This is a genomic window from Pseudomonas sp. GW821-FHT10C09, from assembly GCF_059415465.1.
The window spans coordinates 1-56,265 of record NZ_JBWKNG010000010.1; the positions used below are offsets into that span (position 1 = coordinate 1).

56 protein-coding genes and 1 pseudogene (1 of these 57 only partly in view) are annotated in these 56,265 nt (G+C 59.3%); 28 read left to right on the forward strand and 29 right to left on the reverse strand.

Going from position 1 to position 56,265, the window contains the following annotated elements; genetic code table 11:
* Positions 1-180: 180 nt before the first annotated feature.
* Positions 181-420: pseudogene (locus AC07N8_RS11875) on the forward strand (YebG family protein); the annotation flags it as partial.
* A 181-nt stretch (positions 421-601) separates the two neighbouring features.
* Here AC07N8_RS11875 and AC07N8_RS11880 read toward each other — a convergent pair.
* Positions 602-1,621 carry a Glu/Leu/Phe/Val dehydrogenase family protein gene (locus tag AC07N8_RS11880; protein WP_483842593.1) on the reverse strand — a complete coding sequence of 340 codons (1,020 nt, stop codon included), beginning with the start codon at positions 1,619-1,621 and terminating at the stop codon, positions 602-604.
* A gap of 183 nt (positions 1,622-1,804) precedes the next feature.
* On the opposite strand from AC07N8_RS11880, the gene AC07N8_RS11885 reads away from it, so the two are divergent.
* Positions 1,805-2,608: a SirB1 family protein gene (locus AC07N8_RS11885; RefSeq protein ID WP_493143700.1), complete on the forward strand. Its 804-nt coding sequence runs from the start codon at positions 1,805-1,807 to the stop codon at positions 2,606-2,608.
* Between the two features lie 164 nt (positions 2,609-2,772).
* Here AC07N8_RS11885 and maiA read toward each other — a convergent pair whose 3' ends face one another.
* The 3 genes from maiA to hmgA are packed head-to-tail and all read right to left on the reverse strand — an operon-like array spanning position 2,773 to position 6,033.
* Positions 2,773-3,408, reverse strand: coding sequence for a maleylacetoacetate isomerase (maiA, locus tag AC07N8_RS11890; RefSeq protein ID WP_483842591.1), 636 nt, complete (start codon positions 3,406-3,408; stop codon positions 2,773-2,775).
* Between the two features lie 12 nt (positions 3,409-3,420).
* Complete coding sequence (gene fahA / locus AC07N8_RS11895) at positions 3,421-4,725, reverse strand: fumarylacetoacetase (RefSeq protein ID WP_493143702.1); 1,305 nt, start codon at positions 4,723-4,725, stop codon at positions 3,421-3,423.
* Positions 4,726-4,728: 3 nt separating this feature from the next.
* On the reverse strand, positions 4,729-6,033 hold the full coding sequence (gene hmgA / locus AC07N8_RS11900; protein WP_483842589.1) for a homogentisate 1,2-dioxygenase: 1,305 nt from the start codon (positions 6,031-6,033) through the stop codon (positions 4,729-4,731).
* A gap of 164 nt (positions 6,034-6,197) precedes the next feature.
* Between hmgA and AC07N8_RS11905 the strand changes: the two genes are divergently transcribed.
* Positions 6,198-6,992: an IclR family transcriptional regulator gene (locus AC07N8_RS11905; protein WP_483842588.1), complete on the forward strand. Its 795-nt coding sequence runs from the start codon at positions 6,198-6,200 to the stop codon at positions 6,990-6,992.
* A gap of 32 nt (positions 6,993-7,024) precedes the next feature.
* On the opposite strand, the gene AC07N8_RS11910 is transcribed toward AC07N8_RS11905, so the two are convergent.
* The 3 genes from AC07N8_RS11910 to AC07N8_RS11920 form a co-directional block, all read right to left on the reverse strand.
* Entirely contained in the window at positions 7,025-9,586 is a 2,562-nt protein-coding gene (locus AC07N8_RS11910; protein WP_493143704.1) for a LuxR C-terminal-related transcriptional regulator, read from the reverse strand.
* A gap of 139 nt (positions 9,587-9,725) precedes the next feature.
* Positions 9,726-11,093 carry a DUF1329 domain-containing protein gene (locus tag AC07N8_RS11915; protein ID WP_483842586.1) on the reverse strand — a complete coding sequence of 456 codons (1,368 nt, stop codon included), beginning with the start codon at positions 11,091-11,093 and terminating at the stop codon, positions 9,726-9,728.
* A 23-nt stretch (positions 11,094-11,116) separates the two neighbouring features.
* Positions 11,117-12,910, reverse strand: a complete 1,794-nt coding sequence (locus tag AC07N8_RS11920) for a DUF1302 domain-containing protein (protein WP_493143706.1) — start codon at positions 12,908-12,910, stop codon at positions 11,117-11,119.
* Between the two features lie 749 nt (positions 12,911-13,659).
* Between AC07N8_RS11920 and AC07N8_RS11925 the strand changes: the two genes are divergently transcribed.
* The 3 genes from AC07N8_RS11925 to AC07N8_RS11935 all read left to right on the forward strand — a co-directional run bounded on the left by AC07N8_RS11925 (position 13,660) and on the right by AC07N8_RS11935 (position 17,041).
* The gene (locus AC07N8_RS11925; protein ID WP_493143708.1) at positions 13,660-15,795 is read left to right on the forward strand and encodes a pyocin-S2/colicin E7-DNase domain-containing protein; all 2,136 of its coding nucleotides are present in this window, start codon (positions 13,660-13,662) and stop codon (positions 15,793-15,795) included.
* Between the two features lies 1 nt (position 15,796).
* A complete protein-coding gene (locus tag AC07N8_RS11930; protein ID WP_493143710.1) occupies positions 15,797-16,060 on the forward strand; it encodes a bacteriocin immunity protein in 264 nt (87 codons plus the stop codon).
* A gap of 213 nt (positions 16,061-16,273) precedes the next feature.
* The gene (locus AC07N8_RS11935; protein WP_493143713.1) at positions 16,274-17,041 is read left to right on the forward strand and encodes an N-acetylmuramoyl-L-alanine amidase; all 768 of its coding nucleotides are present in this window, start codon (positions 16,274-16,276) and stop codon (positions 17,039-17,041) included.
* Positions 17,042-17,106: 65 nt separating this feature from the next.
* Here AC07N8_RS11935 and AC07N8_RS11940 read toward each other — a convergent pair whose 3' ends face one another.
* From AC07N8_RS11940 to AC07N8_RS11955, 4 genes are all read right to left on the reverse strand, one after another.
* On the reverse strand, positions 17,107-18,018 hold the full coding sequence (locus AC07N8_RS11940; RefSeq protein ID WP_059181601.1) for an SDR family oxidoreductase: 912 nt from the start codon (positions 18,016-18,018) through the stop codon (positions 17,107-17,109).
* 111 nt (positions 18,019-18,129) lie between these two features.
* Positions 18,130-19,032 carry an alpha/beta fold hydrolase gene (locus AC07N8_RS11945; protein ID WP_483842581.1) on the reverse strand — a complete coding sequence of 301 codons (903 nt, stop codon included), beginning with the start codon at positions 19,030-19,032 and terminating at the stop codon, positions 18,130-18,132.
* On the reverse strand, positions 19,032-19,814 hold the full coding sequence (locus AC07N8_RS11950) for a class II aldolase/adducin family protein (protein ID WP_493143715.1): 783 nt from the start codon (positions 19,812-19,814) through the stop codon (positions 19,032-19,034). Before AC07N8_RS11950 ends, AC07N8_RS11945 begins: the two co-directional genes overlap by 1 nt.
* Positions 19,815-20,016: 202 nt before the next feature.
* Positions 20,017-20,472: a flavodoxin gene (locus AC07N8_RS11955; RefSeq protein ID WP_493143717.1), complete on the reverse strand. Its 456-nt coding sequence runs from the start codon at positions 20,470-20,472 to the stop codon at positions 20,017-20,019.
* A gap of 101 nt (positions 20,473-20,573) precedes the next feature.
* On the opposite strand from AC07N8_RS11955, the gene AC07N8_RS11960 reads away from it, so the two are divergent.
* Positions 20,574-21,050 carry a PAS domain-containing protein gene (locus AC07N8_RS11960; RefSeq protein ID WP_483842578.1) on the forward strand — a complete coding sequence of 159 codons (477 nt, stop codon included), beginning with the start codon at positions 20,574-20,576 and terminating at the stop codon, positions 21,048-21,050.
* 54 nt (positions 21,051-21,104) lie between these two features.
* A complete protein-coding gene (locus AC07N8_RS11965) occupies positions 21,105-21,710 on the forward strand; it encodes a hypothetical protein (RefSeq protein WP_483842577.1) in 606 nt (201 codons plus the stop codon).
* A 3-nt stretch (positions 21,711-21,713) separates the two neighbouring features.
* Here the strand turns inward: AC07N8_RS11965 and AC07N8_RS11970 are convergent, their stop codons facing one another.
* Entirely contained in the window at positions 21,714-22,673 is a 960-nt protein-coding gene (locus AC07N8_RS11970) for a MerR family transcriptional regulator (RefSeq protein ID WP_493143720.1), read from the reverse strand.
* A 211-nt stretch (positions 22,674-22,884) separates the two neighbouring features.
* On the opposite strand from AC07N8_RS11970, the gene AC07N8_RS11975 reads away from it, so the two are divergent.
* From AC07N8_RS11975 to AC07N8_RS12025, 11 genes are all read left to right on the forward strand, one after another.
* Positions 22,885-23,454 (forward strand): antibiotic biosynthesis monooxygenase, encoded by a 570-nt coding sequence (locus tag AC07N8_RS11975; RefSeq protein WP_027924566.1) that lies wholly within the window; start codon positions 22,885-22,887, stop codon positions 23,452-23,454.
* Between the two features lie 71 nt (positions 23,455-23,525).
* On the forward strand, positions 23,526-24,236 hold the full coding sequence (gene folM, locus AC07N8_RS11980; protein WP_493143722.1) for a dihydromonapterin reductase: 711 nt from the start codon (positions 23,526-23,528) through the stop codon (positions 24,234-24,236).
* Positions 24,237-24,257: 21 nt separating this feature from the next.
* A complete protein-coding gene (gene folE / locus AC07N8_RS11985) occupies positions 24,258-24,836 on the forward strand; it encodes a GTP cyclohydrolase I FolE (RefSeq protein WP_483842573.1) in 579 nt (192 codons plus the stop codon).
* The gene (folX, locus tag AC07N8_RS11990; protein WP_483842572.1) at positions 24,836-25,207 is read left to right on the forward strand and encodes a dihydroneopterin triphosphate 2'-epimerase; all 372 of its coding nucleotides are present in this window, start codon (positions 24,836-24,838) and stop codon (positions 25,205-25,207) included. Before folE ends, folX begins: the two co-directional genes overlap by 1 nt.
* Positions 25,208-25,274: 67 nt before the next feature.
* Entirely contained in the window at positions 25,275-25,571 is a 297-nt protein-coding gene (locus tag AC07N8_RS11995) for a DUF1244 domain-containing protein (protein ID WP_007944633.1), read from the forward strand.
* The gene (locus AC07N8_RS12000) at positions 25,564-25,902 is read left to right on the forward strand and encodes a HopJ type III effector protein (RefSeq protein ID WP_018927180.1); all 339 of its coding nucleotides are present in this window, start codon (positions 25,564-25,566) and stop codon (positions 25,900-25,902) included. The genes AC07N8_RS11995 and AC07N8_RS12000 overlap by 8 nt, the downstream gene beginning before the upstream one ends.
* Positions 25,903-26,074: 172 nt before the next feature.
* Positions 26,075-27,325, forward strand: coding sequence for a 2-aminoadipate transaminase (locus AC07N8_RS12005; RefSeq protein ID WP_493143726.1), 1,251 nt, complete (start codon positions 26,075-26,077; stop codon positions 27,323-27,325).
* A 128-nt stretch (positions 27,326-27,453) separates the two neighbouring features.
* Complete coding sequence (locus AC07N8_RS12010; protein ID WP_027924560.1) at positions 27,454-28,428, forward strand: amino acid ABC transporter permease; 975 nt, start codon at positions 27,454-27,456, stop codon at positions 28,426-28,428.
* A 6-nt stretch (positions 28,429-28,434) separates the two neighbouring features.
* Positions 28,435-29,226: an amino acid ABC transporter ATP-binding protein gene (locus tag AC07N8_RS12015; RefSeq protein WP_493143727.1), complete on the forward strand. Its 792-nt coding sequence runs from the start codon at positions 28,435-28,437 to the stop codon at positions 29,224-29,226.
* Between the two features lie 47 nt (positions 29,227-29,273).
* Entirely contained in the window at positions 29,274-30,107 is an 834-nt protein-coding gene (locus AC07N8_RS12020; RefSeq protein ID WP_027924558.1) for a transporter substrate-binding domain-containing protein, read from the forward strand.
* Between the two features lie 66 nt (positions 30,108-30,173).
* A complete protein-coding gene (locus AC07N8_RS12025) occupies positions 30,174-31,457 on the forward strand; it encodes an NAD(P)/FAD-dependent oxidoreductase (RefSeq protein ID WP_483842568.1) in 1,284 nt (427 codons plus the stop codon).
* Positions 31,458-31,631: 174 nt separating this feature from the next.
* On the opposite strand, the gene trxB is transcribed toward AC07N8_RS12025, so the two are convergent.
* Complete coding sequence (gene trxB / locus AC07N8_RS12030; protein ID WP_140666732.1) at positions 31,632-32,594, reverse strand: thioredoxin-disulfide reductase; 963 nt, start codon at positions 32,592-32,594, stop codon at positions 31,632-31,634.
* A 313-nt stretch (positions 32,595-32,907) separates the two neighbouring features.
* Here trxB and cysZ point away from each other — a divergent pair, with 313 nt between their 5' ends.
* Positions 32,908-33,660, forward strand: coding sequence for a sulfate transporter CysZ (gene cysZ / locus AC07N8_RS12035; RefSeq protein WP_123435330.1), 753 nt, complete (start codon positions 32,908-32,910; stop codon positions 33,658-33,660).
* Positions 33,661-33,700: 40 nt separating this feature from the next.
* Positions 33,701-34,900 (forward strand): glycosyltransferase family 4 protein, encoded by a 1,200-nt coding sequence (locus AC07N8_RS12040; protein WP_483842567.1) that lies wholly within the window; start codon positions 33,701-33,703, stop codon positions 34,898-34,900.
* Positions 34,901-35,017: 117 nt separating this feature from the next.
* On the opposite strand, the gene AC07N8_RS12045 is transcribed toward AC07N8_RS12040, so the two are convergent.
* The 3 genes from AC07N8_RS12045 to AC07N8_RS12055 all read right to left on the reverse strand — a co-directional run bounded on the left by AC07N8_RS12045 (position 35,018) and on the right by AC07N8_RS12055 (position 37,368).
* Positions 35,018-36,121, reverse strand: a complete 1,104-nt coding sequence (locus AC07N8_RS12045; RefSeq protein ID WP_483842566.1) for an NADH:flavin oxidoreductase — start codon at positions 36,119-36,121, stop codon at positions 35,018-35,020.
* A gap of 156 nt (positions 36,122-36,277) precedes the next feature.
* Positions 36,278-36,760 (reverse strand): glutathione peroxidase, encoded by a 483-nt coding sequence (locus AC07N8_RS12050; protein ID WP_483842565.1) that lies wholly within the window; start codon positions 36,758-36,760, stop codon positions 36,278-36,280.
* A 122-nt stretch (positions 36,761-36,882) separates the two neighbouring features.
* Positions 36,883-37,368 (reverse strand): FKBP-type peptidyl-prolyl cis-trans isomerase, encoded by a 486-nt coding sequence (locus AC07N8_RS12055; protein WP_140666744.1) that lies wholly within the window; start codon positions 37,366-37,368, stop codon positions 36,883-36,885.
* On the opposite strand from AC07N8_RS12055, the gene AC07N8_RS12060 reads away from it, so the two are divergent.
* The 3 genes from AC07N8_RS12060 to yihG are packed head-to-tail and all read left to right on the forward strand — an operon-like array spanning position 37,337 to position 40,741.
* A complete protein-coding gene (locus AC07N8_RS12060; RefSeq protein WP_493143732.1) occupies positions 37,337-37,675 on the forward strand; it encodes a DUF3565 domain-containing protein in 339 nt (112 codons plus the stop codon). The genes AC07N8_RS12055 and AC07N8_RS12060 overlap by 32 nt on opposite strands.
* 60 nt (positions 37,676-37,735) lie before the next feature.
* Positions 37,736-39,835 (forward strand): phosphate acetyltransferase, encoded by a 2,100-nt coding sequence (gene pta / locus AC07N8_RS12065; protein WP_483842563.1) that lies wholly within the window; start codon positions 37,736-37,738, stop codon positions 39,833-39,835.
* Entirely contained in the window at positions 39,836-40,741 is a 906-nt protein-coding gene (gene yihG, locus AC07N8_RS12070) for a 1-acylglycerol-3-phosphate O-acyltransferase, YihG family (protein ID WP_493143734.1), read from the forward strand.
* Between the two features lie 180 nt (positions 40,742-40,921).
* Here the strand turns inward: yihG and cysN are convergent, their stop codons facing one another.
* The 3 genes from cysN to AC07N8_RS12085 form a co-directional block, all read right to left on the reverse strand.
* Positions 40,922-42,820, reverse strand: a complete 1,899-nt coding sequence (cysN, locus tag AC07N8_RS12075) for a sulfate adenylyltransferase subunit CysN (protein ID WP_483842561.1) — start codon at positions 42,818-42,820, stop codon at positions 40,922-40,924.
* A gap of 9 nt (positions 42,821-42,829) precedes the next feature.
* Positions 42,830-43,747, reverse strand: coding sequence for a sulfate adenylyltransferase subunit CysD (gene cysD, locus AC07N8_RS12080; RefSeq protein WP_027924547.1), 918 nt, complete (start codon positions 43,745-43,747; stop codon positions 42,830-42,832).
* Between the two features lie 172 nt (positions 43,748-43,919).
* Positions 43,920-44,678, reverse strand: a complete 759-nt coding sequence (locus AC07N8_RS12085) for a Nif3-like dinuclear metal center hexameric protein (protein WP_493143736.1) — start codon at positions 44,676-44,678, stop codon at positions 43,920-43,922.
* A gap of 102 nt (positions 44,679-44,780) precedes the next feature.
* On the opposite strand from AC07N8_RS12085, the gene algW reads away from it, so the two are divergent.
* Complete coding sequence (gene algW, locus AC07N8_RS12090) at positions 44,781-45,941, forward strand: Do family serine endopeptidase AlgW (RefSeq protein ID WP_027924545.1); 1,161 nt, start codon at positions 44,781-44,783, stop codon at positions 45,939-45,941.
* 122 nt (positions 45,942-46,063) lie between these two features.
* Here algW and hisC read toward each other — a convergent pair whose 3' ends face one another.
* From hisC to AC07N8_RS12140, 10 genes are all read right to left on the reverse strand, one after another.
* Positions 46,064-47,116: a histidinol-phosphate transaminase gene (hisC, locus tag AC07N8_RS12095; protein ID WP_493143737.1), complete on the reverse strand. Its 1,053-nt coding sequence runs from the start codon at positions 47,114-47,116 to the stop codon at positions 46,064-46,066.
* A 2-nt stretch (positions 47,117-47,118) separates the two neighbouring features.
* Positions 47,119-48,444 (reverse strand): histidinol dehydrogenase, encoded by a 1,326-nt coding sequence (hisD, locus tag AC07N8_RS12100; protein ID WP_493143739.1) that lies wholly within the window; start codon positions 48,442-48,444, stop codon positions 47,119-47,121.
* Between the two features lie 124 nt (positions 48,445-48,568).
* The gene (gene hisG, locus AC07N8_RS12105; RefSeq protein WP_007942738.1) at positions 48,569-49,204 is read right to left on the reverse strand and encodes an ATP phosphoribosyltransferase; all 636 of its coding nucleotides are present in this window, start codon (positions 49,202-49,204) and stop codon (positions 48,569-48,571) included.
* A 126-nt stretch (positions 49,205-49,330) separates the two neighbouring features.
* The gene (murA, locus tag AC07N8_RS12110) at positions 49,331-50,596 is read right to left on the reverse strand and encodes a UDP-N-acetylglucosamine 1-carboxyvinyltransferase (RefSeq protein WP_027924542.1); all 1,266 of its coding nucleotides are present in this window, start codon (positions 50,594-50,596) and stop codon (positions 49,331-49,333) included.
* A 22-nt stretch (positions 50,597-50,618) separates the two neighbouring features.
* On the reverse strand, positions 50,619-50,858 hold the full coding sequence (locus AC07N8_RS12115; RefSeq protein ID WP_007912386.1) for a BolA family protein: 240 nt from the start codon (positions 50,856-50,858) through the stop codon (positions 50,619-50,621).
* A 113-nt stretch (positions 50,859-50,971) separates the two neighbouring features.
* The gene (locus AC07N8_RS12120; protein WP_483842557.1) at positions 50,972-51,277 is read right to left on the reverse strand and encodes an STAS domain-containing protein; all 306 of its coding nucleotides are present in this window, start codon (positions 51,275-51,277) and stop codon (positions 50,972-50,974) included.
* The gene (locus AC07N8_RS12125; RefSeq protein ID WP_483842556.1) at positions 51,274-51,930 is read right to left on the reverse strand and encodes an MlaC/ttg2D family ABC transporter substrate-binding protein; all 657 of its coding nucleotides are present in this window, start codon (positions 51,928-51,930) and stop codon (positions 51,274-51,276) included. The genes AC07N8_RS12120 and AC07N8_RS12125 overlap by 4 nt, the downstream gene beginning before the upstream one ends.
* Before the next feature lie 11 nt (positions 51,931-51,941).
* Positions 51,942-52,409, reverse strand: a complete 468-nt coding sequence (mlaD, locus tag AC07N8_RS12130) for an outer membrane lipid asymmetry maintenance protein MlaD (protein ID WP_027924539.1) — start codon at positions 52,407-52,409, stop codon at positions 51,942-51,944.
* Positions 52,409-53,206, reverse strand: a complete 798-nt coding sequence (gene mlaE, locus AC07N8_RS12135; RefSeq protein ID WP_123435318.1) for a lipid asymmetry maintenance ABC transporter permease subunit MlaE — start codon at positions 53,204-53,206, stop codon at positions 52,409-52,411. The genes mlaD and mlaE overlap by 1 nt, the downstream gene beginning before the upstream one ends.
* Positions 53,206-54,015, reverse strand: coding sequence for an ATP-binding cassette domain-containing protein (locus AC07N8_RS12140; RefSeq protein ID WP_007942749.1), 810 nt, complete (start codon positions 54,013-54,015; stop codon positions 53,206-53,208). The genes mlaE and AC07N8_RS12140 overlap by 1 nt, the downstream gene beginning before the upstream one ends.
* Positions 54,016-54,292: 277 nt before the next feature.
* On the opposite strand from AC07N8_RS12140, the gene AC07N8_RS12145 reads away from it, so the two are divergent.
* The 3 genes in view from AC07N8_RS12145 to lptC are tightly spaced (at most 7 nt apart) and all read left to right on the forward strand, a layout consistent with a single transcriptional unit that may run on beyond the window.
* Entirely contained in the window at positions 54,293-55,267 is a 975-nt protein-coding gene (locus AC07N8_RS12145; protein WP_483842555.1) for a KpsF/GutQ family sugar-phosphate isomerase, read from the forward strand.
* Positions 55,267-55,791, forward strand: a complete 525-nt coding sequence (locus tag AC07N8_RS12150; RefSeq protein WP_483842554.1) for a KdsC family phosphatase — start codon at positions 55,267-55,269, stop codon at positions 55,789-55,791. Before AC07N8_RS12145 ends, AC07N8_RS12150 begins: the two co-directional genes overlap by 1 nt.
* Before the next feature lie 7 nt (positions 55,792-55,798).
* A protein-coding gene (gene lptC, locus AC07N8_RS12155) for an LPS export ABC transporter periplasmic protein LptC (protein ID WP_483842553.1) crosses the window boundary here: on the forward strand, positions 55,799-56,265 show its 5' portion. It continues 106 nt past the right edge of the window; only the first 467 of its 573 coding nucleotides appear in the window; the start codon lies at positions 55,799-55,801; its stop codon lies off the right edge, out of view.

Below are 56,265 nucleotides of genomic sequence, written 5' to 3' on the forward strand. Positions count from 1 at the left end.
TGTTTGCTCGCACGAACATCATCAATCAAATCGGCGTTCTTGTTTCTGTGTTTCCCGGGATTCCGTGAAGAACCATTAAAAAGCCACTACCCAAAGCGCAGGGATTCGCTTATCCTTTTCGCTGTATATAAATACAGTGGTCGAAACAGACAACTAATGTGAAGGCATGTGAGGTGGTGAATGGCCGTCGAAGTGGTATACCGCAGCAGCCGAGATCTGGAGCGCTTGTTCATGGATAAAGCCGAAGCTGACCGTCATGACAAAATGCTCGAACTGGCTGAATTGCTGGCTGAAGTGTTGCAAAAAGCCGTTCCGTCCCTGACCGAGCAGCAAGTGGAAGAAGCCGGGATCTACATGGCGAAGAATCGCGATGTGTTCGCCAAGGCATTCAAGAGCCAGCCGGATGCGTTGTCCGAACTGCTGAATGCGCCGGTTGAAGTGGTGGCACAGGCTGAACCTGACGAGGCGGTTGAAGCCGCTGAGCCGGCGCCGGCCAAGCCCGCCAAAGCGGCCAAGACGCCGAAGTAAGTAACGCCAGAATTGAATAGGCCCTGAGTCGAAGGACTCAGGGCCTTTTTCATGTCCGGGATAAAAGAATCGCTCAGCGGTACAACACTTTCTCTGCCAATTCGTCCGCCACCCGCGCCGGCGAACGTTTTTCCGCTTGGGCATGGGCGAAGACTTCGGTCAGCCGTGAGGCGATTTTCGACAGATGCGCGGTGATGGTCGTCAGCTCTTCGCCCCGATGCTTGAGCGAAACGTAGATCAGCCCCCCGGAATTGATCACGTAGTCCGGCGCATACAGAATTCCCCGCCGCTCCAGTTGATCGGCGACTTCCAGGTGCGTCAGTTGATTGTTCGCAGAGCCGGCCACAGCCGAGCAACGCAGTTGTGTCACGGTGTGGCTGTTGAGCACGCCGCCCAGGCCGCACGGCGCGAGGATGTCGCACGGTGTGCTGAGCAATGCTTCGTTTGCAATCGGGTGAGCGCCCAATTGCTCCATCGCCAATTGCACCTTGCCGTGATCGATATCGCTGACCAGCAGTTCCGCGCCAGCCGCGTGCAGTTGTTCGGCGAGCGCATAACCGACGTTGCCCAAACCCTGGATGGCCACCCGCAGCCCTTCCAGGTTATCGCTGCCCAGGCGGGCCATCGCGGTCGCTCGAATACCGGTGAACACCCCCATGGCGGCATGCGGCGCGGGGTCGCCTGCCGACGTGGTGCTGGTGACGTGTTGGGTTTGCTGGGCGATGCAGTCCATGTCCGCCACCGAGGTGCCGCTGTCGATCGCAGTAATGTAGCGACCGTCGAGCTGATCGATACAGCGTCCGAACGCTTCGAACAGCGCACCGCGATTTTCCACATGGATCGGGCGAACAATCACCGCCACGCCGCCGCCCTGGGCGAGCCCGGCCAGCGCCGCCTTGTAACTCATGCCTTGCGCCAGGCGTATGGCATCCTCGACCGCGGATTCGTCGCTGGGGTAGGCAAGGTAACGACAACCACCCAGGGCAGGCCCGAGCCGGCTGTTATGAATGGCAATGACCGCCTTCAACCCGGTGACCGGGTCGACGCTCAGATGCAGCGATTCAAGGCGAGTGCTTTGCATGAGAGCGAACATCGTGGGGCTCCCGAATCACTTCTTGTAGTCGCCAGTATAGGCTTGCGCCCAAAAATTGCAGAAGCGCACCGGAATAAGCGGCGCTACGTTGCAGGCTTTTAGACATAACCTGAAACCGGATGTGTGCAGCACTGGACGAATGTCGGAGACGGGGCTAAAACGAGGCATCCGCCGGAGATTTTGATGACGCCCCGCCAACGCTTCTTCGATTGCCTGCAACGTTCACCGCCCGCGCTGTTCGAAGCGGCGCTGTGGATGGCGGTCGAGCACGACTCACGGCTGAATCCCGAAGCCGTGCTGGCCGAATTCAGCGACCTGACACAGCAAGTCAGCTATGGCCTGCCGATGTTACCGGTCAGCGAACTGGCCCAGCCGTTGTTGCGGCGGATGAATGACCTGGGGTTCGCGCAGGACGACTTCACGCCGTTGCGCCCACAAGTGGCCTTGCTCAATAAAGTGCTGGAACTGCGACGCGGGCAGCCCCTGTCCTTGGGGCTGATTGCGCTGGAATTGGCCAAGCGTCTGGAGATCCCGCTGGTGGGGGTCAACTTCCCGGGGCACTTCCTGCTGCGGGTGCCGGGTGCGGATCACCTGCTGGACCCTTGTGGCGGACGCCGGTTGTACCCCAACGACTGCCGGGAACTGCTGCAACGCCAATACGGCCCGAACTTGAAACTCGGCGCCGACCATTTACTGACGGCAGACCCGGTGCAGATGCTGCAACGCCTGTCGCGAAACCTGCGTCAACTGCACCTCTCCCACGATGACTACATTGGCGCGCTGATCGATGCCGAACGCGTGCTGGAACTGGGCAACGCCAGCGCCGCCGATTACCTGGCCCGGGCCAGCCTCTATCAGCGCCTGGACTGCCCGAATGCCGAGCGCTTCGATCTGGAGCATGCGCTGTTACTCAGCGACGACCCGATCCAGCGAATCCGCCTGACCGAACGCCTGGGGCACCTGCCGCCCAATTCGATCGTCCATTGACCCCCTGTAGGGGTGAGCCTGCTCGCGATAGCGGTGTATCAGTCAACACCGCCTTCGCGAGCAGGCTCGCTCCCACTGGGATCGATGGCAGACATGAATCCAGGCCATGCCGAAATCAAACATGTGGGAGCAAGCCCGCGCCCACATTTTGATCGGGTGAGGCTTTATGGGGTGTCTGGCTGGTTGGCCGGGTGAGCCTTGATGAACGCGGGATGCGTGGCTGCCAGCGCCGCCACCCGGCGAATCCGTGGATACGCTTCGAGGGAGAGGTTAAATCGCTCGGCCGCATACAGCTGAGGAATCAGATAGACATCCGCCAACCCCGGTTCATCGCCAAAGCAATAACCCTCATCCCCGATCAACTGCTCCACCGTCGCCAACCCTTGGCTGATCCAGTGCCCGATCCACTCCACCACTTGCGGTTCGTCATGGCCCAACTGGCGCAGCTTGTTGAGCACGCTGACGTTGTGCAGCGGATGCACATCGCAACCGATCACCGCCGCCACACCGCGCTCATGCGCGCGGGCAGCAAGGTCTTTGGACAGCAGCGGTACCTGTGGATAACGCTCTTCGAGGTATTCGATGATCGCCGGCGATTGAATCAACAGCTCGCCTTCCTCCGTGCGCAAGGCCGGCACCCGGCCTTGCGGGTTGATGCCCAGGTAGGCCGGCTGACGATGTTCGCCACCTGGCGGTGCAATCAGGTTGACCGGCAAGGCCTGGTAATCCAGGCCCTTGAGCGCCAGTGCAATACGCACCCGATACGACGAGGTCGAACGGTAGTAGGTATAGAGTTCCATCACTCGATCCTCTTAACGCGCCGGCAGTACTTTGCCGCGGCATTCGCCGAAGCCGATGGACGCGAAACCCTCACGGCTGCAACGGGCACGCAGGACGATCTCGTCGCCGTCTTCAAGGAATTTACGCACTTCGCCCGATGCCAGTTCGATCGGCTTTTTACCGCCCTCGGTGATTTCCAGCAGGCTGCCGAACTGACCGTTTTGCGGACCGGACAACGTGCCCGAACCGAACAGGTCGCCGGCCTGCAACTGGCAGCCGTTGACGCTGTGGTGCGCAACCATTTGCGCCACGGTCCAGTACATGTGCTGTGTGTTGCTGAGCGTCAGACGATGGGCCGGCAGATTTTGCTCGCGCAGGCCTTCGGTGAGCAGCAGCACTTCCAGCTCGATGTCGAAACCGCCAGCGGCCTGGTCGCGCTTGTCGAACAGGTACGGCAGCGGCTGCGGATCGCCTTCAGGGCGCGCAGGCTGGGCGCGACGGAACGGCTCCAGCGCTTCGGCGGTGACGACCCACGGCGAGATGCTGGTGATGAAGCTTTTCGACAGGAACGGGCCTAGCGGCTGATATTCCCAGGCCTGGATATCCCGCGCCGACCAGTCGTTGAGCAGGCAGAAACCGGCAATGTGATCGGCGGCGTCACCGATGGCGATCGAGTCGCCCATTTCATTGCCCTGGCCAATCCAGATGCCCAATTCCAGTTCGTAATCCAGACGCGCGCACGGACCAAACGTCGGTTCGGTCTGACCGGCCGGCAAGGTCTGTCCTTTCGGACGACGAACATCGGTGCCCGACGGGCGAATGGTCGAGGCGCGACCGTGGTAGCCGATCGGCACGTACTTGTAGTTCGGCAGCAGCGGGTTGTCGGGGCGGAACAGCTTGCCGACGTTTTGCGCGTGCTCGATGCCCACATAGAAGTCGGTGTAATCGTTGATTTTCGCCGGCAGGTGCATCGTGCATTGAGCCGCCAATGGCAGCAGTTTTGCGCCTTGGGCTTCGATCTTGCCGTGCAGGGTGCTGCCTTCCTTGAACAGTTCGATCAAGCGCTCACGCAGGGCAACACGAGCTTCGCGACCGAGTTCGAAAAAAGCATTCAACTGGCCGCCACGGGTGGCTTCAACAGCCGCTTTGGCTGCGCCGTCGAACAGGCCGGCGTCCAGCGCCGCCGCCAGATCAAAAATATGCTCGCCAATCGCCACGCCGCTACGCGGGGCCGAACCGTTCACGCTGAACACGCCCAATGGCAGGTTTTGCAGCGGGAAATCCGTGTGGCCGTTGGCGGAGGCAACCCAGCTACGAGTGATGGAAGTCTGAGTCATGGGTTATCTCCGGGTCGGGTCGAAAGTGGCGGGCAGCGTGGCCCAGCAGGCATCGTAATTGGTTTGCAGTTGCGGACAATCGAGGGCGAAACGGCTCGGGCGCAATACCTGGCTGGTCTCGAACATGAAGGCCATGGTGTTGTCGATTTTCGCTGGCGCCAGCTCAGCGTTGATCGCCTTGGTGCAGGTTTCGCCGTCCGGGCCGTGAGCGCTCATGCAGCTGTGCAAGGACGCACCGCCGGGCACGAAGCCTTCGGCCTTGGCATCGTAGGCGCCCTGGATCAGGCCCATGAATTCGTTCATCAGGTTGCGGTGGAACCACGGCGGACGGAAGGTTTTCTCGGCGACCATCCAGCGCGGCGGGAAGATCACGAAGTCCAGGTTGGCCAAACCGTGGACGCTGGTCGGCGAGGTCAGGACCGTGAAAATCGACGGGTCCGGGTGATCGAAGCTGACCGTGCCAATAGTGTTGAAACGGCGCAGGTCATATTTGTACGGCACGTTAGTGCCATGCCAGGCGACCACGTTCAGCGGCGAATGATCGAGCTCACAACCCCACAACTGGCCGAGGAATTTCTGCACCAGGGTGGTCGGTTGCTTGAGGTGTTCGTAGTGCGCAACCGGCGTCAGGAAGTCCCGCGGGTTGGCCAGGCCATTGCTGCCGATCGGCCCCAGGTCTGGCAGACGCAGCGGTGCGCCATGGTTCTCGGCGATGTAACCGCGCGCTTGCGGGTCGAGCAGTTCGACACGGAATTTCAGCCCGCGCGGCAGCACGGCGATCTCCAGCGGCTCCAGCTCCAGCACGCCGAGCTCAGTGGCAATGCGCAAACGCCCCAGCTCAGGCACCAACAACATTTCGCCGTCGGCGTTGAAGAACACGCGCTCCATGGAACGATTGGCGCGATAGCTATGGATGCTGATCCCGGCCGGTTTTTCCGCGCCCGAGTTGGCCGCCATGCTCACCAGCCCGTCGATGAAATCGGTCGGTTCGGTCGGGATCTCCAGCGGGTTCCAGCGCAGGCGATTGGGGGTCACTTCACCCAATGAGCCGCCGGCCAGTTGCCGCTCCAGTTTGACGAACGCCGGGTGATTGGCCGATGGCTGAATGCGGTACATCCAGGTACGCCGGGCTTCACTGCGGGGCATGGTAAACGCGGTGCCGGAGAACAATTCGGTGTAGAGGCCATACGGGGCTTTTTGCGGGGAGTTCTGGCCGACGGGCAGTGCGCCGGGCAGCGCTTCACTGCTGAATTCGTTGCCGAAGCCGGACTGATAGACCAGCGCTGGCGCGGTTGAATCAGGGTTCATGGAGCCTCCTGAACGGGGACTAGGCGATGGCCTGTCACTCTGTTGCAGAGGTTCGGCACGCCTGGGTTATTTTTATCGTAATCTGATTACGCATAACGTAATTTGATTGGTATTGACCGTCAAGCTATAAAGACGCCCATTCGTCCCGGGATCAGACCGCCTCCATGGAAACGCCGCGCAACAACGACAAACAGAAAGTCCGCTCGGCCGAGGTCGGCACCGACATCCTCAAGGCCTTGGCCGAGTTGTCGCCCTCGACCTCCCTGTCGCGCCTGGCCGAACACGTGCAGATGCCGGCGAGCAAGGTTCACCGCTATTTGCAGGCGCTGATTGCGAGCGGTTTTGCCGAGCAGAACCCGGCCACCAACCATTACGGTCTCGGTCGCGAAGCCTTGCGGGTGGGGCTCGCTGCACTCAACAGTATGGACGTGCTGAAAGTCGGCGCCCTGCCCCTGGCCGAGTTGCGCGATGAATTGAATGAAACCTGCTTTCTGGCGGTGTGGGGCAATCAAGGGGCGACCGTGGTGCACATCGAACCGGCTGTGCGCGCAGTGACGGTGGTGACGCAGTTGGGGTCGGTGTTGCCGCTGCTCAGTTCATCCACCGGCCTGGTGTTCGGCGCGTTTTTGCCCAAGCGCGAAACAGTGGATTTGCGCGAACAGGAACTGCAAAACGCCGCCGATCACATTTTGGCGGACGATCAGGCCTACGCGAGCTTGTGCGAACAGATCCGCGAACGCGGCTTGCACCATGTGCATGGCTTGCTGATGCCCGGTGTCGACGCCTTGTCAGCACCGGTCTTCAATGCAGTCGGAAACGTCGCTGCGGTCATGACCATTGTCGGCCCGACCTCGTTGTTTCACGCCGACGAAAACGGCCCGGCGGCGCAGCGTTTGCTGGCGGCGACACGGGCCGTGAGTTGGCGGATGGGGTATCAAGCCGACGAGGTCAGTCGCTGATCGGCGATCAATCATTGCCGCTACCTTCAGTTTCAACCCCACAACCCTAACGCCTTGGCCTTCGCCACGGCTTGCGTGCGCCTTTCGACCCGCAATTTCCCATGTATACGCCGGGTGTGGGTTTTAACCGTATGCAAAGAAATAAACAGCGTATCTGCAATTTCTTGATTGGAATGACCGAGGGCCACCAGCTTCAAGACTTGCAGTTCACGCTGACTCAAGGTTTCCGCTGTATCTGCACGACCGCACGGCTGATGACACGACTCTAGAGAAGCCTGTTCGTCGACAAACAATAACGGCTGACGCTGGCGCAACTCATTGAGCACTTGATGCGCCTGATACCGTGTCACGTTGCGCAAGCCCTCCTGCAATACATCAATCGCCTTCGTGGTTTGGCCTTCTAGCCACAGCACTTCAGCCAGGGCCAATTGCAATTCGGTCGCGAGCATCCACATGCCTTGCGTCTGCGCCAGCTTCATCAATGACTCAAGTTGTGCTGCCGCCTCGCCCGTATCCGGCTCGGTCCGAAACCTTGCGATGATCAACAGGTATTCGATACGCGGGATCAGCTCAAGCGTGGCCGGGGGCGCCTGCCGCGCCTGAGGTCCGCGATAGTGCTTGAGCACACGACTCAAGGCTTCGCACGCCAGTTCGGCACGCCCCTGTTGCAACCAGAAATGGCTACTGACTTGCAGCAGCACGCCGCGATAGACCGTGTCCGGAATATGCCGTTGCTGCATCAGCCTCTCGGCATCGCGCAGCAAGACGAACGCCTGGGCATAGTCACGCTGGTTAGCCGCCAACTGGGCAAGACCGAGAAAGCCGTAAAGCACGCGTTTGTCGTGGCTGCGCAAACACTGTTCCAGGCCGGCGTGAAAGAACGCCTCGGCGCGTTCATCGTTTCCTTGGCAGAGTGCGAGCCGACCACGACGCAGCGCGATTCGACCCAGCAATGGCACAGGTCTCTCGACGGGTTGATTGAGCAATTCATGAATGTTCGCGAGCAGGCTTTCGGCACGCTGGGGAGCGCCACGCTGTTCAAGCAATTGCGCATGATCGAGTTCCAGCAGCCCTTCGAACACCAGCGAGCCCTGCGCACGCGCCAGGCACAGCGCCTCGCGATTCAACGCCTGCGCCACATCGAGTTCGCCCCGCAGCAGGGCCTGTTGCGTCAAACCCGACAGGCACATCAAGCGCACGGTCCACAGGCCTGGACAAAGCTCGCTCAGCGCCTCAAGAAAATGTGCCCTCGAGCCCTCCATACGCCCCTGCAAATGCAGCAACCAACCCTGTTGCGCCTGCCATCGTGCGATCAGTTGCCGCTGCTGTACCGCCGAGGGTTGCGGGGTAAAGCGCGACAACTGTTCGATGCAAACGGCGGCTTGCTCGAATCGCCCGGCAAACAGCAATGCCGCGGTGATCAAGCCGACCAATTGTGGGGAGCCGAACATAAGCTCTGCGCCTTGATGCTCATACAAACGCAGCAACAGCACGACCGTCTGTTCCTCGAACAAGTGCTCGAAACTGAAGTGCTGCAACAGGCTGACCGCGACCTCAAATTCTTCGGCCAGCAGGGCCTGCTCGAAAGCCGCTTTCCAATCCAGTTCAGCGGCGAACCACTGGCAGGCGCGACGATGCCAGGAGCGCCCGGCCGGCCATTGTTCATCACGCATCAATTGCGTGAACGGCGGGAAAATCTGCAGCCAGTCGGCCGACGCCTGCCACGGTTCGATAAAGCACCCCAGCTCCTGCAAGGTCTTGAGGCATTGCGCGCCCTCACCCACACCAAACAGGTGATCGCACAGCCGTGCATTGAATCGTGGCAAATGCGCGAGCACCCGCCAGACCTCGGTCAACTCCGGGGTCAGACTGGTGAACAGTTCGTGTTCGAGGTAATCGAGTAACGTGTCCGCTCGACCGTGAAGTGAATCGCTGCGCGACCAGTCGCATTTTTGCAGCAACGCCACGCGCACCCCGGCGCACCAGCCGCCGCTGCGCTGGATGATCTTGCTGGCGGCGGTGTTGGCATCGACCGGCGTCAGGTGATGCAACAACGAGGCAATTTCACTTTGCTTGAAGGCCAGCGTCGAGCGCTCACATTCGTACAGTTCGTCATCGAGCAGCAACCGTGGCCAGTTGCATTGCGGGCGACGGCGAGTCCCCAGCCACCAGGTCAACATCGGGCTGCTGACGGCCAGCATGCGGTCCAGCAGTTGGTCGAGTTCTGGATTGGGGACGCGGCAATAATCGTCCAGAAACAGCCAGGTCGGCGATTGCACTCGGGCCAGCGCGGCAAGTAGCGCGGTCTCCTCCGATGACGCCAGTCCCAATGCCTCAGCCACGCGCAGACAAAAATCCTCGACGCTCATGGCGATGCCCGACAGCGGCAACCAGCACACCCGGCACTGCGGCGGCGCCTGCAACAGGCAGTCGGCAAGCAGCGCCGACTTGCCACTGCCAGCGGGGGCGCAGATCAATTTCACCCGTGCGGTCGACGCCAGCAATGGGTCGCTCAAGCGCTCACGCGACAGGTGATGAGAGGACAGACGGGGCAGGAATCCGGAGCGGTCCAGACACGGAGTCATGGCGGTCATTGCAGCGGGCCTTTTTATAGTTGTGAGGCCACCCTAGACCTGTCTAACCCGCTTGTTGAGAAGTATTCAGGACGTTGATCGACAACCATAAAAAAGGCGACCCATCGGTCGCCTTTTGCACGGTGAATGGATAAAGCCCTTAACGAACCCCCTCCGCACGCAACGCCGATGGCGTGTAGTCGGCGATCTTGGCTTCGAAACCAAACTCGAAACTGTGCTTCTCTTCGTTCTTCATCCCCAGCGCGATGTACCGGCCGGCAATGATGTCGTAGAGCGCTTCCAGCGTGTACGCCTGGGCCTGGTGATCGTAGTAGTACTGAGCATGCCCTTCGGCCACTCGCCACAGTTGGCCGCGACCGTCGTAGTGATCCGCCAGCGCCACTTGCCAGCTGTCTTCGTCGATGTACATGTGGCGCTTGGCGTAGATGTGGCGCTCGCTCGGCTTGACCGTGCCGACCACTTCCCAGACGCGGTGCAGTTCATAACGGGTCAGGTCCTGATTGATGTGGCCGGCCTTGACGATGTCGTCGTACTTGAGACTCGGCGAGTCGAGTTTGTAGCTGTTGTACGGGATGTACATTTCCTTCTTGCCGATCAGTTTCCAATCGTAGCGATCCGGCGCACCGGAGAACATGTCGAAGTTGTCGGAGGTGCGCAGACCGTCAGCGGCAGTGCCCGGACCGTCATAGGCTACTTGCGGAGCGCGACGTACACGACGCTGGCCGGCGTTGTAGATCCACGCCAGACGCGGTTCCTTCACCTGATCGAGGGTTTCATGCACCAGCAGCACGTTACCGGCCAGACGCGCCGGCGCGGTAACCGACTGTTTGAAGAAGGTCAGCACGTTGGCGGATTTGTCCGCGTCCAGGTCCTTCATCAGCTGCGGGACGGCGATTTCTTCCTCAAAGCGGATCGGCGTGTAGCTGCCGTTCGTTTGCGGGGTCACCTGGGTGATGATGCGTTTGACGTTACCGCCGTGGTAACGGGTGATGTGGTTCCACAGCACTTCGACGCCGTTCTTGGGAATCGGGAACGCGTAGTAGCGATTGCCGGTGAAACCGGCCAGGCCGTTACCGTCGTTGATGGTGCTCACGTTCAGTGCACTGCGCTTGGCCGATTCGAAAATTTCCGGCGGCACGGCCACGGTGCGATGGGTCGGGTAGACCGGGATCTTGTAGGTTTCCGGGTAGCGCTTGAACATCGCCACCTGGCCTTCCGACAGTTTGTCCTTGTACTTGTCGACGGTCGCCGGAGTGATCACGAACAGCGGTTTTTCGCTGGCGAACGGGTCGGCGAGAAAGCCTTTGCTGTCCACCGCACCCGCATTTTTTGGAATGCCACCGGTCCAGGCGGGGATCGAGCCGTCGGCGTTGCCGGCCTTCTCGGCCCCCAGCGGCGTGAGGCTGGTGCCGAGTTTGTTCGCTTCATCCGGCGACACTGCCGCCATCACGTTGGCAGCCAGCAAGCTCAGGGCCAGGGCGCCGCATTGCAGAATCATCTTGCGCATTGAAATCATCCTTCTCAGCCAGATCAGAAGTTCACGCCGAAGCTCAGCGCCACGAAGTCGCGGTCTTCGAGGACGTTGTAGTCACCACCAAAGAAGTCGGTGTAACTGAGGCTCGCGGTATAGGTGTTGCGATAGTCGGCATCGACGCCGACGCTGACCGCCTTGACGCCTTCGTTGAACAGCCCGTTGGGGCCGTAGCCGGAAACGTCATGCGACCAGGACAAGTTGGGCTTGAGGTTGACCCCGGCGAATACGTCGGCGTAATCGAGGATCGCCCGGGCGCGGTAGCCCCACGAGGTCGAGGTGACAAAGCCTTCGGTGTCGCCCCCGAAACCGTACTGGCCGTAGACCGAGTCGCGGCCGTAACGCAATTGACTACGCCCCTCCAGGCCACCGACGTGAACCACGGCCGCTTCGCCCACCACAGTCAGTCGTTGCGCGCCCAGTACCTGGTCGAAAAACTGCGTCAGGGTGCTCTGGATCTGCGTGACTTCCTTGCGGCGGTAGCCTTTGTTGTCGGCGCCAGGCGTCGTGGCAATCGGTGATGCGGCACCGCCGGCAATCGGGTTGATCAAGGCCAGGGTCAGGTCGTTGGTGTTGACCTGTACCGGGGCGTTAGGGCGATAGCTGATCTCGCCGCTCCACGCCGTACCGGTCGACAAGGTGGTGGAGAAGCTCGCGCCATACAGACGAATGTCTTCCGGGTAATCGAGGTAGTACTGGCCACGACCGAGCATCACACTCTGCGCCAGCCCCGCACCGCTACCGGGGGCCAGGCGGTTGGCGATGCCGACCATGCCCGGCAGGCTGGCCAGCGTCGACGCGCCAGCCGTGACAGTGCCCACCGTCGGTGTGCGGCTGTGGTAGTTCATGAAGTACAGGCCGTACTCGGTATCATCACCGAGCCAGCGCAACGCGGTGCCCCACTGCCCGGAGTCCCGCGCATCGCGGTCGCCGCCGCGAGGAACGACCACACCTTCGCGGGTCACTAGAATCGGCTGGCCGAACGCGGCTGCCACCGGCGCCAACGGCGCAATCGCGGGGCTGCCGACGGTGTAGTTGTTGTTGCAACCATCCGCCGCTACGTCGACAGCGAAGAACGTCCCGCAGTTGTCGAGAACGGTCTGGTCCCACTCCAGTTGGTAGAACCCGTCGACCGAGAGCTGATCCGTCAGGCCTTGGGAGACGTACAGCATGTTCACCGGAATCAAGCCTTCCTTGATCTCGGCACCGGGACGGCGAAACGCAGAAACGTCGATCGGGTTGATGCTGTTGATCGAGTTGCCGATGAAGGTACTTTCACCCCAGCTCACCACTTGCTTGCCGGCGCGCACGCTGCCCGGAAGTTCAGCGATGGAGTAGTTGTGATAAACGAAGGCATCGAGGATTTGCGCGCCGGAAGACTTGGCGCCTTCCTTGCGGCCGTGGTCGCTGATTTGTTTGAACGGACGATCTTCATCCTGCAATTCGAAGTCGTACCAGTACTTGCCCCGCACGAACACTCCAGTGTCGCCGTACTTCAGTTCGAGGTCGTGGATGCCCTTGACGATTTTGGAAAAGGTTTCTCCCTTCCCGAAGTTCTGCCGCCCGTCATCACCGGTCGACGACTGCCCGGTCCCGCCGTTGACGGTGCCCACCAACGATTTCTCGGCATCGCGCATGCCCCAACTCGCGCCGACGGACAGTGAGGAGTCAAACGTGCCCTCGATCTCGCCGATATTGAATGAAACAGCCTGCGCCTGGGCACAGCAACCCAAGGCCACCGCAGCGGCCAGCGCTTGCGGTTTGAAGATGGCGCGCATTGTTGTTTTTGTCATGCGTCTTCCCCGGTGAGTGACAGAAGGCCCCACCCTACTGCCGCAACCGAAGAGCGATAAGCGCACCAAGGAGGTATTCGCGGTGTACCTCTTAAGGATGAATGGCCAGACGGGCCGCGGCTTTGCGCCGGGCATGAATGGGCTGGATGAAGGGTTATCAGTCAGACGCATGGGCCAGGTGAATGCCGACTTGCAGCAACGCGAGGCTGCAACTACAGGAGTGTGTCGAGCAGGGACTGTTACCCAGGCTGCAACACTGCATGTCGCGAATCGCTATTTTTCCTTTGGGCTCAACGGCTTATTCTTGCCGGGCTGTCACGGTGATCCGCCGGACAGCACGAAGCCATGGCGGTGTGAACTACCCACGCCATTGACAACAGAATCCAGATGAATCGACGCTTTTTCGATTGATCACCCCGTGTACACAGACGTTGATTTGTAGCTCCTGATCCAACGTCTTACTTGGCCGCTGCGTTTGCAGCGGCCTTTTTTATGGGCGAGATTCCTGCAGGATGTTTCCTGTAACAGCATAAGAAACATCTCATTACGCGAAAGATAATCCTGCGTTTAATCCTGCCTGATCGAAATTTCTCTCGAATCTTTATGTAAAAACTGACGCACCTCTCGGACCCATACTTTCGATTTCCGTTGTAACTTTTAATGGCACGACGAAATAACCGGCATTCATTTTTTAATGACCAGCAATACGTTATTTCTCAATCCATATGCACATTCAAAAGGATATGAATATGCAAAAGCCACCTAACCATTCCAGCCAATCAGGGCCAGGTTTTCTTAATTTTGAAACGCCTCTCGAAATAAAGGGCATCGCACCCGACCACATGATTCCCGCACCGCGAACATCAAAAGTACTGGTAGATGGACCGCTCGGCCACGGCCTCAGCGCCTTTAATCAAAACCTGCTCACACTCCAACGCACAACCAAAGCGCTGGAACAGGAATACCAGGCCAGGTTCAGTCAATTACCTCAATCGATCGAAGCCGAACTGGCCTCCGTTAGAACTGAAGGTCCCACCGATCCACTTCCACCTTCTCAATCGATCATTCGGGAACTGGGAGTACTTAACACACTGACACAACGAAAAGCCGCGGAGTTTCACAGTAAAACTGCGACTGCCAATGCTTTCTATTCGGGTGATCCGTTTAACCGGAATATCAATGATTTCATGAAAAAAGCCACGACGATGGAAAAACGTCCAACGTCGAACGGCATTGCCATGCAGGCGTGGACTCAATCTTTGAGGGCAGGTTACGACGCAAGATTGTTGTCTCAAACACTCCAGTCGCTCAACCAGCGAACCGTTGATGTGCAGAACTTCCTCAGGGTTGTTCAAGCGAATGAAGAAGCACAAAGGGCCGCCGCTGAGTTGGTGCGCATAAATGAAGAAGCTGCGGCCCGGGCTCGTGAGCAAGCGCGACTTGCCGCATTGGAAAATGCACGGCAATTGGCGGCGGAACAAGCGCGGGTTGCGGCGCAAGCGGCAGCGCAGCAAGTCGCTGCGGAACGGGCTCTTCTAGAAGCACAAGCCGAGGCCAAACGGCAGGAAGAAAAGGCACGTGAAAAAAAAGAACAACAAGAAGAAAAAGAAAGAAAGGAAGCCGATGCCAAAAAGAATGCGCAAGAGCTCGAACGATTCAGAGCGATGGTTGCGATGTTCGAATCGTGGGAAGCCGCCAAAGCCAGTCGGCCGTTTCCCATATCAGGCCGGTCTGCCGCAGCCGGTCCGGTGTTCACCTTGGCAGCGGGACGTCTCGCCGCTGGCGTAGCGACAACCCAGGCCGTCAGGGTCGCACTGCACGCCGCAGTTGGCGCAGTAACAACGGCAGGCACCGCAGCTGCAAGCGCCGTACTAGTGGGATTTGCAGCACTCCTGTTCCCCTCGCCGCTGGCTGACGGTGAAAGCCGTGAACTGAGCACCCCGCTTTCGAAACTTGTCCCTGACAACTTCCATGCCTGGAGCCTCGCGCTTTCGGAGTACCAGGCCAACGATCTCCACGCCCTTAGCATCCCACTCTCGGATCTCGCACAGGTCAATCCAGATGACTTGCTTGCCATTGCACAGGTCAATGGAGAGGTCAGGCTGCCGGTGGCGATCGGCTCCTTAACAGCGGGGAACATAACCGAGTTCTTTGTCGCGGCAACAAACGGCACAACAGTGCCTGGCCACGTCCAGGTGCGACTCGCCACTTACGATCCTGCCGTCAATGCCTACAGGTCTTACAACCCGGATGCTCCGTCGGTGGGCATGACCTGGACGCCCATCGTCACGCCGAACGACGCGTCAACCACTCTCCCCGCCAGCGATCGGAACATTGCCGTTTACGACGGCACGAGCCTTACAGCTTTGGAAGGAAGGCTCGATGAATTTCCAGAGCTGGATTTGTACAGCTTTGGTGGGTTTATCACAGTCTTCCCGGCTGAGTCGGGGCTTCCTCCGGTCTTCACGATGTTCAGGGATCGACGGAGTGAACCCGGTGTTGCCAGTGGTTCCGGACAGTCCGTTTCGGGAAACTGGGTGGGAGTAGCGTCAACACGAGATGGCGCACCGATTCCCAAGCAGATTGCGGATAAACTTCGAGGGAGGGAGTTTTCGAGTTTCAAAGCGTTCCGCAGGGAATTCTGGAAGGCCGTAGCAAATGAAGAGGTTTTGCTTGAACAATTTACCCTGTTCAACAAATTTGATATTCGAAAGGGACTATCGCCAAGCGCTCACCCAACAGAGCAGGTGGGCAAACGGCAAAAATTTGAAATCCACCATATCCAGCCAATCAGTGAAGGTGGTTCGGTCTACGATCTAGATAATCTCCAAGTATTAACACCAAGGCAACACATCGAGACCCACTCCAAAAAAGGAGATAATTAAAATGACTTTTAAAGATAAACTTGAAGAATATACAGAATCCGAATTTATGAGCCTTATAAACCGATTAGTTGAAGGCGATTACTCATCGGAGAAAGAACACGACGCGATCGTCGACAATATCGTAAGCACTTCAGAGCACCCCAACGGAACTGGAATTTTGTACTATCCAGAGCCGGGTGTGGAGGACAGTCCAACCGGCGTTATAGAAGCCATAAAACAATGGCGAGCCGCCAACGGCAAACCCGGCTTCAAAATAGAAGAATAGAAAATAAAACAGTGGAGCAGGCAGACGTGCCTGACTCCACTACCAAAGCGGCCACTCCGCATCCCACACTTCCACTACTTACACATTTTTCGGAAAGCGACTACAAGCTTCTGTAAACACACAAAGCGCCCCAGCCATTAAGGTTAATAACAGCTCAGCCACTAACTCTCATTACGTGCTGACTTCAACTTAATTAACCACGAGTCGTTTTTCATGAAACCCATCATCTACAACAAACATCACGCCACCCAGAGTTCCAACAGCCGAGTACGCTTTCTGATCTTCCACTACACGGCCGGCAACTTCTCCAGTTCGGTCAATGCATTGACCGGCCCGAATGTCAGCGCCCACTATTTGGTTCCGGACATTACCGATCCGAGCTACTTGAACGCCGGTTACACCGGGCAAGAAGTCTTCAGCCTCGTCGACGAAACCAAACGCGCCTGGCACGCGGGCGTCAGTCAGTGGGGTAACCGCAGCAATCTGAATGACACCTCTATCGGTGTCGAAATCGTCAACCTGGCGACGTTCAGCCAAGGGGTGTTCAACTTCCCGCCGTATCAGCCAGAACAAATTGCCGCGATTGAAGATCTGGCGCTGAACATCCTTGAGCGCTATCCGGATATCAGTCCGACCCATGTCCTGGGCCACTCTGACATTGCGGTCGGCCGCAAGAGCGACCCGGGGCCGAAATTTCCCTGGCATGCGCTGTATTTGAAAGGCATTGGTGCCTGGTTCGACGACGCCACCCGCGACGCCTATCTGCAGCAATACAGTGAAACCGGCATTCCAACCCGAACCGAATTGCTCAAACTGTTCAAAACCTATGGGTATGACGTTTCAAATGCGTCTACCGATCAAGGTTTCACGCAACTGGTTCGAACCTTTCAGTTGCACTTCCGCCCTGAAACATACGACGGAATCATGGATGCGCAAACGGCGGCGAATCTGGCCGCATTGGTTCGCAAGTATTTTCCTTGATAACCGTTGCAGCCCAGAACACTAAGCACCAGCAAGGTCATCAACTGTGACCTTGCCGGCCTCCATCAAAGCGAATACTTCTGCAAATTCCCCATCATTTCCTTCAGCGCTTCAATATTGTCCTTCGGATGCGCCGCGCCCTCGAAATCACATATCTGCTCCCACTGCGCCGCTACATCCTCCGGCGAGAATCCCACCCGTGGATCGAACCCGGCGCCCAGGCTACGCTCCCAGCGCACCTTGCCCATCCAGCCGCCGCCGACTTCGAACAGCCCGGAAGTCTCCTTGCAGTTTTCACTGGCCAGATACACCACCAGCGGGCTGACCAGTTCCGGTTTGAGTTGTTCGAACACTTGCGGCGGGATCAGGCCTTCGGTCATGCGCGTGCCGCCAGTCGGTGCGATGGCATTGACCAGAATGTTGTTCTTGCGGCCTTCGATGGCGAGGGTGCGCGTCAGGCCATAGAGGCCGAGTTTGGCCATGCCGTAGTTGGACTGGCCGAAGTTGCCGTAGATGCCGGAGGTCGACGCGGTGAAGATCACGCGGCCATAGTTTTGCTCGCGCATGTGCGGCCAGGCAGCGCGGGTGACTTTGTAGGCGCCTTCGACGTGGACGCGGTAAACCAGGTCCCAGTCGGCGTCGTCCATTTTGTGGAAAGTCTTGTCGCGCAGGATTCCGGCGTTGTTGACCACTACATCGACACGGCCGAAAACATCGAGGGCGTGCTGGACGATTTTGTCGCCGTCGGTGACGGAATCATGGTTGGCTTCGGCAATGCCGCCGGCCTCACGAATCTCGGCCACTACGCGGTCTGCTGCGGACGCGTTGGCGCCCTCGCCTTGCGCCGACCCGCCGAGATCGTTAACGAGCACTTTGGCGCCCTGCTTGGCGAACAGCAGCGCATGTGCCCGGCCCAGGCCGCCGCCTGCACCGGTGACGATCACGACTTTATCTTCGAAGCGCACAGACTCATTCATGGGGGGAACTCCAGCAGGCCAGGGACAATAAGCCCGAGTGTCAGGCACGGCGCTGCTGGTCACAATGAACAGGGGTGAGGCTGAATGGTGCCCGATAAGGCAGGGGGATAATCAGGAGTACGCGAACTTGCGCGGCGGCAAAATCAGCCGATCGCGAAACTCCAGGTAATGCTTGAGCACCTGCACCGGGGCTTCGGTCTGTGGGTAATGGCCAATCTCGGCCAGCAGGACCGTGTCCGGGTTGGGAATCAGCTCACGATAGCGCGCGACCATATGTGCACCGGAGATCGGATCGACCTCGCCATCAATCACGCGCAACGGCACTTCTGCGCGCTGCATGGCACCCACCCAACGCTCGCGATGAACCCGCCTCTCAGGGATATAGGTGATGAGCTTGTGCATGATTCGTGGGCCATGGTTGCTGTCGACCAGCCCCCAGAAATCATCCATTTCACTTTCAGTCGGTCGGGTCATCCGCCCGAAAATCTGCCGAAAGCTCTTCACCAGCGCGTCACGCGTGAAGGCGCGGCCAATCATCCAGCCCAAGGGGCTAAGCAGCAGTTTTTGCGCGAGCAGCGGACGATGGGTTTCGGGAAACAGGCCACCGTTGAGGAACACACAACTGGCCAGGTGAACGCGGGTTTCGTAATGCCGGGCCAACAGTTCCTGCGCCACGCTGTCGCCATAGTCGTGAGCCAGTACGTGCACCGGTTGCGTGACACTCAAATGCGCCAGCAACGCCTGTTGCAAGTCGGCCTGTTCGAGCAGGCTGTATTCGTGGTCCACCGGTTTGGCAGAGTCGCCGAAACCGAGCATGTCGCAGGCAATCACCCGATAGCGCTGTGCCAGTGGTTGCCACAGGTAATGCCAGTCCCAACTGGCGGTCGGAAAGCCATGGATGAGCAACAGCGGCTCACCTTGTCCGGCCGTCCAATAGCGAATGGTCTGGCCACGGAATACGAACGTCTGGCCGCGTTTGCGCCAGACACACAGGGGGATCTCGGCGAGTGGCATTAGAGTTTATAACCCGGGTCTTGTTGATCGAGTTTGCGTAGCAGCGCCGGCCAGGCCAGCGCGCCACCCATCCCTTGAGCGCTTTTGGTCACGCCGGCGATCATCGCCTTGGCGCCCGCCAGAATCTGCGGTTCGATGGCGATCAATTCGGCGCCGCCATTCTGTGCCAGCACCTGGATATCGCAGGCGCGCTGGAAGGTAAACATCATCAGAAACGTATCGGCGATGGTGCCGCCACAGGTCAGCAGACCGTGGTTGTGCAGCATCAGGAAATTGTTTTCACCGAGATCGGCTTGCAGGCGTGCTTTTTCTTCATGGTTCAGCGCCACGCCTTCATACGCGTGGTAAGCCAGGCTGGACAGGACAAACAGGGATTGCTGGCTGATCGGCAGAATGCCCTGCTTTTGCGCCGAGACCGCAACACCTGCGGCGGTGTGGGTGTGCAACACGCAAACCACATCGTGACGAACCTCATGCACGGCACTGTGAATGGTGTAACCCGCCGGGTTGATCTCGTAAGGACTGTCCATCAGCTTGTTGCCGGCCTGATCGACCTTGACCAGGCTTGACGCGGTGATTTCGTGAAACATCAGCCCGAACGGGTTGATCAGAAAATCTTCGGTGCCCGGCACCTTGGCCGAAATGTGCGTAAAGATCAGATCGTCCCAACCATGCGCGGCGACCAAACGATAACAAGCCGCCAGATCGACGCGAGTTTGCCACTCGGCGGCACTGACCTGACCTTTGACGCTGTGGGGCGACTGGACGGGAGCAACATTCACGGCAAGACCTCCTGTTCTTATTGTTGTGCTGTCGTCACAGCAGTCTAGTCAGCCCCCAGTCTTCGTGTAGTTGCATTGGCAGCCAGCTTGATGGCCTAGCGAGTCAGTGACGCAATGAGCCTGGATCCATGTCAAAGGACCGACGCCAGTAACCCTGTAGCGCACAGGTTCAGCGATCTCGTCAGAAGTATGACGAGCCTCATCATCCGCGCAAAACGCTGACCAATTCTGCCAGCCAGGGCTCGGCATCGGTTTCCGGGGTCACCGTTTCGCTGGCGTCCAGGCGCAGCATCGGCAGCACTTCACGCAACCCCAGTTCACCGAAAAGTTCGCGCATTTGCTCACCGCCGCCACAGAAAGTATCGCCGTAGCTCGCATCGCCGAGGGCGATGACCGCTCCCGGCAGACCGCGCCAGGCGGCGGGCAACTGATCGCGAATCATCGAATACAACGGTTGCAGGTTGTCCGGCAATTCACCCATGCCGGTGGTCGACGTCACCGCCAGAAACGCTTGCGGTTCGAACGCCAGGACATCGGCCAGTGACGCGCGCGGGTTGTGCAGGGTTTCAAAACCGGCGGCATTCAAAATACTTGCGGCGTGACGGGCGACTTCTTCAGCCGTGCCGTACACCGAGCCGGAAATAATGGCGACTTTCATCAATCTGATCCTGGAACTGAGTGAAAGACCGGATATTAACAGCAGGACCTGCATTGTTCTTTTAGAATGCAACACACCATCAAACCGGAAAGGACTCTCCGATGATCAATGCTCAACTGCTGCAAATGGTGATCAACGCTTCCAACGACGGCATCGTGATTGCCGAAAAGGAAGGCGAGCTGGACAACATCCTGATTTACGTCAACCCGGCGTTCGAACGACTCACGGGTTACACCAGCGAAGAAATCCTCTATCAGGATTGTCGTTTCTTGCAGTCCGGCGACCGCGATCAGGAAGCGCTTCCAACCATACGCGACGCGTTGGACAAGGAAGGATCCTGCCGGGAAATCCTCAGGAACTACCGCAAGGACGGCACGCCTTTCTGGAATGAACTCTCGCTGTCGACGGTGAAAAACCCGAGCGACGGGCAGACTTACTTCGTCGGCGTGCAAAAGGACGTCACCATTCAAGTCAAAGCGCAGCAGCGCGTTGTGCAACTGGAAACCCAGTTGGCCGAAGCGCTTGCTGAACTATCTGCGCTGAAAGCGACGAACGGCGCAAACAAAACTGCGAATTAAGTGTCATTAACTACAATCACCAATGACTTTGTAACTATATCTTTCGAGCAAGCCATGCAGCGCGACGCACTCCTCACTCAGGATGAGCTGGATTTCATCCAGACCATGCAACACAACCCGCAGCTCAATGTGCGGGATGCGACGTCGAGCCTGCTCGTCAACGGTGGTTCGCAGATACGTGATTTGCTCACGCGCCTCGCCGCTCATGAGCAAGTCACCATCCAGGCCAATTTCGAAAACCAGCAAATGACCTTCCCCCTGCACTTGGTGGAAGATGAATTTCATGCGCTGCATTTGCGTCTGGGTGTGCCAAGCATTTACGAAGACGGACCGATGGTTCGTCCTTGGCGCCTGGTTCTGGAAGAGCCGGTGGCGCTGGAGAATGCCAAAGGCCAACCAGGCACAATGTTTGTGCATGAAGTGTCGTGCAAAGGGGTTTTGCTGGAAGTGCGTAACAAGACCAAGCCACCCAAGCATTTTGCCTTGTGGTTCAGCCCCTCAGGCTATGAACGGATTGCATTGCGCGGCAGCTTTGAGCGTGAAACCGAACAGGGTTTTTACGCCTACGAATTGAGTCAGTCTGACAAGGACGAAACCGAACGTCTGCGCCAGTACATCCTTCAGCAACATCGCCTGACACACCCCGCCCTACATATCTGAAACTCAGGTATCCAGATTTCCCGCCAGGAACTGTTTCAGACGCTGGCGCATCACCGTTCCCTCATTCCCCAGACAACCGATCGACGAACCGGCCAGGCTTTCCTGAGCCAGTTCCGACGCATCACCGGCGAGCAACAACTGACAATCCAGACTCATGGCCAGGCGATTCAGCCGCCGAGGCAATTCTGCGGTCGGCGCGTGATTGGACACCAACACCAAGGCCTGGGGTTTGACCCGTTCACAGATCAGAGTCAACTCATCGAAGGGCTGACCAATCGCCAGCAACTGAATCGCCGAATCGACACTGCTCAAGTACAGCGCGGTGACCAGGACTTCCAGTTCACGGGCTTGGTCGGCCAAGCCACAGACGATGATTCGACGCGGTTGCATGACACGCACCAGCAGCAGCCGCTGCAGCACTCGAGAACGTAAAAAGCCGTCCAGAAATAGCCATTTGCTCGTCAGGCCGAAGGCTTCATGGTGCTGCAGCAATCGCTTCCAGACCGGCAGCAATATGTCCTCAAAGACCACTGAGAGCGGATAGCTGGAGAAGATCTGCCCATAAACCTGCTCCAGCCGAACCTCGTCAAAGGCCTTCACCGCGGCCACGACTTGTTCCTGCCATTGCTCGTAATCAGCGTGAACGAGTTCGTTGGGAATGATCTGCGCCAGCGCCTTGAGCGGCTCGATCTTGGCCAGGATCTTGCCAACCTTGCTGACCGCGACACCGCGCTCGATCCAGCCAAGGATACTGCGAACGCGCTCGATATCGGCCATCGAGTACAAGCGATGCCCACTATCAGTGCGCGTGGGCTGGATCAGACCGTAACGCCGCTCCCAGGCACGCAGCGTAACCGGGTTGATTCCCGTCAGCCGTGCCACCTCGCGAATAGGAAACAGCTCTTCGCGATCGACGGAAAGATTTGCCTTGGAAGCAGAAGGAACGTCAGTCAGGACAGGCATTGGGCAATGTACGTCCGTCGCACAAAAATTGGATCCCATTCTAACTCCTATGCCCCATTACTGTTCAACACCTGTTATCGACGAAAGTCGCTGGTATGTCAGTCAATTTCAGGAATAATCCTTGCTTGTCTCAAGTCGCAGCCCACCACCCCGGTGCTGTGCCTGGCGAAACGCCTACCCGGTGTAACGCAAACGTCTACGGAGATACATGATGTCTACCTCACCCGTCACGCTGATGGTTGCACGCCGCGTTGCCGAAGGGCGCTATCAAGACCTGATGGCCTGGTTGCGCGAAGGCGAACAGTTGGCTACCGATTTTCCCGGTTATCTCGGCTCTGGTGTGCTCGCTCCGCCGCCCGACGATGACGAATTCCAGATTATTTTCCGCTTTGCCGATGAGCAGACCATGCACGCTTGGGAGCACTCCGCGTCGCGCACGGCGTGGCTGGCGCGTGGCAGTGACCTGTTCGCCCACAAGACGGAACATCGCGTCAGCGGCATCGAAGGCTGGTTCGGCGCGGTCGGTCAGCGCCCGCCACGCTGGAAACAGGCCGTGGCGATCTGGCTGGCGTTCTTTCCGGTGTCCCTGTTGTTCAACTTTATCCTGGGGCCTTTGCTGAACGAAGTGAGCCTGCTGCCACGGGTGCTTGTCAGCACGCTGTGCCTGACGCCGTTGATGGTCTACTTCTTCATTCCCTTGTCGACCCGTCTGCTGGCCAACTGGCTGAACAGCACACCGGCACGGCCATTGACCGTCCAGCCTTCCACGCAGAACCGCTAAGCCGTCACCAACCTAGGTACACGCCTCCCGTCGCTGGTATAGTTTTGCTCTTACCGCGACGCGAGCCGTTCATGACCTCTTCCGCAGCCCCCATCCTCATCACCGGTGCCGGCCAGCGTGTCGGACTGCATTGTGCGCAGCGTTTGATTGAAGACGGCCATCGGGTGATCTTCAGCTACCGCAGCGAGCGCCCCGGCGTCCAGGCATTGCGCGATCTGGGCGCTATCGCAGTGTTTGCCGACTTTTCCACTGAAGCCGGGATCCTGGCGTTCATTGCCGATCTGAAAACTCACACCGACAGCCTGCGGGCGATTGTCCACAACGCCTCCGAATGGCTGAGCGAAACGCCGGACAACGACGCTGCAGCCTTCACCCGCATGTTCAGCGTGCACATGCTTGCGCCCTACCTGATCAACCTGCACTGTGCCGACTTGCTGCAACGCTCACACCCGGCGGACATTGTGCACATCAGCGATGACGTGACGCGCAAGGGCAGCAGCCGGCACATCGGTTACTGCGCCAGCAAAGCCGGGCTCGACAGCCTGACGCTGTCCTTCGCTGCGAAATACGCGCCGACAATCAAGGTCAACGGTATCGCGCCGGCCCTGCTAATGTTCAACCCCGAGGACGACGCGGCTTACCGCGCCAAGGCGCTGGCCAAGTCCGCGCTGGGCATCGAACCTGGCAGCGAAGTGATCTACCAGAGCCTGCGCTACTTGCTCGACAACCCCTATGTCACCGGCACCACCCTGACCGTCAATGGCGGAAGGCACATCAAATAAGATGCCCCGCGAGGATGCTCCATGACGCTGATCCTGCCCCAGAACGCGCTGTCCCAAAGCTACCGCGAGATCCTCATCGGACTCGGTGAAAACCCGGATCGCGAAGGCCTGATCGACACCCCGGCGCGCGCGGCCAAAGCCATGCAGTACCTCTGCCATGGCTACGAACAAAGTGTCGAAGAGATCGTCAACGGCGCGCTCTTCGCCTCTGACAACGATGAAATGGTCATCGTCGACAACATCGAGCTGTACTCGCTCTGCGAACATCACCTGCTGCCCTTCATCGGCAAGGCCCATGTGGCTTATATTCCAACGGGCAAGGTGCTGGGCCTGTCGAAAATTGCGCGACTGGTGGACATGTTCGCCCGTCGCCTGCAAATCCAGGAAAACCTCACCCGGCAAATCGCCGACGCGGTGCAACAGGTGACCGGCGCGGCAGGCGTCGCGGTGGTCATCGAAGCCAAACACATGTGCATGATGATGCGCGGTGTCGAGAAACAGAATTCAACCATGAACACCTCGGTGATGCTCGGCGCCTTCCGCGAGTCGAGCAACACCCGTCAGGAGTTCCTGCAATTGATTGGACGGAGCACGTCGTAATGCCACAACTTCAACCAGGCATGGCACGCATCCGGGTCAAGGACCTGTGCCTGCGGACCTACATCGGAATCAACGAGGATGAAATCCTCAACAAGCAGGATGTGCTGATCAACCTGAGCATCCTGTATGCGGCCCAGGAAGCGGTGCGCGATAACGACATCGATCACGCGCTGAACTACCGGACCATCACCAAGGCAATCATCGCCCACGTTGAAGGCAATCGATTTGCGCTGCTGGAACGCCTGACCCAGGAAATCCTCGATCTGGTCATGGCCAACACGTCGGTGCTGTACGCCGAGGTGGAAGTCGATAAACCTCACGCCCTGCGATTCGCCGAATCGGTGTCGATTACCCTGGCGGCGAGCCGCTGACCGCGTCTGGCGCATTGTTCGCCAGACTTTTATCATCCGCGCACGATTCGACCGCACAGAGCCCGCCATGACCGATCAACAACGCCTGGAACTTGAAGCCGCCGCCTTTCGCCGGCTGGTGGCCCATCTGGACAGCCGCAAGGATGTGCAGAACATCGACCTGATGAACCTCTCCGGTTTCTGCCGCAACTGCCTGTCCAAGTGGTACAAGGCCGCTGCCGACGAACGCCAGATCGACGTCAGCCTCGATGACGCCCGCGAAGTGGTTTACGGCATGCCGTACGCCGAATGGAAAGCCCAATACCAGCAAGAAGCCAGCGCCGAACAACAGGCGGCGTTCGCCAAAGGAAAACCCAATGAGTGATTTGAACACCCTGCGCGCCAGCCTCAAGAGCGGCGAGCACGTCTTTGCCGACACACTGGCCTTCATCGCCGCCGGTTACGACTATCAACCCCAGGCCTTCAACAACGGCGGCGTAGAAAACGCGGCCGGTCAGAATGAAGGTTCGTGCAAGACCCTGGGTCTGGCGCTGCTGGAAGGCCTGAGCGATGAAGAAGCGCTGTTGGCATTTGGCGAGCATTACCGCTCGGTGGTGGCAACGCCTGAAGGCAGCGATCACGGCAATATCCGCGCGCTGATTGCTCATGGATTGGCCGGTGTGAAGTTCGCGCAACAACCGCTCACTCGTCGCTGATCAAAGCCTACACAACACCTCACAAGCGACACTGAACCTGTGGCGAGGGAGCCCCCTCGTCAGGCAACATCCCGACTTTTAAGATTGACCCGGCCACTTTATTTCGTTTGCCCCAAACCGCTGCTCACGGCTTAGATAAAAAGAAGCATCCCTTCTTCAGAGTCGGTCATCCATGAGCAGCGAATCCATCAGCCGGTCGATCAACATCGTTCATCCTGTCACACTCAGCCACGGCAAAAATGCCGAGGTCTGGGACACCGATGGCAAACGCTACATCGACTTCGTCGGTGGCATCGGCGTGCTGAACCTCGGCCATTGCCACCCGCGCATCGTCGACGCCATTCGCGAACAAGCCACCCGCCTGACCCACTACGCGTTCAACGCCGCCCCGCATGTGCCCTACCTCGAACTGATGGAGCGCCTGACCGCGTTCATGCCGGTGGATTACCCGGTCAGCGGCATGCTCACCAACAGCGGCGCGGAAGCCGCGGAAAACGCCCTGAAGATCGTCCGTGGCGCCACTGGCCGCACTGCCGTGATCGCCTTCGACGGCGCCTTCCACGGGCGCACCCTCGCCACCCTCAACCTCAACGGCAAGGTCGCCCCCTACAAACAGAAAGTCGGCGTGCTACCCGGCCCGGTGTTTCACTTGCCCTACCCGAGCAAGGATAACGGCGTAACCTGCGCTGAAGCGCTGAAGGCCATGGACCGACTGTTCAGCGTCGAAATCGACGTTGAAGACGTGGCCTGTTTCATCGTTGAACCGGTGCAGGGTGAAGCGGGCTTCCTCGCGATGGACGTGGAGTTCGCCCAAGCACTTCGTAAGTTCTGCGATGAAAAGAACATCCTGCTGATTGCCGATGAAATCCAGTCTGGCTTCGGCCGCACCGGCGAGCGCTTTGCGTTTTCGCGACTGGGCATTGAGCCGGATTTGATCCTGCTGGGTAAAAGCATTGCCGGCGGCGTGCCGCTGGGTGCGGTGGTCGGGCGCAAGGCGTTGCTCGACACGTTGCCCAAGGGCGGTCTGGGCGGCACTTACTCGGGCAATCCCATCGCCTGCGCCGCCGGTTTGGCGACGCTGGATGAAATGACGGATGCCAACCTGCAAGCCTGGGGCACACAGCAGGAGGAAGCGATCGTCAGCCGCTACCAAGCCTGGCGCGACAGCAAACTTTCTCCGTATCTGGGGCGTTTGACCGGCGTTGGCGCGATGCGCGGCATCGAGTTGGCCCATGCCGATGGCACACCGGCGCCGGCCCAGTTGACGCAACTGCTGACACTGGCTCGAGAGGCAGGCCTGCTGCTGATGCCCAGCGGCAAGTCGCGCCACATCATCCGCCTGCTGGCGCCATTGACCACCGAAGCCTCGGTGCTGGAGGAAGGGCTCGACATCCTTGAGGCATGCCTCGCGAAACTATCCTGATTGCAAAATGAGCTCAGGGACTGACATAGCGAATTATGGTCGCTTGTTGTCCCTGAATTCGCGTCGCAATACTGACCAAAGCCCCCTTTACCCAGCGAGATCGTCACCACCTACAAACTGAGGCAGTTATGTATCACGACAATATAATTTATAAGAAAAAGTCTAACGATCCTCAATTCCTGCTCGGCGTAGCCGTGGTGCTGTTTCTCGGCTCCTACCTGATGAACCTGGGTAACAGCGCACTCAGTCACTTTCTGCAACCGCTGCTGGGCAATGCCCCGGACAGCCTGACCGCTCGCAACATTGCCATTGGCCTGGGCATCGCCGCACTGGGCACACTGAACTTCCATGTGCTCGGGCGCTTGAAGTTCAAGGTACAAACCACGGTGGTGTGGGTCGAGTTGCTGATTCTGTTTCTGGCATTCTTCGACACCTTCGACCTCTCCTACAGTTTCATTCTCGACAAGGTCGGTTTCCTGATCATCCAGGGCGCCGCAACCACCTTGTATATCTCTGCCGTGGCCATTGTGATCGCGTTTGTCCTGGCATTGATCGGCGCGGTGGCAAAGCTGTCGAACAACGGCCTGGCCAATGCGCTCGCCTCGTTCTACACCTCGTTCTTTCGCGGCGTGCCGCTGCTGATCCAGATCTACCTGATTTACCTGGGCCTGCCGCAACTCGGCTATGTGGTTGACGCAGTGCCGGCCGGCATCCTTGCGCTGTCGCTGTGCTACGGCGCCTACATGACCGAAATTTTCCGCGCCGGTATCCAGAGCATTCCGGTCGGTCAGTGGGAAGCATCACGAGCGCTGAATATCAGCCCGTTCAAAACCCTCAGCCGCGTGATCATGCCCCAGGCCTTGCGGGTGATCATTCCACCGACCGGTAACCAATTCATCGCCATGCTCAAGGACAGTTCGCTGGTGTCGGTGATCGGCGTCTGGGAACTGATGTACCTGGCCAAGACCCAGGGCCGTGCCGACTTCCGCCACCTGGAGATGCTGATTACTGCGGCGATGATTTACTGGGCGCTGTCGTTCATTCTCGAACGGGTGCAGGCGCGCATCGAAAAACGGGTCAACCGTTCCACGGCAAGGGGCTGATACGTGATGACTCGAACCAATACCGCTGAACAACTCGACCTGGCCGTGACTGCACAGCCCGGCCCTTCGATGATTTCGATCACGGGCCTGAACAAGTGGTACGGCAATTTTCACGCCTTGCGCGATGTCGACCTGACTGTCGCCACCGGGGAAATTCTGGTGGTATGCGGACCGTCGGGCTCTGGCAAGTCGACGATGATTCGCTGCATCAACCACCTGGAAAATTTCCAGAAAGGCCACATCCAGGTCAACGGCATCACCCTCACCAGCGAAGCGGAAAGTGTCAGCGCCGTGCGCAGCGAAATCGGCATGGTGTTTCAGAGCTTCAATCTGTTCCCGCACTTGAGTGTGATCGACAACCTGACCCTGGCCCCGCAACTGGTGCAAGGCGTGTCGTCTGCCGAGGCGAAAAAGCGCGCACAGGTTTACCTCGAACGGGTGCGCATTGCCGAACACGCGCACAAGTATCCGTCGCAACTGTCCGGCGGTCAGCAGCAACGCGTGGCGATTGCCCGGGCGCTGTGCATGAATCCGAAAGTGATGCTGTTCGACGAACCGACCTCCGCGCTGGACCCGGAAATGGTCCATGAAGTGCTGGACGTCATGAGCGAACTGGCCACCGACGGCATGACCATGATTTGCGTGACCCACGAGATGGGCTTCGCCAGCAAGGTCGCTGACCGGGTGCTGTTCATGGATCAGGGCCAGGTCATCGAACAAGCCACCCCGGCCGAGTTTTTCAACAACCCGCAGACCGAACGCGCGCAGAAATTCCTGTCGCAAATCATCGGTCACTGAGAAGCGCTTTACCCCCCGCATAACAATAACGAAAAGTGGAGATGGACATGCTCAGTAGAAAACGCGCAATCACCCTCGCAGCCTCCCTGTCACTGTTGTTTGTTGGCGTCGCCAATGCCGGAGCCGTACTGGACAAGATCCAGAGCAGCAAAACGATGACCGTCGCCACCTCGGCTACCTGGCCACCCCAGGGGTTTATCAATGACAAAAACGAAATCGACGGTTTTGACATTGATGTTTCCAAAGAGATCGCCAAGCGTCTCGGCGTCGAGGCCAAATTCATCACACCCGACTGGGACGTGATCACCGCCGGCAAGTGGAATGGCCGATGGGACGTGTCTGTGGGCTCGATGACCGCGACCAAAAGTCGTGCGCGGATTCTCGATTTCCCGGGGACCTATTACTACGTTCCCTATGTGTTTGCCGTGCACAACAAATCCACGGTCACCGACCACAAAGCCCTCAATGGCAAAACCATCGGCGTCGAAGGCGGCACCACGTCCGAGGATTACTTCAGCCAGGCGCTGGCCATCGAAACCACTGACGTGCCGCCAGTCGTCTACGACGTCAAAACCGAGAAAATGAAAACTTACTCCGGCTCCGTCGGCCCACTCGACGATCTGCGCCTGGGCGACGGTACCCGACTGGACGCCATCCTCACGCAACGCAGCACGCTGGATGCAGCCGTCAAGAAGGGTTATCCGTTGCGCGCCGTCGACAACGGCGTGGTGTTCTACGAACCGTTGGCCGTTGCCACCGACAAGGGTGACCCGGAGTTGAAGGCCAAGCTGGGCGAAATCATCGGCGAAATGCACAAGGACGGCACGCTGACCAAGCTGTCGGACAAGTGGTACGGCGTCGACTACTCGACCATCAAGTAAACGCCCCCCTTCTGTGGGAGCGAGCCTGCTCGCTCCCACAGAGAACCGACTCTTCAAGGATTGACCATGTCCTTCCCAAACACCTGGTATTCCCAGACCTCGCTGCCTCGCCCGGCGAGGTCCGAATTGAACACGGACGAAACCTGCGACGTGTGCATCATCGGTGCCGGCATCGCCGGCCTCACCGCGGCCCTTGAGCTGACCCGTCGCGGCAAGCGCGTGATCATCCTCGAAGGCCATCAGGTCGCTTGGGGCGCGTCGGGCCGCAATGGCGGCGTGGTCTCGCCGGGCTGGGCGGAAGGGTCTGGAGCGATTCGCAAAAAACTTGGGCTGGAGCACGCCAAGGCGCTGTTCCAGATGTCGGTCGAAGGCGTGGAGATTGTCCGCCGCAATATTGCTGAATTGGCCCTGAGCGGTTGCACGCCGTCGGCGGGCACGATTCGGGTCAAGCGCTACGACGACGGTGCAGGTGTGAAAAACCACATTGACGCCATGCGCCGCGATTTCGGGTACGAACTCAACTTTCTCGACACCGCGCAGGTCCGCGAACGGGCACACACGTTGCGCTATTTCCAAGGCGTCGAAGACCCGAACGCCCTGCATTTCCACCCGCTCAATTATTGCCTGGGCCTGGCCCTGGCCATCGAAACGGCGGGAGGCAGGATTTTCGAGCAATCGAAGATGCTCGCCTGGCACCGCGAAGGCAGCGACAAAATCATCAAGACCGCGCACGGCACTGTGTGCTGCAAGGACCTGGTGTTCTGCGCCGGCGGTTATGGCGGCCCCGAGTTGCAAAAACTCAGCCGCGCATACCTGCCCATCGCCACCTACGTGGTGTTGACCGAACACCTGGGCGACACGATCAAAAACGTCCTCGACTCCGGCGCGGCTTTTTCCGATGACCGTCGCGCGTCTGACTACTACCGCATCGTCGAAGGCGACCGACTGCTGTGGGGCGGACGCATTACCACCCGCAACGAACAGAATGAACAGGCCCTGGCAGCCATGCTCAAGGCCGACATGGTGTCGGTCTACCCGCAACTGGCACCGGTAAAAATTGAATTGGCCTGGTCCGGTCTGATGGGTTACTCCACCAATAAAATGCCCAACCTGGGGTTATTGGAGCCGGGTGTTTGGGCCTGTACTTCATTTGGCGGTCACGGTCTGAATACCGGCTCGATTGGTGGACGGGTGATTGCCGAGGCCGTGTGCGGGGAAACGAAGCGGTATGAGTTGTTCAAGCCGTATTTGCTGGACTGGAATGGCGGGCCGTTCGGGCGGGTGGCCGCCAATGCGATCTATCAATCGCTGAAGGTGATGGACTTCGTTCAGGAGCGACTCAGGGGCTGAGGGTGCAACACTTCCCCTGTGGGAGCGAGCCTGCTCGCGAAAGCGACTTATCATTCAACATTGATGTCGACTGACACACCGCTTTCGCGAGCAGGCTCGCTCCCACAAGGTTGATCGGACATTTGTGTGGGCACAAAAAAACCGGCCGAGGCCGGTTTTTTCATTTCAACGATCTCAGAACTTGGCGTTCTGCAGGTCGTCCAGGTAACGCTCGGTATCCAGCGCAGCCATGCAGCCAGCGCCGGCCGAGGTGATCGCCTGACGGTAAACGTGGTCAGCCACGTCACCGGCGGCAAAGATACCCTCGACGCTGGTCGCCGTGGCGTTGCCTTCACGGCCGCCTTGCACCACCAGGTAGCCGTCTTTCAACGTCAGCTGACCTTCGAACAACGAAGTGTTCGGGGTGTGGCCGATGGCGATGAACACGCCGTCGACTTTCAGCTCGTCGAAGCTGCCGTCGTTGTTCTTCAGGCGAGCACCGGTCACGCCCATGTTGTCGCCCAGGACTTCGTCCAGGTTCGAGTTCAGTTTCAGCTCGATCTTGCCTTCGGCAACCCGGGCATTGAGCTTGTCGATCAGGATCTTCTCGGCGCGGAAGGTTTCGCGACGGTGGATCAGGGTCACCTTGCTGGCGATGTTGGCCAGGTACAGGGCTTCTTCAACCGCGGTGTTGCCGCCGCCGACCACAGCCACTGGCTTGTTGCGATAGAAGAAACCGTCGCAGGTCGCGCAGGCCGACACGCCTTTGCCCATGAACGCTTCTTCGGACGGCAGGCCCAGGTAACGAGCGCTGGCGCCGGTCGCGATGATCAGCGCGTCGCAGGTGTACTTCGCGCTGTCGCCGATCAGGGTGTACGGCTTGGAAGCAAAGTCCACGGCATTGATGTGATCGAAAACGATCTCGGTCTCAAAACGCTCGGCGTGCTCTTTCATACGCTCCATCAACGCCGGGCCGGTCAGGCCGTGGACGTCGCCCGGCCAGTTGTCGACTTCGGTGGTGGTGGTCAGTTGACCGCCGGCTTGCATGCCGGTGATCAGCAGCGGCTTGAGGTTGGCACGGGCGGCATAGACCGCAGCGCTGTAACCGGCAGGGCCGGAACCGAGAATAATCACTCGCGAATGACGGACTTCAGACATGACCTGCTCCTGTTGACCGGCCCTGAACACCGGGCGCGGAACGCCGGATTGCCGGCGGGAATAAAAAAGGACCGTGGTTGACCTTGGGGAAGGCTTGAGTACGACAGTCCTGCAAAAAGATTGGGTGCAGCGTATCGAGGGGGCGAAGATTAAGGAAATACGGTTTAACAATCCAGCTCATAGGTGGTCTCTATCCGACCACGGCGACTATAAAGGCGTCTTTGTTACAGTGAATGTCGATACCGCCGCCGCGCTTTCCCCCTTTCGGCAAAGCCGGTAAGGTCGGCGCGTTTACCTCTGCCCGGAGCACGTTATGCCCGCACCCGTCCTGTCCGGACCGCAATACCTGCGCGAAGGCCTCAAGTTGGTCCTCAGCCCCAGCCTGCGTTTATTCGTATTGTTGCCACTGGCAATCAACCTGGTGCTGTTCGTCGGATTGATTTACCTGGCCGGCCATCAATTCAGTCTGTGGGTCGATACGCTGATGCCCACCCTGCCCGACTGGCTGAGTTTTCTCAGCTACATCCTCTGGCCGATTTTCGTGGTGCTGGTGGTGTTGATGGTGTTTTTCACCTTCACCATGCTCGCCAACGTAATCGCCGCGCCCTTCAACGGCTTCCTCGCAGAAAAAGTCGAAGTGGTGGTGCGCGGCACCGACGATTTCCCGTCCTTCAGCTGGGGCGAATTGATCGCCATGGTCCCGCGCACCCTGTCCCGGGAGATGCGCAAACTCGGCTACTTCCTGCCCCGGGCGATCGGGCTTTTCATCCTGTCCTTCATCCCGGTGGTCAACATCATCGCCGCGCCGCTGTGGCTGCTGTTCGGGGTATGGATGATGGCGATCCAGTACATCGACTACCCGGCGGACAACCACAAGCTGGGCTGGAACGAAATGCTCGCCTGGCTGCGGCAGAAACGCTGGCAGAGCATGAGCTTTGGCGGCAGCGTGTATCTGGTGCTGTTGATCCCGGTGGTGAACATTCTGATGATGCCGGCCGCCGTGGCCGGGGCGACGCTGTTCTGGGTGCGTGAGCGCGGCGCGGAAAATCTGGTGGCCCAGCGCTGATCAGGTCATAAATCCATCATCAAAGCGCCACAATGACGACATGGCCTCAGACGACACTGAGGTCATGACGACAGCTCTGCATATCACTCTGATCACTGAAACATTCCCTCCGGAAATCAACGGCGTGGCCAATACCCTTGGCCGTTTGTGCGACGGTTTGCGCGCGCGCGGGCATCAGGTGGAATTGGTCCGGCCCCGCCAACTTAGTGATCAGCAAATGAGCAGTGACGATGATTTGCTGTTGTGTCGCGGCTGGCCGCTGCCGGGCTATCCCGGCTTGCAATGGGGCCAGTCGTCGATGCACAAGTTGCTCAGGCGCTGGACCCGGCATCGCCCGGACGTGCTGTACATCGCCACTGAAGGGCCGCTGGGTTTGTCTGCGTTGCGTGCGGCACGGCGGCTGGGGATTTCGGTGGTCAGCGGCTTTCACACCAACTTTCAGCAGTACTCCAGCCAATACGGGCTGGGGTTACTGACGCGAATGCTGACTCACTACCTGCGCTGGTTCCACAACCGTTCGACCCTGACCCTGGTCCCGAGCCCCAGCCAGCGCATGGAGCTTGAGCGTCGCAGCTTCGAACGCCTGGCCTTGCTCTCCCGGGGGGTCGACAGCCAATTGTTTCATCCGAGCAAAAGGCTGGCATCGCTGCGCGAACAGTGGGGACTGGCCGAGAATGACATCGCGATCATTCATGTCGGACGCTTGGCCCCGGAGAAAAACCTCGGCTTGCTCAAGCGCAGTTTCCACGCACTGAAGGCCACTTATCCACGGCGCAACCTGCGTTTGATCGTGATTGGTGACGGCCCACAACGAGCAGTGCTGGAGCAGGAACTGCCCGAGGCGGTTTTCTGCGGTTCGCAACGCGGCGAAGCGTTGGCCAGTCACTACGCATCCGGTGATGTGTTCCTGTTTCCGAGCATGACCGAAACCTTTGGCAACGTGGTGCTTGAAGCATTGGCCTCGGGGTTGGGGGTGGTTGCTTATGATCAGGCGGCCGCTGCTCAACATATCCGTCATGGCTATAACGGCGTACTGGCGATGCCGGGGGATGAAGAGGCGTTCTGTGAGGCGGCAGCGTGGCTGCTGGAAGCGCGCGAGACCTTGCGCTGTGTGCGCCTGAATGCGCGCCAGCATGCGAGCCGGCAGGGTTGGGCGGCGATTATCGAGCAGTTCGAAGGGCAGTTGCGGGGGGCTTGTGTGGGGGAGTTGGTGGTTCCTGGGGCCCAGACCTTATCCTGACTGTTTGGCAACCTTGAATCCGTCTTCGCGAGCAGGCTCGCTTCCACAAGGGTTCTGCGTCGTGCATAAAACCTGTGGGAGCGAGCCTGCTCGCGAAGAGGCCCTTCCAGTCGCCGCTTAAACCAAGGTCATCAACGCCTCACGGCTAAACGGCAGGATGTCTTCTTCACGCCCGTCACGCACCTTCTGCGCCCAGTCCGGATCAACCAGCAACGCACGACCCACAGCCACCAGATCGAATTCGTCGTTGTTCAAGCGCTCCAGCAGTTTCTCCAGGCTCGCCGGTTGGGCGATCTTGTCGGTGTTGACCATGAACTGCAGGAACTCGCCATCCAGGCCAACGCTGCCCACGGTGATGGTCGGCTTGCCCGTCAGTTTGCGAGTCCAGCCGGCCAGGTTTAGCTCGGAACCGTCGAATTCCGGCTCCCAGAAACGGCGCGTCGAGCAGTGGAAAATGTCCACGCCAGCGTCGGACAGCGGCTTGAGGAACTCGCCCAGCGCTTCCGGTGTTTGCACCAGTCGTGCGGTGTAATCCTGCTGCTTCCACTGCGAGAAACGGAAGATGATCGGGAAGCCTTCGCCGACCGCGGCACGCACGGCTTGAATCAGTTCGATAGCGAAACGTGAACGGTTGGCCAGATCGCCACCGTATTCGTCGGTGCGCTGGTTGCTGCCTTCCCAGAAAAACTGGTCGACCAGATAGCCGTGGGCGCCATGGATTTCCACGCCGTCCATGCCAATGCTCTGGGCATCCTTGGCGGCTTGGGCGAATGCGGCGATCACGTCCTGGATATCCTGTTTGGTCATGCCGTGAACCACGACCTGACCGTCCTTCAGTTTTTCCGACGGGCCGTAACCCGGCACACTCGCATCCGGCTCAGTGCCGATACGGCGCACGCTACCGACATGCCACAGCTGTGGAACGATCTTGCCGCCTTCGGCATGCACCGCGTCGACGACTTTCTTCCAGCCGGCCAGCGCGGCGTCACCGTAGAAATGCGGCACGTTCGGGTAGCCGTTCGACGCCTTGTGACCGACGGTGGTGCCTTCGGTGATGATCAAGCCCACGCCTGCGGCGGCGCGACGACGGTAGTACTCGATCACTTTGGAATTAGGCACGCCACCCGGCGAAAACGAGCGGGTCATCGGCGCCATGACGACGCGGGTCGGCAGTTCGAGGGTGCCGAGGTGGAACGGTTTGAACAGGGCTTTAACGGGCATGGGGCACTCCACGAAAACGATATCGACGGGATGGAATTTTATGACGGCGATAATATGCGCAGTTCAAAGCGAAGCCCAGCACTATTGATTTGGGTGATTAAGGGTCAAAAGGCAGGCATAAAAAATCGCAGCCCGAGGGCTGCGATTTTTTGGGGTTCAGCTCAGTGCTTTTTCAATCGCATGCACGATCGTCGGATCATCCGGCGCCGTACGCGGGGAAAACCGCGCCAGCACACGACCGTCCTTGCCCAGCAGGAATTTTTCGAAGTTCCAGGTAATGTCACCAGGGAATTCCGCGCCCTCGCCCGCCAGCAGGCGATACAGCTGATGACGCTCATGACCGTTGACTTCCAGCTTGCTGGACAACGGAAAGGTCACGCCATAGTTGAGGCTGCAAAACTCCTGGATTTCCTGCTCGGAACCCGGCTCCTGCCCGGCAAACTGGTTGCAAGGCAAGCCGAGCACGCTGAAACCTTTACCTTTGTATTGCTGGTAGAGGTTTTCCAGCGCCGCGTACTGTGGGGTCAAGCCACATTTGGAGGCGACATTGACCACCAGCACGACGTGCCCCTTGAAGGGCGCCAGCGGTAGCTCCTGACCATCCAGGCCTGTCAACTTAAGGTCGTGAAAAGCACTCATGACGAACTCCAAATTCCCGTGTTTTTCTCGAAACAGCCACGTGGCGATGCCGCCAGGGACAGCCGCCGACTAAAAAGGCGCCCTCGGGCGCCTCTCCAGTTCTCTGAGCTTAGCGCAGAAAATCAGTGGTGATGGCCACCTTCGCCATGGACGTGACCATGAGCGATTTCTTCCTGGCTGGCGTCACGGATGTCGATGATCTTGACCTGGAAATTCAGGCGCTGACCGGCCAACGGGTGGTTGCCGTCGACGGTGACTTCGTCGCCGTCCAGATCGCGAATGGTGACGATCTGCATCTGGCCATCCGGAGCGGAAGCGTGGAACTGCATGCCCACTTCCAGTTCGTCGACGCCTTCGAACATGCTGCGGCTCAGGGTGCTGACCAGTTCGGCAGCGTACTCGCCGTAAGCATCTTCAGGTTCAACGGCTACGGTCAGCTCGTCGCCGACAGCTTTGCCTTCCAGCGCCTTTTCCAGGCCCGGGATGATGTTACCTGCGCCTTGCAGGTAGACCAGCGGCGCGCCACCGGCGGAGCTGTCGATGACCTCACCAGCGTCGTTGGTCAGGGTATAGTCGATGGAGACAGCCTTATTGGCGGCGATCAGCATGGGGCGAGACCTTTTGCATAAGAATGAAGAAAGGCCAAGTTTAGCGAAGCCATCGCCCGAAAGCGAACACAACCCGGACGGAAGGTTGGCGACGCCAGGCGCAACGGTCACCGGTTTCCATCAGGATGAGGACGGGCACTGGGTGGCCGAGCTTTCCTGCGGCCACACCCAGCACCTGCGCCACCAGCCACCGTGGCAATCACGCGCCTGGGTCCTGGACGCCGCGCAACGTATTGAAAAAATAGGCCAGCCCTTTGACTGCGGTTGGTGCGCACAAGGCCCGGTTAGCGATAACCTTGGCGACTGAATTTCGGTAGATCGTCAGGTATAAACGATCGCCTTTGCCATGCTCCCTTAGAGAATTCGCATGCAAACTTTTTTTATCGCACCCACCGATTTTGGTGTGGGTCTGACTTCCATCAGCCTCGGGCTGGTGCGCACCCTTGAGCGCGCCGGCCTGAAAGTCGGTTTTTTCAAACCGATTGCCCAGCCCCATCCGGGCGACACCGGCCCGGAACGTTCCACCGAACTGGTGGCCCGTACCCACGGTTTGCGGCCGCCACAGCCGCTCGGCCTGGCGCACGTCGAGCGCATGCTCGGCGATGGCCAACTGGATGAGCTGCTCGAAGAAATCATCACCCTTTATCAGCAAGCCGCCGTCGGCAAGGACGTGCTGGTCGTCGAAGGCATGGTCCCGACCCGCAGCGCCAGCTACGCCGCGCGGGTCAATCTGCATTTGGCCAAGAGCCTGGATGCCGACGTGATTCTGGTCTCCGCGCCAGAAAGCGAAGCCCTGACCGAGCTCTCCGGCCGCGTGGAATTGCAGGCGCAATTGTTCGGTGGGCCGAAAGACCCGAAAGTCCTCGGCGTGATCCTCAACAAGGTCAAGACCGATGAAAGCATGGACGTCTTCGCCACACGCTTGAAGGAACACTCGCCGTTGCTGCGCAGCGGTGATTTCCGCTTGCTGGGCTGCATCCCGTTCCAGCCGGAATTGAATGCGCCGCGCACTCGCGACGTCGCCGACCTGATGGGCGCACAAATCCTCAATGCCGGCGATTACGAAACCCGGCGCATGACCAAAATCATCATCTGCGCCCGCACCATGCGCAACACCGTGGAGCTGCTCAAGCCCGGCGTGCTGGTGGTGACGCCTGGCGATCGCGACGACATCATCCTCGCCGTGAGCCTCGCGGCCATGAACGGCGTGCCGCTGGCCGGCCTGCTGCTGACCAGCGACACCCTGCCCGACCCGCGCATCATGGACCTGTGCCGTGGCGCCTTGCAGGCGGGTTTGCCGGTGTTGTCGGTGAGTACCGGCTCCTACGACACCGCGAACCAGTTGAACGGTTTGAACAAGGAAATCCCGATCGACGACCGCGAGCGTGCGGAGATCATCACTGACTTCGTCGCCAGCCACCTCGATGCCAACTGGCTGCACCAGCGCTGTGGTACCCCGCGTGAGATGCGCCTGTCGCCCGCGGTGTTCCGCTATCAATTGATCCAGCGCGCCCAGGCGGCGAACAAACGCATCGTGCTGCCAGAAGGCAGCGAGCCGTTGACCGTGCAAGCGGCGGCGATCTGTCAGGCCCGTGGCATTGCACGTTGCGTGCTGTTGGCGAAACCGGCAGACGTCGAAGCGGTGGCTCGCGCACAAGGCATCGAGCTGCCACCAGGGCTGGAGATCCTCGACCCGGACTTGATCCGTGAACGTTATGTCGAGCCGATGGTTGCCCTGCGCAAAAGCAAAAGCCTTAACGCGCCGATGGCCGAACAGCAATTGGAAGACACCGTGGTGATCGGCACCATGATGCTGGCGCTGGATGAAGTCGACGGCCTCGTGTCCGGCGTCATTCACTCCACCGCCAACACCATCCGCCCTGCCCTGCAGCTGATTAAAACCGCGCCAGGCTGCACGCTGGTGTCGTCGGTGTTCTTCATGCTGTTTCCGGAAGAAGTGCTGGTCTACGGCGACTGTGTGATGAACCCGCACCCGAGCGCCAGCGAACTGGCCGAGATCGCCCTGCAAAGCGCCGACTCGGCAGCCGCGTTCGGCATCACCCCGCGTGTGGCGATGATCAGCTATTCCAGCGGTGAGTCCGCCAGTGGTGAAGAAGTCGAGAAAGTACGCGAAGCGACGCTGCTCGCCCACGAACAGCAAAACTCGCTGCTGATCGACGGCCCGCTGCAATACGACGCCGCTGCCAACGAAACCGTCGCCCGGCAACTGGCGCCTAATAGCCAGGTTGCAGGGCGCGCCACGGTGTTCGTGTTCCCCGACCTGAACACCGGCAACACCACCCACAAAGCCGTGCAGCGCAGCGCCGACTGCGTGAGTCTCGGGCCGATGTTGCAAGGCCTGCGCAAACCGGTGAACGACCTGCCGCGCGGCGCGCAAGTCGATGACATCGTCTACACCATCGCGTTGACCGCGATCCAGGCTGCCAACCGACCTATGGATGTTTAAATGCTGGATTTCTTGCCTGCCGCCGTGCGCGGTGTGATTGCCTCGTTGTTGTTGGCCCTCAATACCATTCTGCTGTGCTCGTTTCTGTTCTGCGTGGCGATTTTCAAGGTCCTGCCGTTCGCCATCACCCAGCGTTTCACCCGCTGGCTGATGAGCCACACCCATGAAGCGTGGATCAGCAACAACAAGGCCTGGATGAACCTGGTCTGCCGCACCCGCTGGCACCTCAGTGGCCTGGAAGGCCTGGACTATCAGCACTCGTACCTGATCACCAGCAACCACCAGAGCTGGGTCGACATCATGGTCCTGCAATACGTGCTCAACCGGCGCATCCAGCCGCTGAAGTTCTTCCTCAAGCAAGAGCTGATCTGGGTGCCGGTGATTGGTCTGGCGTGGTGGACGCTGGGCTTTCCGTTCATGAAGCGCTATTCCAAGGCGTATCTGGAGAAGCACCCGGAGAAGAAAGGCAAAGACCTGGAAACCACTCGCAAGACTTGCGCGAAATTTCGCAACAGCCCGGTGGGGATTTTCAACTTCGTCGAGGGCACGCGCTTCACCGAGGGCAAGCATGCCCAGCAGAAATCACCGTTCAAGTATTTGCTCAAACCCAAGGCCGGCGGCATTGCGTTTGTGCTGGATGCGATGGGTGAGCAGCTGGAGTCCATCGTCAACGTGACGATTCACTATCCGGGCGGCCGTCCGGGGTATTGGGATTTGCTCTGCGGGAATGTGAAGGACGTGGTCGTGCATTTTCAGGAGCTGAAGATTCCGCCGCAGTTCATTGGCAAGAACTACGACCAGGATGGGGAGTATCGGTTGCAGTTTCAGGGGTGGATCAATCAGTTGTGGCTGGATAAGGATGCGTTGCTGGGGCAGATGCATCGGGAATATCCAGCCAAGTCTTGAGGCGCCACGCTTGGCCTCTTCGCGAGCAGGCTCGCTCCCACAGGGGACTTGAGTGAACACAGAATTTGCGTTCACAGATAACCAGTGTGGGAGCGAGCCTGCTCGCGAAGGGGGTCTGAAGGGCACAAAAAAACCCGCCGAAGATTACTCATCGGCGGGTTTTTTATGACCGGCTAACGCTTAGATCGCGCCACGGCTACGCAGCAGATCCAGCACCTGCTTGACGCTTTCTTCCAGCGACAGCGACTGGGTATCGACCACAAGGTCGGCATCCAGCGGCACATCGAACGGGAAGGAATCGCCCGGGATGTTATCCCCGGCAGCCGCGTACAGACCTTGCGGGTCACGTTCGGCGCAAACAGCAGGCGAAGCCTGCACGTAAACAGTCAGCAAACGCTCTTTGCCGATCAGTTCCCGGGCCTGCTCACGACCTTCAGCACTTGGTGCAACGAAGGCTGCGAGGGTCAGCAAACCGGCTTCGTTGAACTGACGCGCAACATGCGCGGCACGACGCCAGTTCTCGGTACGCCCGGCGCGGTCCTGTGGCAGACCTTTGTTCAGGTCGTGACGCAGGTTCTGGCCATCGAGCACAAACACCGCACGGCCCATGTCGAACAGCTTGCGTTCAACCGCGTAGGCCAGCGTGCTTTTGCCCGCACCCGACAGGCCGCTGAACAACACGGTGGCTGGTTGCTGGCCGAAGCGCTGGGCGCGTTCTTCCGTGGCGACGTGAGCGAGTTTGCCATGGTGCGTAGCGCTGCCCTGCGCCACTGGCTGAGCGATGATCATGCCGGCGGCGACGGTGCCATTGGTCAAACGATCAATGACGATGAACGAACCGGTGGTGCGGTTACTCGCGTAACCGTCCAGCGCGATGGCCGCATCGAGGCTGATCTTGACCCGACCGATTTCGTTCAGCTGCAAGGCGCTGGCCGGACCTTCTTCCAGGGTATTCACGTCAACGCGGTTGACGATGCTGGTGATCGAACCCGGCACGTACGTGGTGGCGCGCTTGATGTCGTATTTCTTGCCCGGCAGCATTGGCTCTTCGGCCATCCACACCAGCATGGCGTCGAAGGCGTCGGTCACTTGCGGCAGGTTGTCGGCGTGTACCAGCAAGTCGCCGCGGGAGATGTCGATTTCGTCTTCCATGGTCAGCGTCACTGCCTGACCTGGACCTGCATGCTCCAGCTCACCTTCGAAGGTGACGATGGATTTCACGCGGCTGCTCTTGCCCGACGGCAGCACAACGACTTCGTCGCCCTTGTGCACGACGCCGCTGGCCAGGGTGCCGGCGAAACCACGGAAGTTCAGGTTCGGACGGTTGACGTACTGCACCGGGAATCGCAGGTCGGTGTAGTTGCGGTCGCTGGCGATTTCGACGGTTTCCAGAATTTCCATCAGCGACTGGCCGGTGTACCACGGCGAGCGCTCGGACTTGTTCACCACGTTGTCGCCTTTCAGCGCCGACATCGGCACGAAGGCCATGGTGGTCGGCTTGAAGGCGATGCCTTCGGCGAACTTCAGGTAATCAGCCTTGATCGTCTCGAAGACGCTTTGGTCAAAGCCATTGATGTCCATCTTGTTGACGGCCACCACGATGTGTTTGATGCCCAGCAACGAGGCAATAAAGCTGTGGCGACGGGTCTGGGTCTGCACGCCGTAACGGGCGTCGATCAGGATGATCGCCAGGTCACAGGTGGATGCACCGGTGGCCATGTTGCGGGTGTACTGCTCATGGCCGGGGGTGTCGGCGATGATGAATTTGCGCTTGGCGGTGGAGAAATAGCGGTAGGCGACATCGATGGTGATGCCCTGCTCACGCTCGGCCTGCAAGCCGTCGACCAGCAACGCCAGGTCGATGTCATCGCCAGTGGTGCCGACTTTTTTCGAGTCGCGGGTAATGGCTTCCAGGTGATCTTCGTAGATCATCTTGGAGTCGTGCAGCAGGCGCCCGATCAGGGTGCTCTTGCCGTCATCGACGTTGCCACAGGTCAGAAAGCGCAGCATTTCCTTGCGTTCGTGCTGGCCCAGGTAGGCGAGGATGTCCTCGCTGATCAAATCAGATACGTGCGACATGACAACCCCTTAGAAATAACCCTGACGTTTCTTTTCTTCCATCGAGCCTGCGCCATCGTGGTCGATGACCCGGCCCTGGCGTTCGGAAGTTCGCGTCAGGAGCATTTCCTGAATGATGTCGGTCAGCGTGACAGCCTCGGACTCGACCGCACCGGTCAGCGGGTAGTCACCGAGCGTACGGAAACGGACCTTCTTCTTGACGATGCGCGCCTTGTCTTCATCGCTCAGGTGATTGAGCAGGCGTTCGTCGTCGATCATGATCCAGGTGCCATTCATCTCGATGACGTCGCGCTCGGCGGCGAAATACAGCGGCACGATCGGGATGCCTTCGAGGTAGATGTACTGCCAGATGTCCAGTTCGGTCCAGTTCGACAAAGGGAACACACGAATGGATTCGCCCTTGTTGACGTTGCCGTTGTAGACGTTCCACAGCTCTGGACGCTGGTTTTTCGGGTCCCAGCGGTGCTTGGTGTCGCGGAAGGAATACACGCGTTCTTTGGCGCGGGATTTCTCTTCGTCACGACGGGCGCCACCGAAAGCGGCATCGAAACCATACTTGTCGAGGGCCTGCTTGAGGCCTTCGGTTTTCATGATGTCGGTGTGTTTGGCACTGCCGTGGGTCAGCGGGTTGATGCCCTGCGCGACGCCATCGGGGTTGACGTGCACCAGCAGGTCAAGGCCGAGCTCTTCGACCATGCGGTCGCGGAACGCGTACATTTCCTTGAACTTCCACCGGGTGTCGACGTGCATCACCGGGAACGGCAGCTTGCCCGGGAAGAATGCCTTGCGCGCAAGGTGCAGCATCACGGCGGAATCTTTACCGACGGAGTACAGCATCACCGGGTTATCGAACTCGGCGGCGACCTCGCGGATGATGTGGATGCTTTCGGCCTCCAGCTGTTTCAGATGCGTCAGTTTGTCGACCATGGCTACTCACGAAAACGATCTTATGGACGGCCAGCGGGCCGTGTTCGAGCGAGGAATCCTAGCACAGCGACCTCTTCTAATCAGGACGCCAACTAGATCGAAAGGGTATATGAATATACCCCCTCGTTTGGGCGCCAGAGACCCATGCCGTTCACAGAATTTGCACATACCCTCAAATAGGATTGGGGCAATCAATGAAGATATGTTCGAGGGCAAACCGGCGCGCCAGATAGTCACCCAGTGCCTGCACACCATAACGCTCAGTGGCGTGATGGCCGGCGGCGATGAAGCTGATGTCGTTTTCCCGGGCGCTGTGAAAGGTCTGCTCCGAAGCTTCACCACTGAGGTACAGATCGACACCGGCCAATACCGCCTGATCGATGTAACCCTGACCGCCGCCCGTGCACCAACCGACCCGGCGAATCATCTTGCTGCCTTCGACCAGCAGCGGCTCGCGGCCCATGACTTCCTGGACGCGACGGGCGAAATCACGCGGCGTCATCGGTTCGCTCAACGATCCGACCAGGCCAACAACTTTAGAATTGTCCGGATCCAGCGGGCCTTCGACGGTGATGTCGAGCTGACGTGCCAGTTGCACGTTGTTGCCGACGTCCGGGTGCAGGTCCAGTGGCAAGTGATAAGACAGCAGGCTGATGTCGTGCTTGAGCAAGGTCTTCAAGCGACGCTGCTTCATGCCGGTAATGCAGGGGTTCTCGCCTTTCCAGAAATAACCGTGATGCACCAGCACCAGATCGGCCTCGGCTTCGACCGCAGCGTCCAGTAGTGCCTGGCTCGCCGTGACGCCACTGACAATGCGCATCACTTGCGGCCGGCCCTCGACTTGCAAGCCGTTGGGGCAGTAATCGGCAATTTTGGCGCTGGAGAGGTAACGGTCGGCTTCTTCGACCAGGGTGCTCAGGGGGACGGCCATAAAAGACTCCTAAATATCCCGTTCAGAGGCGCGCGTGGCCTCGTATAATGCGCGACATTATGGGCGGTCTCATACCGCCTGCAACCTTTCAGGAAGTGCTTAATGCTCAAGGCGCTGCGTTTTTCCGGCTGGCCGCTGTTGGCCGGCGTGCTTATCGCTCTTTTGATAATTCAGCGTTACCCGCAGTGGGTCGGGCTTCCGAGCCTCGACGTGAACTTGCAGCAAGCACCGCAAACCACCAGCGTGCAACAGGGCCCGGTGTCCTATGCCGACGCCGTGGTCATTGCCGCACCGGCGGTGGTCAACCTGTACACCACCAAAGTCATCAATAAACCGAATCATCCGCTGTTCGAAGACCCGCAGTTCCGTCGCTTCTTCGGTGACAACTCGCCCAAGCAGAAGCGCATGGAATCGAGCCTGGGTTCTGGCGTGATCATGAGCCCGGAAGGTTACATCCTGACCAACAACCACGTCACCACGGGGGCCGACCAGATTGTCGTGGCGCTCAAGGATGGCCGAGAGACCCTGGCCCGCGTGATCGGCAGCGACCCGGAAACCGATCTCGCGGTATTGAAGATCGACCTGAAAACCCTGCCGGCCATCACCATCGGCCGTTCCGACAACATCCGCATCGGCGACGTGGCACTGGCCATCGGCAACCCGTTCGGTGTCGGCCAGACCGTGACCATGGGCATCATCAGCGCCACCGGCCGCAATCAGCTGGGCCTGAACAACTACGAAGATTTCATCCAGACCGACGCCGCCATCAACCCAGGCAACTCCGGCGGTGCCCTGGTGGACGCCAATGGCAATCTGACCGGCATCAACACCGCGATTTTCTCCAAGTCCGGTGGCTCGCAAGGCATCGGTTTCGCGATCCCGGTCAAGCTGGCGATGGAAGTGATGAAGTCGATCATCGAACACGGCCAGGTGATTCGCGGCTGGCTGGGCATTGAAGTGCAGCCGTTGAGCCAGGAACTGGCGGAGTCGTTCGGTCTGTCGGGGCGTCCGGGGATTGTGGTCGCGGGGATTTTCCGTGACGGTCCGGCGCAGAAGGCCGGCCTGCAATTGGGGGATGTGATCCTCAGCATTGACGGCGAACCGGCCGGCGATGGTCGCCGTTCGATGAACCAGGTCGCGCGGATCAAGCCGACGGACAAGGTCACGGTTCAGGTGATGCGCAATGGCAAGGAGCTCAAGCTCACCGCCGAGATCGGCCTGCGCCCGCCGCCGGCACCGGTCAAAGAGAAAGAAGAAGAGTAACAGCCAACAAAAGACCACTGTGGGAGCGAGCCTGCTCGCGAAGGGGCCATAACATTCAATATCTATGTTGAATGTCAGACCGCCTTCGCGAGCAGGCTCGCTCCCACTGGGTCAGTGTTGAGTTAGAGATCGCCGAGGCCGTCGATCAGTGCCTGATTTTGCTCGGGTGTGCCGATGGAGATCCGCAGGAACTGGGCAATCCGTTCCTGCTTGAAGTGCCGAACGATCACGCCTTGCTCACGCAACTTCGCCGCCAGCCCTGCCGCATCGTGCTTGGGGTGACGGGCAAAAATGAAGTTCGCTGCCGACGGCAACACCTCAAACCCCTTCGCTTCCAGTTGCCCGACGACCTTGTCGCGACTCTCGATCACCAGCTTGCAGGTCTTGTCGAAGTACTCGCGATCTTCGAACGCCGCCGCCGCCCCGACAATCGCCAGACGATCCAGCGGGTAGGAGTTGAAGCTGTTCTTGATCCGCTCCAGCGCCTCAATCAAGTCCGGATGCCCCACCGCCAGGCCAACCCGCAGGCCGGCCAGTGAACGGGATTTTGACAGGGTTTGAGTCACCAGCAGGTTCGGATAACGGTCCACCAACGTGATCGCCGTCTCACCGCCAAAGTCGATGTAGGCCTCATCCACCACGACCACTGAATCCGGGCTGGCCTTGAGGATCTGCTCGACGGCGTCCAGCGCCAGCAGGCAACCGGTCGGTGCATTCGGGTTCGGGAAGATGATCCCGCCGTTCGGTTTGGCGTAGTCGGCCGGGTTGATCTGGAACTGTTCGTCCAGCGGCACGGCGTCGAACTTGATGTCGTACAACCCGCAGTAAACCGGATAGAAGCTGTAGCTGATGTCCGGGAACAGCAGCGGCTGATCGTGTTGCAGCAAACCGTGGAAGATGTGCGCCAGGACTTCATCGGAACCGTTGCCGAGAAACACCTGATTGCCTTGCACGCCGTAGTACCTGGCAACAGCTTGCTTGAGCAGGTCGCTGTTGGGGTCCGGGTACAAACGCAGGTTGTCGTTCAGTTCGGTCTGCATCGCCGCCAGGGCTTTAGGCGATGGACCGTACGGGTTTTCGTTGGTGTTGAGCTTCACCAGTTTCGTCAGTTTCGGCTGCTCGCCCGGCACGTAAGGCACCAGGCTCTTGACGAAGGGGCTCCAGAATTTACTCATGTTCAGTTCCCCTGCTTGTCAGCAATGATGCGGTATTCGGCGCTGCGGGCGTGGGCGGTCAGCGACTCGCCACGGGCCAGAACGGAAGCGGTCTTGCCCAACTCGGACGCACCTTGCTCGGAGCAGAAGATGATCGAGGAGCGTTTCTGGAAGTCGTACACACCCAGCGGCGAGGAGAAACGCGCGGTGCCAGACGTCGGCAACACGTGGTTCGGACCGGCGCAGTAGTCGCCCAAGGCTTCGGAGGTGTGACGGCCCATGAAGATCGCGCCCGCGTGACGGATCTGCGGCAACCAGGCCTGCGGATCAGCGACTGACAACTCAAGGTGTTCCGGCGCGATGCGGTTGGCCACTTCGATGGCTTGTTCCATATCGCGGACCTTGATCAGCGCACCCCGGCCATTGATCGAGGTTTCGATGATATCGGCGCGCTCCATGGTTGGCAGCAGTTTGGCAATGCTCGCGGCGACCTTGTCGAGGAACTCGGCGTCCGGGCTGACCAGAATCGCCTGGGCGTCTTCATCGTGCTCGGCCTGGGAGAACAGGTCCATGGCGATCCAGTCCGGATCGGTCTGGCCGTCGCACACCACGAGAATCTCGGACGGACCGGCGATCATGTCGATCCCGACCTGACCAAACACATGGCGCTTGGCGGTGGCGACATAGATGTTGCCCGGGCCAACCACTTTGTCGACCTTCGGCACGCTTTCGGTGCCGTAAGCCAGTGCGGCAACTGCTTGGGCACCGCCGATGGTGAACACCCGGTCGACGCCGGCGATGCAGGCTGCGGCCAGCACCAACTCGTTGATTTCACCGCGCGGGGTTGGCACCACCATGACGACTTCGGTCACGCCCGCCACTTTGGCCGGGATCGCGTTCATCAGCACCGAGGACGGGTACGACGCTTTGCCGCCCGGTACATACAGACCGGCGCGATCCAGCGGCGTGACTTTCTGGCCCAGCACCGTGCCGTCGGCTTCGGTGTAGCTCCAGGAGTCCTGTTTCTGTTTTTCGTGGTAGCTGCGTACGCGGGCCGCGGCTATTTCCAGGGCTTCGCGCTGTGGCACGGTGATCCGGGTCAGGGCCAGTTCCAGACGCTCGCGCGGCAGGATCAGGTCGGCCATCGAGGCGACTTCGAGGCCATCGAACTTCTGGGTGAATTCCACCAGCGCCGCATCGCCACGCTCGCGCACGGCTTTGATGATGTCCAGCACCCGCTGATTGACCGAGTCGTCAGACACACTTTCCCAGCTCAGCAGATGATCCAGATGATGTGCGAAATCCGGGTCAGCAGCGTTGAGTCGGCGAATTGCAGTCGGTGCGGTCATAGCGAGAGCCTCATAGGAATGGCGAAAACTCAGGTACCCGAAGCTACCATCGATCCGCTTGGGCACCTGAGAATTCTGGCTATGAGGCGGATAGACGGGCGCGACTTAACGTCGCGCAGGTGAATCAGCCGCGGTGTCGAGACTCCACTGCCTTGCGCAGGGTGTCGATCAACGCCTGGATACGGGCGTGCTGCATTTTCATCGAAGCTTTGTTGACGATCAGCCGGGAACTGATGTCGGCAATGAAATCCTGGGGTTCCAGGCCATTGGCGCGCAGGGTGTTGCCGGTGTCGACCACGTCGATGATCTTGTCGGCCAGACCGATCAGCGGCGCCAGTTCCATCGAGCCGTACAGCTTGATGATGTCGACCTGACGACCCTGCTCGGCGTAGTAACGCTTGGCAACGTTGACGAACTTGGTGGCGACCCGCAGGCGGCCTTTGGGCTCGACATCACCGACACGGCCGGCGGTCATCAGCTTGCACAGGGCAATGCGCAGGTCCAGAGGCTCGTACAGGCCCTGGCCGCCATATTCCATCAGCACATCTTTACCGGCGACGCCGAGGTCCGCGGCACCATGCTCGACATACGTCGGCACGTCGGTGGCGCGCACGATCAGCAGACGTACGTCAGGCTGGGTCGTGGGAATGATCAGCTTGCGGCTCTTGTCCGGATTCTCGGTCGGCACGATGCCCGCTTCAGCCAGAAGCGGCAGGGTGTCGTCAAGGATGCGGCCCTTGGACAGTGCGATGGTCAACATGGGAAACGTCAGTCCTTATCAAGGTACTCATGCCCGGTCGCAAACGGCGCCGGACACACATCGAGCCGGAAACCGGCTCGACTTCAACAATTCAACGGGCATGTCCTTATGCCCATGCAGCAGAAACTAGCCCGGTACGCGGCGGATCTTGGCGCCGAGCATCTGCAGTTTCTCTTCGATGCACTCGTAACCACGGTCAATGTGGTAGATGCGGTCGATCAGGGTGTCGCCTTCAGCGATCAGCGCCGAGATCACCAGGCTAGCCGAAGCACGCAGGTCGGTGGCCATGACTGGCGCGCCTTTAAGCGTCTCGGTGCCGGTAACGATGGCCGTGTTGCCTTCGACCTGGATCTTGGCGCCCATGCGGTGCAATTCGTAAACGTGCATGAAGCGGTTTTCGAAGATCGTCTCAATCACAGCGCCCGTGCCTTCGGCAATGGCGTTGAGGGAGATGAACTGCGCTTGCATGTCAGTCGGGAACGCCGGGTATGGAGCGGTCCGCACGTTGACGGCTTTTGGCCGCTTGCCGTGCATGTTCAGCTCGATCCAGTCTTCGCCGCAGGTGATTTCGGCACCCGACTCGCGGAGTTTTTCCAGAACGGCTTCGAGGATGGTCGGATCAGTGTCCTTGACCTTCACACGACCGCCGGTCACGGCAGCCGCCACCAGGTAGGTGCCGGTTTCGATGCGGTCAGGCATCACTTTGTACGTGGTCGGGTGCAGACGCTCAACGCCATCGATGGTGATGGTGTCGGTGCCGGCGCCAGTGATCTTGGCACCCATGGCGATCAGGAAGTTCGCCAGGTCGATGACTTCGGGTTCGCGAGCGGCGTTCTGCAACACGCTGCGGCCCTTGGCCAGAGCGGCCGCCATCATGATGTTTTCGGTACCGGTCACGCTGACGGTGTCGAAGAAGAAGTGCGCGCCGCGCAGGCCACCTTCAGGCGCCTTGGCCTTGATGTAGCCGCCTTCGACGTCGATGACCGCGCCCATGGCTTCGAGGCCACGGATGTGCAGGTCAACCGGACGCGAACCGATGGCGCAACCGCCAGGCAGTGCGACTTCGGCTTCACCGAAACGGGCAACCATCGGGCCCAGCACCAGGATCGACGCACGCATGGTCTTAACCAGTTCGTACGGTGCGATCAGGGTCTTGATGGTGCGCGGGTCGATTTCGACGCTGAGCTTCTCGTCGATCACCGGCTCGATGCCCATGCGGCCGAACAGCTCGATCATCGTGGTGATGTCGTGCAGGTGCGGCAGGTTGGCCACGGTCACCGGGCCATCACACAGCAGGGTGGCAGCCAGGATCGGCAGGGCAGAGTTCTTTGCCCCGGAAATGCGGATTTCGCCATCAAGACGAACGCCACCGGTAATAATCAATTTATCCATAAGAATCTCGACGCCCTTGGGCTCAGGTGCGCTCGGCCCAGGCCGCGCTGCTGAAAAATTTCATAGTGACCGCATGGATGCTGCCATCGGTGATCCATGGGTTCAAATGGGCATAGATCTGCTGCTGACGCTTCACCGGGCTCAACGCCGCCAGTTCATCGCTAATCACGTTCAGCTGGAAATTGCAGCCTTCGCCCTCAACTTCTACCAACGTTCCGGGCAGCTTTCCTTCAAGGAAGCTCTTCACTTCTACGGCCTGCATGCTCAACCTCAATCGGCGCCCTGTGCGCACGGGTCGGACATCATACAAAAAAGCCCCGCGCCTGCGAACCCCGCTAAGCAGGACTCTGACGGGGGGCTTCCTTATAGATGCGGTCAGGGGTGCGCCAACAGCTCGGTCAATTCGCTGACCTGAGCGATTTCACGCATGTCTTCGGGCATCCCGCGGATGCTCAGCGCCTTGCCGGCCGCCTCTGCATCACGCATGAAGCACAGCAGCAGCGATAAGCCGACGCTGCTGGATTTCAACACTGCCGAGCAGTCGACCACCAGTTCAGTCGCGGTACTGGACTTGATCAGCGCCTGCCCCTGCTTGCGCAGACCCGGGCCGGTGAGATAGTCCAGCATGCCACTCAAGCGCAGTTCGCCGGATTCGCTCATGCGAATGGCCGACACACTCATTGGGTGCTCTTCTCGGTGGATGGCGTCTCTGTCGATGCCTTGGCTTTGGCGACTTCCCCGGCCCAACCGTTGATGGTCTTGTCCAGGTCGTTGCCATTGCGCTGCATTGCATCAGCGAACTGGTCACGGAACAGCTTGCCGATGTTGATACCGTTGATGATTACGTTGCGCAGTTTCCACTCGCCATTGATTTTTTCCAGTGTGTAGGACACAGGATAGATCGCGCCGTTACTGCCCTTGACGGTCATGCCAACACTGGTGCGATCGCCCGACTCGTCTTTGGCCGGGTCAACGGTGATGCCCTGGTTGTTGTACTCGAGTAACGCATTGCCATAGAACTGGAACAGGCCCTTCTTGAAGTTTTCTTCAAAGGTTTTCATCTGTGCCGGCGTGGCTTTGCGTGAGTACTTGACTGTCATGATGCTTTTGGAAATGCCTTCGGCATCCACCACAGGTCCGACGATGGTGTTCAGCGCCGTATAGAAGTCCTGTGGGTCCTGCTTGTACTTCTCTTTGTTGGCCGACAGATCGGCCAGCATCCGGTTGGTGGTGTCCTGTACCAGATCGTGCGCGGAAGGCGCCGCCACGGCGTTAGCCATCAACGGCAGCGCCGCGAGTACTACCAACAGGCCACGTCGCAAGGTAGAGATCATTCAAAAGCTCCTCATTTGGCGTCTTTGCTAACGGTATTGAGCAGGAATTTACCGATCAGGTCCTCGAGTACCAGCGACGACTGGGTGTCGTGGATGGTCCCACCATCCTTGAGCAAGGCTTCTTCGCCGCCCACGCTGATACCGATGTACTTCTCGCCCAACAGGCCAGCGGTGAGGATAGATGCAGTGGAGTCAGTCGGCAGGTTATCTACGCGCTTTTCCAGTTGCATGGTCACCCGGCCGGTGAAGCTGTCGCGGTCCAGATCGATCGCCGTGACCTTGCCGATGGTCACACCGGCCATGGTCACTTTAGCTCTGACCGTCAAACCGGCGATATTGTCGAAATACGCATAAAGTTTATACGTGTCAGTGCTCGGGCTCGGGGACAGACCACTCACCCGCAACGCCAGCAGCAATAAAGCCAGGATGCCAGCCAGCAAGAAAAGGCCGACACCGATTTCCAGGGTGCGGTTTTGCATCAGAAATCTCCAAACATCAAGGCGGTCAAAATAAAGTCCAGGCCGAGTACAGCCAGAGAGGCATACACCACGGTCTTGGTAGTGGCACGACTGATCCCCTCGGAAGTGGGTTCACAGTCATAGCCTTGGAATACGGCGATCCAGGTCACGACGAACGCGAAGACGATGCTTTTGATGATGCCATTGAGCACATCATCAGTGAACGTCACGCTGTTTTGCATGTTGGACCAGTACGAACCTTCATACACACCGAGCCAGTCGACGGCCACCCACGAACCGCCCCAGATACCCACCACGCTGAAAATCATCGCCAGCACCGGCAGGGAAATGAAGCCGGCCCACAAGCGCGGGGCGACGATGTATTTGAGCGGGTCGACACCAATCATTTCCAGACTGGACAACTGTTCGGTGGATTTCATGTTGCCGATTTCTGCCGTCAGCGCCGAACCGGCACGCCCGGCGAACAGCAATGCCGTCACCACAGGCCCCAATTCACGCAGCAGCGTCAGCGCAACCATCTGCCCGACCGCCTGTTCCGAGCCGTAGCTGGACAGGATGTTGAAGCCTTGCAGCGCCAGCACCATCCCGATGAACACGCCGGAGACGACAATGATCACCAGGGACATCACGCCCACTGAATGCAACTGCTTGACCAGCAGGCCAAAGCCGCCGCCGATGCCACCGCGACCGAGCAAGGCATGGAACAGGAAAATCGTCGAGCGACCGAACACCGCCAGCACGTCGATGGCGGCATGGCCAAACCGGCGTACGCGTTCTATTAATGAAATCTTGCGCATCAACGCTTCCCCAGAAGATCTGCGCGGTAATCCGTCGCTGGAAAGTGGTATGCGACCGGACCGTCGGGTTCGCCCGTCATAAATTGACGGATCCGTGGCTCCTGCGAGTTCATCAGTTCCTCGGGAGTCCCCTGCCCCAACACCTGGCCTTCGCCGACGACATAGATGTAGTCGGCGATGCTCGCGGTTTCGGCCAGATCGTGGGAGACCACGATACTGGTGATTCCCAGGGCGTCGTTGAGCAGGCGGATCAGGCGCACCAGTACGCCCATGGCGATGGGGTCCTGGCCGACAAAGGGCTCGTCGTACATGAGGATCTGCGGGTCGAGAGCAATTGCCCGGGCCAGCGCAACACGACGCTTCATGCCGCCGGACAACTCGTCAGGCATCAGGTCGATGGCGCCACGCAAGCCCACGGCCTGCAATTTAAGCAGGACGATGTCACGGATCATTTCTTCCGGCAGCTCGGTATGAACGCGCAGCGGGAAGGCGACGTTCTCGAACACATCGAGGTCGGTGAACAGGGCGCCGCTCTGGAACAGCACTCCCATGTGCTTGCGCGCATCGAACAGATCACTGCGCGACAACTTGGGCAGGTTCTGGCCGTTGACCCAGACTTCGCCCTTTGTTGGACGCAATTGTGCGCCCATCAATCGCAACAGCGTGGTTTTGCCACACCCGGAAGGCCCCATGATGCCGGTGACCTTGCCGCGCGGGATACGGATATCGACGTTATTGAAAATGCTGCGCGTACCGCGCTTGAAGGACAGTCCCTTCAGCTCGACCGCGTAGGCGTTATCGGCACTCATCTAAACTCCTTGCGATGCAGCCTCTCACTCGGACGCCTGGCTCTCTGACGAAAGCACATACCTCCCCGGGCAGGCCGAACTGGCGGCGAACTATATCACTGCAAAGGCCAAGCGCCCAAGGCCCAAGCCCGACCATGTTCAGTAACTTGACAGGCAAAAAGCCTCGTTTAGAGGGGATTCGGTTACAGGGGATGACAAAGCGTGACGAACTAGCGTGAGGGTTTTGATCATTACCGCTATAATCGCCGCCTTTTCATCAGGCTATACGATTTCTGACATGAGCCAATCCAGCGACCTGATTCAATCAGCACAACGCACCATCCGCCTCGAACTGGAAGCCGTAGAAGGCTTGCTACCCCACATCGACGCTGATTTCGTACGCGCTTGCGAGATGATTCTGGCCAGCAAAGGCCGCGTGGTTGTAGTAGGCATGGGTAAATCCGGGCACATCGGCAACAAGATCGCCGCCACCCTGGCCAGCACCGGCACCACGGCTTTTTTCGTGCACCCGGCCGAAGCCAGCCATGGCGACATGGGCATGATCACGCGGGATGACATCATCCTGGCCCTGTCGAACTCCGGTTCCACCAACGAAATCGTCACCCTGCTGCCCCTTATCAAGCGTCTGGGCATTCAGTTGATCAGCGTCACCGGCAACCCGGATTCCCCGCTGGCCAAGGCTGCCGAGGTCAATCTCAACGTTCACGTCGAACACGAGGCCTGCCCGCTGAACCTGGCACCGACCTCCTCTACCACTGCCGCTTTGGTGATGGGCGACGCCCTGGCCGTTGCGTTGCTGGAAGCGCGCGGCTTTACCGCTGAAGACTTCGCCTTTTCCCACCCCGGTGGTGCACTGGGCCGACGTCTGCTGCTGAAAGTGGAAAACGTCATGCACGCCGGGCAAGAGCTGCCGCAGGTTCAACGCGGCACCTTGCTCAAGGACGCCTTGATGGAAATGACCCGCAAGGGCCTGGGCATGACCGTCATTCTGGAAGCCGACGGCAAGCTGGCAGGGATCTTCACTGACGGCGATCTGCGCCGCACGCTGGATCGCAGCATCGACATCCACACCGCCACCATCGACCAGGTCATGACCGCCCACGGCAAGACCGCCCGCGCCGAAATGCTCGCCGCCGAGGCCCTGAAAATCATGGAAGACCACAAAATCAACGCCCTGGTCGTGGTCGACAGCGAAGACCGTCCGGTCGGCGCCTTGAACATGCACGACTTGTTGCGTGCAGGAGTAATGTAATGAGTGAGGACCTGCTGCAACGCGGCAAACAGATCAAACTCGCGGTGTTCGACGTCGACGGCGTGCTGACCGACGGACGCCTGTACTTCCTTGAAGACGGTAGTGAGTTCAAGACGTTCAACACCCTCGACGGTCAAGGCATCAAGATGTTGATGGCGGCGGGCGTACAGACGGCTATCATCAGTGGCCGCAAGACCCCGGTGGTCGAACGACGAGCGAAAAACCTCGGTATCCCGCACCTTTATCAAGGCCGCGAGGACAAACTGGTGGTACTGGACGAACTTCTGGCCCAACTCAACCTAAGCTATGAACAAGTGGCCTACCTCGGTGACGACCTGCCGGACCTGCCGGTGATTCGCCGCGTCGGCCTGGGCATGGCGGTAGCCAACGCTGCCAGCTTCGTGCGTGAAAACGCCCATGGCATTACCGTCGCCCGTGGCGGCGAGGGTGCCGCTCGCGAATTCTGCGAATTGATCCTGCGCGCCCAGGGCCGCCTCGATGCGGCTAACGCCGCGTACCTGTGAGCCCATTATGCTGAGCAAAAAGTTTCGTAACATCCTGTTGTTCAGTTGCATCGCGGCGCTGTTCGCTGCGGTCGGCTACTGGAACATCAGCCCGGAACGCTTCCTCGACAAGACAGTTGCCCCTGTCGATGAAAGCGCGATCGACTATTACGCACTCAACGCCCACAGCGTGCAGTACCTGCCGGATGGCAAATTGCAGTACGAAATGACGTCCGACAAGGTCGAACACCTGAAAGCGTCCGAGGTCACGCTGCTGACCAATCCCGACTTGAACATGTTTCGCGGCACCCAGTTTCCCTGGCACGTCCAGAGCGAACACGGGGAAGTCAATCCGGACGGTACTCAGGTCGAGCTGATCGATTCGGTACGTATCACCCGTTTCGACGAAAAAAACCGCAAGACCCTGATTACCACCACCCGTATGACTGTGTTCCCGCAGCAGCAATATGCGCAGACCGACCAACCCGTTAGAAT

Coding starts and splice junctions, on each gene's coding strand:
- AC07N8_RS12060 (WP_493143732.1), top strand. CDS start 37,337: ATGGAGACAGCCTTATTGGCGGCGATCAGCATGGGGCGAGACCTTTTG.
- AC07N8_RS11945 (WP_483842581.1), bottom strand. CDS start 19,032: ATGCCACTCGCCGAGATCCCCCTGTGTGTCTGGCGCAAACGCGGCCAG.
- folE (WP_483842573.1), top strand. CDS start 24,258: ATGACGCTGATCCTGCCCCAGAACGCGCTGTCCCAAAGCTACCGCGAG.
- AC07N8_RS12115 (WP_007912386.1), bottom strand. CDS start 50,858: ATGCAGGCCGTAGAAGTGAAGAGCTTCCTTGAAGGAAAGCTGCCCGGA.
- hmgA (WP_483842589.1), bottom strand. CDS start 6,033: ATGAACCCTGATTCAACCGCGCCAGCGCTGGTCTATCAGTCCGGCTTC.
- AC07N8_RS12010 (WP_027924560.1), top strand. CDS start 27,454: ATGTATCACGACAATATAATTTATAAGAAAAAGTCTAACGATCCTCAA.
- AC07N8_RS12050 (WP_483842565.1), bottom strand. CDS start 36,760: ATGAGTGCTTTTCACGACCTTAAGTTGACAGGCCTGGATGGTCAGGAG.
- AC07N8_RS11930 (WP_493143710.1), top strand. CDS start 15,797: ATGACTTTTAAAGATAAACTTGAAGAATATACAGAATCCGAATTTATG.
- AC07N8_RS11915 (WP_483842586.1), bottom strand. CDS start 11,093: ATGCGCAAGATGATTCTGCAATGCGGCGCCCTGGCCCTGAGCTTGCTG.
- AC07N8_RS11910 (WP_493143704.1), bottom strand. CDS start 9,586: ATGACCGCCATGACTCCGTGTCTGGACCGCTCCGGATTCCTGCCCCGT.
- AC07N8_RS11970 (WP_493143720.1), bottom strand. CDS start 22,673: ATGCCTGTCCTGACTGACGTTCCTTCTGCTTCCAAGGCAAATCTTTCC.
- AC07N8_RS11940 (WP_059181601.1), bottom strand. CDS start 18,018: ATGAATGAGTCTGTGCGCTTCGAAGATAAAGTCGTGATCGTCACCGGT.
- trxB (WP_140666732.1), bottom strand. CDS start 32,594: ATGTCTGAAGTCCGTCATTCGCGAGTGATTATTCTCGGTTCCGGCCCT.
- cysN (WP_483842561.1), bottom strand. CDS start 42,820: ATGTCGCACGTATCTGATTTGATCAGCGAGGACATCCTCGCCTACCTG.
- cysD (WP_027924547.1), bottom strand. CDS start 43,747: ATGGTCGACAAACTGACGCATCTGAAACAGCTGGAGGCCGAAAGCATC.
- AC07N8_RS11925 (WP_493143708.1), top strand. CDS start 13,660: ATGCAAAAGCCACCTAACCATTCCAGCCAATCAGGGCCAGGTTTTCTT.
- cysZ (WP_123435330.1), top strand. CDS start 32,908: ATGCCCGCACCCGTCCTGTCCGGACCGCAATACCTGCGCGAAGGCCTC.
- hisG (WP_007942738.1), bottom strand. CDS start 49,204: ATGTTGACCATCGCACTGTCCAAGGGCCGCATCCTTGACGACACCCTG.
- hisC (WP_493143737.1), bottom strand. CDS start 47,116: ATGAGTAAATTCTGGAGCCCCTTCGTCAAGAGCCTGGTGCCTTACGTG.
- AC07N8_RS11880 (WP_483842593.1), bottom strand. CDS start 1,621: ATGTTCGCTCTCATGCAAAGCACTCGCCTTGAATCGCTGCATCTGAGC.
- AC07N8_RS12055 (WP_140666744.1), bottom strand. CDS start 37,368: ATGCTGATCGCCGCCAATAAGGCTGTCTCCATCGACTATACCCTGACC.
- algW (WP_027924545.1), top strand. CDS start 44,781: ATGCTCAAGGCGCTGCGTTTTTCCGGCTGGCCGCTGTTGGCCGGCGTG.
- AC07N8_RS12025 (WP_483842568.1), top strand. CDS start 30,174: ATGTCCTTCCCAAACACCTGGTATTCCCAGACCTCGCTGCCTCGCCCG.
- hisD (WP_493143739.1), bottom strand. CDS start 48,444: ATGACCGCACCGACTGCAATTCGCCGACTCAACGCTGCTGACCCGGAT.
- fahA (WP_493143702.1), bottom strand. CDS start 4,725: ATGACTCAGACTTCCATCACTCGTAGCTGGGTTGCCTCCGCCAACGGC.
- AC07N8_RS12015 (WP_493143727.1), top strand. CDS start 28,435: ATGACTCGAACCAATACCGCTGAACAACTCGACCTGGCCGTGACTGCA.
- AC07N8_RS12020 (WP_027924558.1), top strand. CDS start 29,274: ATGCTCAGTAGAAAACGCGCAATCACCCTCGCAGCCTCCCTGTCACTG.
- AC07N8_RS12085 (WP_493143736.1), bottom strand. CDS start 44,678: ATGGCCGTCCCCCTGAGCACCCTGGTCGAAGAAGCCGACCGTTACCTC.
- folM (WP_493143722.1), top strand. CDS start 23,526: ATGACCTCTTCCGCAGCCCCCATCCTCATCACCGGTGCCGGCCAGCGT.
- AC07N8_RS12125 (WP_483842556.1), bottom strand. CDS start 51,930: ATGATCTCTACCTTGCGACGTGGCCTGTTGGTAGTACTCGCGGCGCTG.
- AC07N8_RS11905 (WP_483842588.1), top strand. CDS start 6,198: ATGGAAACGCCGCGCAACAACGACAAACAGAAAGTCCGCTCGGCCGAG.
- AC07N8_RS11960 (WP_483842578.1), top strand. CDS start 20,574: ATGATCAATGCTCAACTGCTGCAAATGGTGATCAACGCTTCCAACGAC.
- pta (WP_483842563.1), top strand. CDS start 37,736: ATGCAAACTTTTTTTATCGCACCCACCGATTTTGGTGTGGGTCTGACT.
- mlaE (WP_123435318.1), bottom strand. CDS start 53,206: ATGCGCAAGATTTCATTAATAGAACGCGTACGCCGGTTTGGCCATGCC.
- AC07N8_RS11955 (WP_493143717.1), bottom strand. CDS start 20,472: ATGAAAGTCGCCATTATTTCCGGCTCGGTGTACGGCACGGCTGAAGAA.
- AC07N8_RS11995 (WP_007944633.1), top strand. CDS start 25,275: ATGACCGATCAACAACGCCTGGAACTTGAAGCCGCCGCCTTTCGCCGG.
- AC07N8_RS12120 (WP_483842557.1), bottom strand. CDS start 51,277: ATGAGTGTGTCGGCCATTCGCATGAGCGAATCCGGCGAACTGCGCTTG.
- AC07N8_RS11885 (WP_493143700.1), top strand. CDS start 1,805: ATGACGCCCCGCCAACGCTTCTTCGATTGCCTGCAACGTTCACCGCCC.
- AC07N8_RS11965 (WP_483842577.1), top strand. CDS start 21,105: ATGCAGCGCGACGCACTCCTCACTCAGGATGAGCTGGATTTCATCCAG.
- AC07N8_RS12140 (WP_007942749.1), bottom strand. CDS start 54,015: ATGAGTGCCGATAACGCCTACGCGGTCGAGCTGAAGGGACTGTCCTTC.
- AC07N8_RS11920 (WP_493143706.1), bottom strand. CDS start 12,910: ATGACAAAAACAACAATGCGCGCCATCTTCAAACCGCAAGCGCTGGCC.
- AC07N8_RS12145 (WP_483842555.1), top strand. CDS start 54,293: ATGAGCCAATCCAGCGACCTGATTCAATCAGCACAACGCACCATCCGC.
- AC07N8_RS11975 (WP_027924566.1), top strand. CDS start 22,885: ATGTCTACCTCACCCGTCACGCTGATGGTTGCACGCCGCGTTGCCGAA.
- AC07N8_RS12040 (WP_483842567.1), top strand. CDS start 33,701: ATGGCCTCAGACGACACTGAGGTCATGACGACAGCTCTGCATATCACT.
- AC07N8_RS12045 (WP_483842566.1), bottom strand. CDS start 36,121: ATGCCCGTTAAAGCCCTGTTCAAACCGTTCCACCTCGGCACCCTCGAA.
- AC07N8_RS11935 (WP_493143713.1), top strand. CDS start 16,274: ATGAAACCCATCATCTACAACAAACATCACGCCACCCAGAGTTCCAAC.
- yihG (WP_493143734.1), top strand. CDS start 39,836: ATGCTGGATTTCTTGCCTGCCGCCGTGCGCGGTGTGATTGCCTCGTTG.
- AC07N8_RS12150 (WP_483842554.1), top strand. CDS start 55,267: ATGAGTGAGGACCTGCTGCAACGCGGCAAACAGATCAAACTCGCGGTG.
- folX (WP_483842572.1), top strand. CDS start 24,836: ATGCCACAACTTCAACCAGGCATGGCACGCATCCGGGTCAAGGACCTG.
- AC07N8_RS12005 (WP_493143726.1), top strand. CDS start 26,075: ATGAGCAGCGAATCCATCAGCCGGTCGATCAACATCGTTCATCCTGTC.
- AC07N8_RS12000 (WP_018927180.1), top strand. CDS start 25,564: ATGAGTGATTTGAACACCCTGCGCGCCAGCCTCAAGAGCGGCGAGCAC.
- murA (WP_027924542.1), bottom strand. CDS start 50,596: ATGGATAAATTGATTATTACCGGTGGCGTTCGTCTTGATGGCGAAATC.
- maiA (WP_483842591.1), bottom strand. CDS start 3,408: ATGGAACTCTATACCTACTACCGTTCGACCTCGTCGTATCGGGTGCGT.
- mlaD (WP_027924539.1), bottom strand. CDS start 52,409: ATGCAAAACCGCACCCTGGAAATCGGTGTCGGCCTTTTCTTGCTGGCT.